The organism is Bacillus sp. 2D03 (genome assembly GCF_003946765.1).
Classification (GTDB): Bacteria; Bacillota; Bacilli; order Bacillales; family Bacillaceae_G; genus Bacillus_A; species Bacillus_A cereus.
Window position 1 is genome coordinate 1 of sequence record NZ_RPSJ01000019.1, and the last position, 48630, is coordinate 48630.

The window sequence follows — 48630 nt, forward strand, 5'->3', positions numbered from 1 at the left end:
AGATTTCCCATAGCGTAAGCTAGTAAGATCCCTGAAAGATGATCAGGTTGATAGGTTCGAGGTGGAAGCATGGTGACATGTGGAGCTGACGAATACTAATAGATCGAGGACTTAACCATATAATATGTAGCAAATGTTATCTAGTTTTGAAGGAATATGCCTTCAATAGTTTGGTGATGATGGCAGAGAGGTCACACCCGTTCCCATACCGAACACGGAAGTTAAGCTCTCTAGCGCCGATGGTAGTTGGGACCTTGTCCCTGTGAGAGTAGGACGTCGCCAAGCAACTAAAAACACAAGTCATTTGACTTGTGTTTTTTTGTATTGTTAAAAAGAATAGGAAAGAAGTAAGGGTAATACAAACACGTTGCCCAAGAGTTAATCATATTATATAAAAGATGGGTGTATATTTTTCTGTAAATTGTTAAGGATTAGAAGTATAAAATAGGTTCACTTAAATAGGGAGGGAAGGTTATGAAATTACAAAGTGAAGTTTGTATTGTTTGTGAGACGAAAAGAAAAGAAGGTATATATGTTTATAATAATTTAATATGCTATGAATGTGAAAAGGATATGGTGAATACAGAGACAGATGATCCGAAATATATACATTATTTAAAGCAGCTTCGAAAACTAGAAGTATCATATTTTTAAATAGGCATATGCCTATTATTTTTTTTGTTCTGTATAATAGATAGAGAATGAATAATAAGGAAGAGATGTAGATGAATCAAAATGGTATGCCTTTATATGAGGCGTTAATAGAGTTTAAAGAAAGAGGGCCGTTATCCTTTCATGTTCCAGGTCATAAGAATGGTTTAAACTTCCCTCAGGAGGCAATAAGAGAGTTTAAAGATATTCTATCTATTGATGTAACTGAGTTAGCAGGACTAGATGATTTGCATAGTCCGTTTGAATGTATAGATGAGGCACAACAATTATTGGCTGAAGTTTATAATACAAAGAGGAGCTATTTTTTAATTAATGGTTCAACAGTCGGGAACTTAGCAATGATTTTGTCTTGTTGCGGGGAACATGATATTGTTCTTGTACAAAGAAATTGTCATAAATCAATTATTAATGCTTTAAAACTTGCGGGAGCAAATCCCATTTTTTTAGATCCATGGATTGACGAAGCTTATAATGTACCAGTGGGAGTTCGTAACGAAATTATTAAGAAAGCAATTGGAAAGTATCCAAATGCGAAAGCACTCATTTTAACGCATCCTAATTATTATGGTATGGGGATGGATCTAGAGGCAAGCATCGCTTTTGCACATGCACATAAAATACCTGTTTTGGTAGATGAGGCACATGGGGCACATCTGTGTTTGGGAGAACCATTCCCGAAGTCAGCATTAACATATGGTGCAGATATTGTAGTTCATTCTGCACATAAAACATTACCCGCAATGACAATGGGTTCCTATTTACATATAAATAGTCACTTAGTAGATGAAGAGAAGGTTACTACTTATTTAAGTATGCTACAATCTAGTAGTCCATCGTATCCAATTATGGCTTCCTTGGATATAGCACGCTTTACAATGGCACGTATAAAAGAAGAAGGTCACAGTGAAATTGTTGAGTTTTTACGAAGATTTAAGGAACAACTACGTTCTATTCCTCAAATCGCCATTTTAGAATATCCGTTGCAAGATGAGTTAAAGGTCACCGTACAAACTCGTTGTCAGTTATCAGGGTACGAATTACAGTCTGTATTTGAAAAGGTCGGTATATATACAGAGATGGCTGATCCGTACAATGTCCTATTTATTTTACCACTACAAGCAAATGAGGGGTATATGAAGGTTATAGAGATGATCCGAGTAGCATTGCAACATTATGAGGTGAAAGACAAGAGAGAATCTATTCGTTATACTTATAAAGGTGAGTTCTCTCTTTTACCGTATACGTATAAACAACTAGAAGGATATAAAACAAAGATAGTATCTATAGAAGAGGCTGTTGGAATGATAGCGGCGGAAATGGTGATTCCGTATCCACCTGGAATTCCATTGATTATGTATGGAGAGAGAATTACTTCAGGGCATAAAGAGCAAATTATGTATTTAGAGAGAGCAGGAGCTCGTTTTCAAGGGAATACGAAATATATGAAAGTGTATGATATAGAAAGTAGGTTTTAGGATGAAGGGATTATTTGTAACAATTGAGGGCCCAGAAGGTTCAGGTAAAACAACGTTAATTAAAAGCTTATTGCCATATTTTGAAAAAAAAGCACAAAAGGTAATGGCGACAAGGGAACCAGGCGGTATTGCAATTTCTGAGGACATTAGGACGATTTTACATAAACAAGAATATACGATGATGGAAGCACGTACAGAAGCGCTTCTTTATGCTGCTGCGCGCAGACAACATTTAGTAGAAAAAGTTATGCCAGCACTTAATGAGAACTACCTCGTGTTATGTGATCGTTTTATAGATAGCTCTTTAGCATACCAAGGCTATGCAAGAGGATTGGGTATGGATAAGGTATTTGAAATAAATCGTTTCGCAACAGAGGACTGTATGCCTAGTTTAACAATTTATCTAGACATTGAGCCTGAGGTTGGTTTGGCTCGGATTGAAAAAGATGCAGGACGTGAAGTAAATCGACTAGATATGGAAGATATCTCTTTCCATAAACGTGTGCGCGAAGGGTATTTACAAGTTGTAGAACGTTTCTCGGATCGTATTGTATTGGTAAATGCTGATCAGCCGATGGAAAAACTTATAGAAGAAGTTGTTCAGATTATAGAAGATAAATTGTTATAATAGAAGGAAAGAATGAAATAAGTGAGGTATGCATTATGACGAAGACGTGGGAGCAGCTTTCTGCTATACAACCCATCGGTGTAAAAATGTTGATGAATAGCATTGCAAAAGAGCGTATATCCCACGCTTACTTGTTAGAGGGAGGGAAAGGGACAGGAAAGTTTGCGACAGCAATTCAAATGGCAAAGAGTTTCCTCTGTTCTGAGCGGAATGGGGTAGAGCCCTGCCATGTATGTACAAACTGTAAGCGAATTGATTCAGGTAACCACCCTAACTTACATATTGTAAAACCAGACGGATTATCTATTAAAAAGCAGCAAATTCATGATTTACAAGAAGAGTTTTCAAAAACAGGATTAGAGGCAAATAAAAAATTATATATTATTGAGCACGCAGATCGTATGACAGCAAATGCGGCAAATACACTTTTGAAATTTTTAGAAGAACCAAGTAGTGATACAACTGCTATTTTACTTACTGAACAAAGTCATCAAATTTTAAATACGATTTTATCTCGTTGCCAAGTTGTTACGTTTAGACCGTTACCTACGGAATCTTTAATTAGAAGATTACAGGATGAAGGGATTACAGCATCTTTATCGACACTTGCTGCTCAACTTACAAATAGTTTTGATGAAGCTTTAGCTTTATGTAGTGATGAATGGTTTGCACAAGCACGAGCTTTAGTGATAAAATTATGTGAAGCGCTCGAAAAAGATAAAACCTCTATTTTTTTTGTACAAGAAAAATGGGGAAAACACTTTGGAGAGAAAGAACAATTACAGCAAGGTTTAGATATGTTACTCCTTATTTATAAGGATTTATTATATGTTCAACTTGGAGAAGAAGATCGTCTTGTTTTTCATGATCAGAAAGAGATGTTTGAATCGTTTTCCTATGCTCAGAAGCGCATTGTATCAGCTCTCTTTAATATATTAGAGGCAAAAAATAGAATCAACGCTAATGTAAATGCGCAGCTTGTGTTCGAACAGTTAGTGTTGCGGTTGCAGGAGGGATGACCGTTTTGTATGATGTAGTAGGTGTTCGCTTTAAGAAGGCCGGAAAGGTATATTACTTTGATCCAAATCAGTTCGATATCTCTGAAAATGAGTTTGTCATTGTAGAAACGGTAAGAGGTATTGAATACGGAAAAGTAGTTATTACCAAAAAACAAGTTGATGAAAACGACGTTGTATTACCGCTAAAAAAGGTTATTCGTATTGCAAATGAAAATGATCGTACCATTGTTGAAGAGAACAAACATGCTGCAAAAGAAGCATATCAAGTCTGTCAACAAAAGGTAGTAGAGCATAATCTTGATATGAAACTTGTAGATGTAGAGTATACATTCGATCGTAATAAGATTATTTTCTATTTTACTGCGGATGGTCGGATCGATTTCCGCGAACTAGTGAAGGACTTAGCCGCAATTTTTAGAACAAGAATTGAACTAAGACAAATTGGTGTTCGTGATGAAGCGAAGATGCTAGGTGGTATTGGTCCATGTGGTCGTATGCTTTGTTGTTCTACTTTTTTAGGGGATTTTGAACCTGTATCCATTAAAATGGCAAAGGATCAAAATTTATCATTAAATCCTGCAAAAATCTCTGGTTTATGTGGTCGCTTAATGTGTTGCTTAAAATATGAGAATGATGAATATGAGGCAGCAAAGGAACAACTTCCTGATTTAGATCAACGTATACAAACCCCGCATGGTACTGGCCGTGTTATCGGATTAAATATTTTAGAAAGATTAATTCAAGTGGAACTAGTAGACAAGGAACGGATAGTAGAATATACGTTAGATGAGTTAGTGAATAAAGGGGTCGTTTCGAGTCAAACCACAGATTAATGAGGTGGGTGCTTGTGGAGAAAAAAGATATTTTTGAATCGGTTTCTAGTATGGAAGAGCAAATTGGACATTTATATAAACAGTTGGGAGAGTTAAAACAGCATCTTGCAGAGTTGTTGGAAGAAAACCAGCATATAAAAATGGAAAATAACAATTTGCGACACCGTTTTGAAGAAGTGCAGAATAAAGAAAAACAAAAAACTCAAAAACGTAAAGAAGTGAAGCCGAAAACAGATATTGGTGAAGGCTATGACAATTTAGCGAGACTGTATCAAGAAGGTTTTCATATTTGCAATCTACATTATGGAAGTGTACGTAAAGAGGGAGATTGTTTGTTCTGTCTGTCATTCTTAAATAAAAAGTGAAATTACCTTTCCAATTATAATTGGAAAGGTAATTTTTTATACATGAAATAGGGTAGGTTAAGGGTAAGAAAAGGAGCAGTATATGAATTTATATGAAGATGAACGTTTAGATTACTTATTAGCACAAGACATGAAGATTATACAAAGCCCATCAGTATTTAATTTTTCTTTAGATGCCGTTTTACTTGCAGATTTTGCATGGGTACCAATTCAAAAGGGGAATTTACTTGATTTGTGTACAGGTAACGCGGTTGTTCCCCTTCTATTAAGTACAAGAACAAAAGGAAATATTACTGGAGTGGAAATTCAAGAACGCTTATATGATATGGGAGTAAGAAGTGTTCAATACAATGGGTTGGAAGAAAGAATTCACCTCATACATGGAGATTTGAAAGATATGCCAGAGAAACTTGGGCGTCATCAATATGATGTTGTTACATGTAATCCACCATATTTTCAAACACCTCAAACTTCAGAGAAAAATATGAATGAACATTTAGCGATAGCTCGTCATGAAATTATGTGTACATTAGAAGATGTTGTATCTGCAAGTAGTCAGTTAGTAAAACAAGGTGGGAAAGTAGCGTTTGTACATCGTCCAGGGCGATTACTAGACATTGTCACATTAATGCGTAAATATAAAATTGAACCAAAGCGTGTGCAATTTGTTTATCCTAAGGTTGGAAAAGAAGCAAATACATTGTTAATTGAAGGAATTAAGGATGGAAATGCAGATTTGAAAATCTTACCGCCTCTCGTTGTATATGAGAACAATAACGAATATACAAAGGAGCTACGTTCAATTTTATATGGAGAAGAATAAGCACTTTTTTTATGTGGTAGAGTGCTCTGATGGAAGTTATTATGCTGGATATACAAACCATATAGAAAAGAGAATTCAGACTCATAATAGCGGCAAAGGGGCTAAGTATACACGCGTCAGGCTTCCTGTCGTTTTAAAATATGTAGAGGCCCATGATGATAAGCGTACAGCTATGCAAGCGGAGTATTACTTTAAGAAATTAACGAGAAAACAAAAAGAGGCATATATGCAAAAAGGAGAACGCTATGTGGCAACAAAAAAGCTTTCAACAAAATGAAAAGGGAGTTTTATATTTAGTACCAACTCCTATTGGAAATCTAGAAGATATGACATTTCGTGCAATTCGAATTTTAAAAGAAGTTGATTTAATTGCTGCTGAAGATACGAGACAAACGAAAAAACTTTGTAATTATTTTGAAATTGAAACACCTGTCACGAGTTATCATGAGCACAATAAAGAAGTAAGTGGGAAGAAACTATTAGAGAAATTAGAGGATGGAAAGAATGTAGCACTTGTTAGTGACGCTGGTATGCCATGTATTTCTGATCCAGGTTACGATATTGTCGTTGAGGCAGTAGCTGAGCAATATCATGTAATTCCGCTTCCTGGAGCAAATGCAGCCCTTACAGCATTAATTGCATCTGGTCTTGAAACAAAGCAGTTTTATTTCTATGGTTTCTTGCAGAGAAACAAAAAGGAACGGAAGATGGAGTTAGAAAAGCTTCGTTATGTACAAACTACAATGATGTTTTATGAAGCACCTCATCGTTTAGATGATACTTTAATTTCGATGCAGGAAGTGTTGGGAAATAGAGAGATTGTATTATGTCGAGAGTTAACGAAAAAATTTGAGGAATTTATTCGAGGAACAATCGAAGAAGCAATTGAGTGGACGAAGCAAAATGAAGTACGTGGTGAGTTTTGTATTTTAGTAGCTGGTTCAACAGAAGAACCTGCTCCAGAAGAACAATGGTGGGAATCTCTTTCGGTATATGATCATATTGAATATTATATAAATGAAAAAAGTATGAATTCAAAAGAAGCGATTAAAACAGTCGCTAAAGATCGAGATTTGTCGAAAAGAGATGTATATCAAATCTATCATGTCGATAAAAAATAAGCTTCTCATAATTGAGAAGCTTATTTTGCTGTTTCGATATAATCTTGAAGTTCGTTTAAGATTTGCTCAGCGCCTTCTTTGCTTAAGATGATTTTACCTTCAGCTAAAGAAAGGTTACCGTCAGATACTTCACCAGTTACTTGGCAAGTCATGTTTGGTTTATATTTCTTTAAGATGATTTTTTCGTCATCAACATAGATTTCAAGAGCGTCCTTTTCTGCAATACCTAAAGTACGGCGTAATTCGATTGGAATTACTACACGACCTAATTCATCAACTTTACGAACAATACCAGTAGATTTCATAATTTTTTTCCTCCTAAATAAATAGTTTATAAGTTTCGAGTCTATTTTTAGATTCGTCATTTTTCGACAAAATACCCTATGGACATATGATACCAATCATTTACATTTCCGTCAATTCTTAAATTCTATATTTTTTAAAAAGATTTATAGATTTCTTATTTCTTATATATAATAGATTGAGAGGAAATTCCACAATTATTTACATTATTTTCTGAAAAAATAATAAATTTAAAGTAGATATTGTATATTTTTTTGAAATATGAGCAATAGATGATAAAGATATCGAGCATTAAGACCTAAATTTAAAATTAGGTTGGCGTAAAGAAGATAAGTTAGATTTGGGCTGCTCGTAAAAGCCCAATTAACGTGGGCTAATAATTAGTGGGGAGGAACAAAACCCTACTGATTAAAGTTTCACTTTATATATGAGTTTTTGATATACTGTTTATAAATACATATGAGGTTATTCGGGAGGTCCAAAACAATGACAGAGGAAAATAAGTCCTTTTATATTACTACCCCAATTTATTATCCAAGTGGAAAATTACACATTGGACATGCTTATACGACAGTAGCAGGAGATGCGATGGCACGATATAAGCGTATGCAAGGTTATAATGTGCATTATTTAACAGGAACTGATGAGCATGGACAGAAGATCCAAAAGAAAGCAGAAGAGTTAAATATTACGCCACAGGCATATGTTGATAACATTGTTGCAGGAATCAAAGAGCTTTGGGAGAAGATGGATATTTCTTATGATGATTTTATTCGTACAACTGAAGATCGTCATAAAGATGTTGTCGAAAAAATCTTTAAGCAATTAGTAGATCAAGGTGACATTTATCTTGATGAATATGAAGGTTGGTATTCTGTACAAGATGAGACGTTCTATACAGAGCATCAATTAGTAGATCCAATTATGGAAGGCGACAAAGTAGTTGGAGGAAAAAGCCCAGATAGTGGTCATGATGTAGAACTTGTTCGTGAAGAATCTTATTTCTTTAGAATGGGTAAATATGTCGACAGACTATTAAAGTTCTATGAAGATAATCCACATTTCATTCAGCCGGAGTCTCGTAAAAATGAAATGATTAATAATTTTATTAAACCAGGATTAGAAGATTTAGCGGTTTCTCGTACTTCATTTGACTGGGGAGTTCGTGTTCCTGGTAACCCAAAACACGTTATTTACGTATGGGTTGACGCATTATCTAACTATATTACGGCGTTAGGTTATGGAACAGCAAATGAAGAGAAATATAAAAAATTCTGGCCTGCAGATGTGCATTTAGTTGGGAAAGAAATTGTTCGTTTCCATACAATTTATTGGCCGATAATTTTAATGGCATTAGATTTACCTCTTCCGAAGAAAGTCTTTGCTCATGGCTGGATTTTAATGAAGGATGGAAAGATGAGTAAGTCAAAAGGAAACGTAGTAGATCCAGTTACATTAATCGATCGTTACGGATTAGATGCATTACGTTATTACCTACTTCGTGAAGTTCCATTTGGATCTGATGGCGTATTCACACCAGAAGGATTTGTGGAGCGTATTAATTTCGACTTAGCAAATGACTTAGGTAATTTATTAAATCGTACAGTAGCTATGATTGATAAGTATTTTAACGGAGAAATCCCTGCATTTAAAGAAAATGTGACGGAATTTGATGAAACGTTAGTAGCGTTTGCACAAGATACTTTGAAAAAAGTAGAAGAAGCAATGGAGAATATGGAGTTCTCTGTAGCGTTAGGATCTATTTGGCAACTAGTTAGTCGTACGAATAAATATATTGATGAAACACAACCATGGGTATTAGCAAAAGATGAGAATGATCGTGAAAAGTTAGCCTCTGTAATGGCTCATTTAGCAGAAGTACTTCGTCAAACAGGTATTATGCTTATGCCATTCTTAACAGTAGCACCAAGCAAGATGTTTGCTCAGCTTGGCCTTACTGATGAAGCTCATAAATCTTGGGAAAGTCTATCTACAATTGGCTGCATTCCAGCTGGAACAAAAGTAGAAAAAGGAAACCCAATTTTCCCTCGTTTAGAAATGGAAGTGGAAGTAGAGTACATTAAAGAACAAATGAAAAGCTCTGCTCCTAAAGTAGAAGAGAAAAAAGAAGAAGAACCGAAGGCAGAAGAAATTACAATTGATGATTTCTTTAAAGTAGAATTACGCGTAGCTGAAGTACTATCTGCTGAACCCGTGAAAAAAGCAGACAAGTTGTTAAAAATTCAACTAGACTTAGGCACAGAAAAGCGTCAAGTTGTTTCTGGAATTGCAAAATTCTATTCGCCGGAAGACTTAAAAGGTAAAAAGGTTATTTGTGTAACAAACTTAAAACCTGTAAAATTACGCGGTGAATTATCGCAAGGTATGATTTTAGCGGGCGAAGAGAATGGCGTATTGTCATTAGCATCAATCGACCAAAATCTACCAAATGGTACGAAAATCAAGTAATTAAGACAAGAAAAGAGATGTTTCACGTGTAACATGTGTGAAGCGTCTTTTTTCTTTTTACACTCTCTATTTTTGCATTAAGATTGTAGTATTGTTATCGTTAAGTTATTAAAGAACTTATTTTTGTAGAATAAACTTGATTTCAATATAAAAGGAGTTATGTATTATGTTGTTTGATACACATTCACATTTGAATGCAGAGCAATTCGAAGAAGATTTGCAAGAGGTTATTTCCCGAATGAAAGAAGCGGGAGTTACTTATACAGTTGTTGTTGGTTTTGATGAAGTAACGATAAAAAAGGCGATGGAATTAGCTGAAGCCTATGATTTTATTTACGCTGCGGTTGGCTGGCATCCAGTTGATGCAATCGACATGACAGAAGAACATTTAGCTTGGTTAGAAGAACTTGCTTCTCATCCTAAAGTCGTTGCACTTGGAGAAATGGGCTTAGATTATCACTGGGATAAGTCTCCAAAAGAAATACAGAAAGAAGTATTTCGTAAACAAATTGCATTAGCGAAAAAAGTAAATTTGCCGATTATTATACATAACCGCGATGCAACTCAAGATATTGTTGATATTCTAGAAGAAGAGAATGCAGCTGAAGTAGGGGGCATTATGCATTGCTTTAGCGGTAGCGTAGAAGTAGCAGAGCGATGTGTTGATATGAACTTTTTAATTTCGTTAGGTGGACCAGTTACATTTAAAAACGCTAAGAAACCGAAAGAAGTTGCTACGGAGATTCCGTTAGAGAAATTGTTAATAGAGACGGATTGTCCCTATTTAACGCCGCATCCATTTCGCGGGAAACGAAATGAACCGAGTTATGTAAAACTCGTAGCAGAAGAAATTGCGAATTTAAAAGGAATTTCTTATGAGGAAGTAGCAGAAATGACAACTAAAAATGCAAAAGTTTTATTTGGTGTTGAATAAAAAGAACGGGGGAAACCTGTTCTTTTTTATTTTGAGAAAAACTAGTAGAAGTAATCAAGAAAATAAATGTGAATGATGAAGTGTTACAATAAGAACAGGGAACAAAGATTTTTCTATTCTATTTTTTAAAATATAAGAATGGGGAAAATAATAATGGAAAAGTCGTCATTTTTTTGTTTTACTAAGTAGAGACGAAATGAGTGTGGAGGCAAGCATGAAAATAAAAGAGATTATCGTTGTAGAAGGTAAAGATGATACAGTTGCGATTAAGCGTGCTGTTGATGCGGATACAATTGAAACGAACGGTTCAGCAATCGGTGATCATGTTATTGAGCAAGTTAAATTAGCGCAGCAAAAAAGGGGCGTTATTATTTTCACAGATCCGGATTATCCTGGAGAGCGTATTCGAAAAATTATTTCTGACAAGGTTCCTGGCTGTAAGCATGCTTTTTTACCGAAGGAAGAAGCGCTTGCTAAAAGGAAAAAGGGTGTTGGGATTGAACATGCTTCTAATGAGTCGATTCGCCGTGCTCTAGAGAATATACATGAAGAAATGGAAGCTTACACAAGTGAAATTAGTTGGAGTGATTTAGTCGATGCAGGCTTAGTGGGCGGAGAAATGGCAAAGAGCCGCAGAGAAAGAATGGGTAAGCTATTAAAGATTGGTTATACAAATGCAAAACAGTTACATAAACGATTACAGATGTTTCAAGTTTCAAAGGAATCATTTGCAGAAGCTTATAAGCAAGTAATACAGGAGGAAAAAAAATGAAGGATATCGCAACGCCAAATCGTACAAAAGACATTGTTGAAAAATATGGATTTTCATTCAAAAAAAGTTTAGGACAAAACTTTTTAATTGATACAAATGTATTAAATCGTATTGTCGATCATGCAGAAATTGGTTCAGAAAGTGGTGCAATTGAAATTGGACCAGGTATTGGTGCATTAACAGAGCAATTAGCGAAGCGTGCTAAAAAAGTAGTGGCTTTTGAAATTGATCAAAGACTATTACCAATTTTAGATGAGACGTTAGCGCCATATGGTAATGTTACAGTTATTAATAAAGACGTACTAAAAGCAGATGTACATGAAGTATTTAATGAGCAATTTGAAGAAGGGCAAGATGTAATGGTAGTAGCTAACTTACCATACTATATTACAACGCCAATTTTATTTAAATTGCTTGAAGAAAAGTTACCAGTTCGTGGATTTGTTGTTATGATGCAAAAAGAAGTTGGAGATCGTTTAGCTGCTAAACCTGGAACGAAAGAGTATGGTTCTTTATCGATTGCCATTCAGTACTATACAGAGGTTGAAACAGTTATGACTGTACCACGTACAGTGTTTGTACCACAGCCAAACGTTGATTCTGCAATTATCCGCCTTCTAAAGCGTCCTAAACCGGTTGTAGAGGTGACAGATGAAACGTTCTTCTTTGAAGTAGTACGAGCAAGTTTCGCACAGCGCCGTAAAACTTTAATGAATAATTTATCAAATAATTTAAATGGTTTCCCGAAAGATAAGGAGTTATTGGATCGAATTTTAACAGAAGTAGGAATTGATCCAAAGCGAAGAGGCGAAACGCTATCTATTGAAGAGTTTGCAACATTAAGTAATGCATTAGTTCTTCATAAATTATCATAAGAATATGAAAGGGACAGTTCAAGTTGAACTGTCCCTTTTGTCACCTTTCTCTCTCTAAATTCATACTTTAAAAACAGGTAAGATGGCCTAATGAGTTTGGAGGTAGGAGAATGGTTTTACATGTTGGAGAGTTAGTGGAACGATATTCTCATAAGAGGGATATTCTTTTTCGTATTATAGAAATAAAAGGCGAGATAGCTATATTGTTTGGAGAGGAAATTAGACTGGTGGCGGATGCGCCACTGGAAGATTTAATTAGTATAGATCAAAGAGAACATAAAAAAAGGGTGAAGCGTGAGAAAGAAACAATGGAGCGCACGTATCGTTTGTTTCAACAAGATTATGTACTGATGAAACAAAGGCATGAACATACTTCAACTGGTGGATACACAAGTGAGGTAAATTATTTTCAAATGCCGGGACGTGTATTGCATATAGATGGAGACCCTTTATATTTGCGCAAGTGCTTAGATTTATATAATAAAATTGGCGTTCCTGTTCAAGGTATTCATTGTAAAGAAACGGAGATGCATGAAAAAGTAGTAGACTTAATAGATCACTTTCGCCCAGACATTCTCGTTATTACAGGGCATGATGCATATACAAAATCAAAAGGAGTGAAGGGAGATTTAGCGGCATATAGGCATTCAAGGCATTTTGTACAGGCTGTTCGTGAAGTGCGAAAAAAATATCCATCATTGGATCAACTTGTTATTTTTGCTGGGGCATGTCAATCACATTTTGAGGCACTAATTCGTGCAGGGGCCAATTTCGCTAGTTCACCATCTAGAATTAATATTCATGCACTAGATCCTGTATATGTAGTTGGTAAAATTAGTTTTACTTCATTTATGGAGAGAGTCAATGTATGGGATGTCGTACGTAATACAATTACTGGTGAAAAGGGACTAGGTGGAATTGAAACGAGAGGGATTTTACGAACGGGATTACCTTTTCAACATTACGAAGAGTAAGCAGGATACATATGTATCTTGCTTTTTGTATGGAAGGATTTAAATGAATTTGGATAAAAAGAGGTAAGAACGTAAAGACTACGTAATGATACTTTTACAATATAGTATTTCTTCTATCTATTCAAACGCAGGATGATATTAGCTGTGAATCGCGGTTAATAATTAGGATAGATATATCGTGCTTTAAGTGTTCAATCTAAATTACAGCGAGGTGTAGCGAAGTATATGTCAAAACGTTTAGATGAAATTAAAAGCGAATTAGATCACCATCTTGGACAGCGACTTATGTTAAAAGCAAATAGTGGAAGAAGAAAAACTGTGGAGCAATCAGGTGTACTAGCAGAAACATACCGCTCCGTTTTTGTTGTACAATTGGATCAACAAGAAGATGCGTTGCAACGTGTATCTTATAGTTATGCAGATGTTTTAACAGAGACAGTAGAGTTAACATTTTATGGAGACCCTCATAATGAGGTCATTTTATAATCTGTATATCATTACATATATTCCCATAAATGAAAAGCTATATTATTTTGCATACTAACTATACCGTAGCAAAATAAGGAGGGACTCTGCATTGAGTAGACGAAGAGGTGTCATGTCAAACCAATTTAAAGAAGAGCTAGCAAAAGAGCTTGGCTTTTATGATGTTGTTCAGAAAGAAGGATGGGGCGGAATTCGTGCGAAAGATGCTGGTAACATGGTGAAACGTGCTATAGAAATTGCAGAACAGCAATTAATGAAACGAAACCAGTAGTTGTAAGATACTTTCTATGCTACGGTAGCCGAGGAGACATTCCTCGGCTTTTTGTACTCTAAAAGGTGCCATCATTTTACATAAGTAGTTTCATTCTGAATGCTTTTCGTTATAATTAGGGAAGTGTCATCGTCTTACTATAAATTTATGGTAAAATAAACGATAAAAGATTGAGTACATAGAGTGGGTGAATAGATTGAAGCTACTAGTGAAAGCACCAGCAAAGATTAATCTGTCGTTAGATGTACTGGGAAAAAGACAAGACGGATATCATGAAGTGAAAATGATTATGACAACCATTGATTTAGCAGATCGTCTAGAACTAACGGAATTAGCAGAAGACCGTATTGAAATTTTATCCCATAATCGGTATGTCCCAGACGACCAACGAAATTTAGCTTATCAGGCAGCGAAATTATTAAAAGAGAAGTTTAATGTAAAAAAAGGTGTATCTATTACTATTGAAAAAACGATTCCAGTAGCAGCTGGATTAGCAGGTGGAAGTAGTGATGCAGCAGCGACATTACGTGGTCTTAATAAATTATGGAATTTAGGGCTTACAATTGATGAGTTAGCAGAGCTTGGCGCAGAAATTGGATCAGATGTATCGTTCTGTGTATACGGAGGCACAGCAATTGCCACTGGAAGAGGAGAGAAAATTGAGCATATAAAGACTCCGCCTTCTTGTTGGGTTATTTTAGCGAAACCACATATAGGTGTATCTACTGCTGATGTGTATGGGAATTTAAAGTTAAATCGAGTTACACATCCAAATGTAGATAAAATGGTTGATGTCATAAATTCTGGTGATTATAAAGGAATTTGTGATACTGTTGGTAACGTTTTAGAAGATGTAACATTTGGAATGCATCCTGAAGTTGCCCGTATTAAATCACAGATGAAGCGATTTGGAGCGGATGCTGTATTAATGAGTGGAAGTGGTCCAACTGTATTTGGACTTGTACACCATGATTCACGAATGCATCGCATTTATAACGGATTAAAAGGATTTTGTGAACAAGTCTATGCGGTACGTTTATTAGGAGAGCGAGAAACGCTTGAATAAAGACGTATAATACGTTATGATTTGTTTAGAATATTCGTGATTTGAGGTGAGAGTATGAAAATTAGAAGAAGTACAAGATTAGTCGATATGACTTATTACTTGCTACAAAACCCTCGTCAGCTAGTATCTCTCACTTTTTTTGCTGAAAGGTATCAATCGGCTAAGTCTTCCATTAGTGAAGATTTAGTTATTATTAAGCAAACGTTTGAACAACAAGGGGTCGGCACATTGCAAACGATACCAGGAGCAGCAGGAGGAGTGAAATATATACCGTATATAAGTGAAGAAGAGGCAGATCTAATTATTGATGAGCTTTGTGGCTTATTTGAAAACCGAGATCGTATTTTGCCTGGCGGTTACTTATACATGACAGATTTATTGAGTAATCCTCGCCATATTAATGGCGCAGGTCGTTTGTTTGCTTCTGTTTTTGCTAGGCAACCAATTGATGCAGTTATGACGGTGGCAACGAAGGGGATTCCACTTGCTTATGCAGTGGCAAATTACTTAGATGTACCAGTTGTAATTGCAAGGAAAGATAATAAGGTAACAGAAGGTCCGACTGTTAGTATTAACTATGTGTCGGGTTCTTCTAAACGAATTCAAACAATGACGTTAGCGAAACGCAGTCTTCCAGAAGGGTCGAATGTTTTAATCATTGATGACTTCATGAAAGCTGGCGGAACAATTCAAGGTATGATGAGTATGTTAGAAGAGTTCAAGGCTAATGTTGTTGGTATTGGTGTATTAGTAGAATCCACAGATATTGAAGAACGACTAATTAATAATTTTGTATCATTAATTCGTCTATCGGAAGTTGATGTGAAAGAAAAAACGATTCAAGTGGAAAAAGGGAATTATTCTCTTGCGCCATTTGATGAAGGGCTTGTAGAGGCGGAATAAAAGATAGAGCAGATAGCTCTATCTTTTTTTATTTTATTTATAGATTATAAAATAGATGGACAAACTGCCTTTCGTACACTATTTTTAAAGAGTAAAATAAATAATAAAAGGGTGAAAAGTATGAAAGTTGTTCAAACAAGCAAGGCACCACAAGCAATTGGACCTTATTCACAGGGGATTATTGTAAATAACATGTTCTATAGCTCAGGACAAATTCCATTGATGGCAAATGGGGAGCTTGTAACAGGAGATGTAACAGTACAAACAGAACAAGTATTTCAAAATTTACAAGCGGTATTAGAGGAAGCAGGTGCTTCATTTGATACAGTCGTAAAAACAACAGTATTTTTAAAGGACATGGATGATTTTAATGCTGTGAATGAAGTGTATAGCTCTTATTTCACTACTCATAAACCAGCTCGATCTTGTGTGCAAGTAGCAAAATTACCGAAAGATGTTTCCGTTGAAATTGAAGTAATCGCCCTAGTTAAGTAACCTTTTGTAAGCGATAACCTCCACTAATCTCTATATTCAACTACTTTAAAAATTTTTATCTTAAAAATTTTTAAAAAATTAAAGGGAAAATAGAAAATTTGTGGAATTTATACAAATATATCGCTTATTTAGAAAAGGGTGGTGAACACAAGATGGAAGTGACTGACGTAAGATTACGCCGCGTAAACACAGAAGGCCGCATGAGAGCAATTGCCTCTATTACTCTAGACCATGAATTTGTTGTTCATGATATTCGTGTAATTGATGGTAATAATGGATTATTTGTAGCAATGCCAAGTAAACGTACTCCAGATGGAGAGTTCCGTGACATTGCACATCCAATTAATTCTGGTACACGCTCTAAAATTCAAGATGCGGTTTTAACAGAGTATCATCGTTTAGGCGAGTTAGAAGAGGTTGAGTTTGAAGAAGCAGGTGCTTCGTAAAATTCGAATGAAAAGGGCTTTTGACAAAAAGCCTTATAATTTTGTAGCAAACTCCTGTAAGCATTTACAGGGGTTTGTTTTTTTGCTTTATATTTGGAAACTTCATAATTTATTAACATAAAAAGAAGAAACTACTAATTTTTTCAAAATCATTTTAAATAGTATAGCTTATTTCTTAAAAAAGATACTAAAGAGTAAAACATCTTATAAGAATTATGGTAAAATTTAATAGTTAAAATGTGTTTCTTGAAATATATGATGATTTAGGATAATATCTTTAATGGATAAATAGGTTGCGATGGAGGGTCTATATGTCAAACAGATTTGCAGTGATTCTAGCTGCAGGTAAAGGCACACGTATGAAGTCAAAGCTATACAAAGTGCTGCATCCTGTATGTGGAAAACCTATGGTACAACACGTAGTCGATCAAGTATCTCAATTAGGATTGCAGAAACTTGTAACGGTTGTTGGACATGGTGCTGAAATGGTACAAGAACAGCTAGGGAACGTAAGTGAGTTTGCATTACAAGCAGAACAACTTGGTACAGCACATGCTGTAGATCAAGCTGCAAATGTACTTGCAAATGAAGAAGGAACAACTTTAGTTATTTGTGGTGATACGCCTCTAATAACTGCTGAAACAATGGAAGCATTACTTCAGCAACATAAAGAAGCAGGAGCAATGGCGACGGTGCTAACAGCATACATAGAAGAGCCTGCTGGATATGGCCGTATTGTTCGTAATGAGAATGGTCATGTTGAAAAGATTGTTGAGCATAAAGATGCAAATGAGAAAGAATTAGCTATTAAAGAAATCAATACAGGTACGTATTGTTTTGATAATAAGGCTTTATTTGCTTCACTTTCTAAAGTTTCAAATGATAACGTGCAAGGTGAATATTACCTTCCAGATGTTATTGAGATTTTAAAAAATGAAGGTCATATCGTATCAGCTTATCAAACAGAGCAGTTCGATGAAACGTTAGGTGTTAACGACAGAGTCGCTCTATCGCAAGCGGAAATTATTATGAAAAACCGTATCAATCGAAAGAACATGGTAAATGGTGTTACAATTATTGATCCAAGTAACACTTATATTTCTGCTGATGCAATTATCGGTAGCGATACAGTTCTTCATCCAGGAACAATTATTGAGGGGAACACTGTAATTGGTTCTGATTGTGAAATTGGACCGCATACAGTAATTCGCGATAGTGAAATTGGAGATCGTACGACAATTCGACAATCTACTGTACATGATAGTAAGCTTGGTACAGAAGTATCGGTTGGTCCATTTGCACATATTCGCCCAGATTCAGTTATTGGAGACGAAGTACGCGTTGGAAACTTCGTGGAAATCAAAAAAACTGTCTTTGGTAATAGAAGTAAAGCTTCACACTTGAGTTATATCGGGGATGCACAAGTTGGAGAAGACGTGAATCTTGGTTGTGGTTCAATTACGGTGAACTATGACGGTAAGAATAAATTCAAAACTGTGATTGGTAATGGGGTATTTATTGGATGTAATTCAAACCTTGTTGCTCCAGTAACAGTTGAAGATGGTGCTTATGTGGCGGCAGGCTCTACAATTACAGAGAATGTTCCATCAAAAGCATTATCGGTAGCACGTGCACGTCAAGTTAACAAAGAAGACTATGTTGATCAATTGCTGAATAAGAAAAAATCATAATAATGTGGAGGGTTAATCTAGATGTCGACTCAATATCTAAATTCTAATTTGAAAGTATTCTCTTTAAACTCTAATAAGGAACTTGCTGAGCAGATTGCAAAGCATATTGGAGTAGGACTAGGAAAATGTTCTGTTGATCGTTTTAGTGATGGAGAAGTTCAAATTAACATTGAAGAAAGTATCCGTGGTTGCGATGTATTCATTATTCAATCTACAAGCTTCCCAGTAAACGAACATATCATGGAATTACTTATTATGATCGATGCATTAAAACGTGCATCTGCGAAAACAATTAATATTGTTATTCCTTACTATGGTTATGCGCGTCAAGACCGTAAAGCGCGTTCTCGTGAACCAATTACATCGAAACTTGTAGCAAACTTGCTTGAAACAGCAGGTGCAACTCGTGTAATCACTCTAGATTTACATGCTCCACAAATTCAAGGGTTCTTTGATATCCCAATCGACCACTTAATGGGTGTACCGATTCTTTCTGATTACTTTGAAACAAAAGGTCTTAAAGATATCGTAATCGTGTCTCCTGATCATGGTGGTGTAACTCGTGCGAGAAAAATGGCAGATCGTCTAAAAGCGCCAATCGCTATTATTGATAAGCGTCGTCCTCGCCCGAACGTTTCAGAGGTAATGAACATTATCGGTAATATTGAAGGCAAAACAGCGATTTTAATTGATGACATCATTGATACAGCTGGTACAATTACATTAGCAGCAAACGCTCTTGTTGAGAACGGTGCTTCTGAAGTATATGCTTGCTGTACACACCCAGTATTATCTGGTCCAGCAATTGAGCGTATTCAAAATTCAAATATTAAAGAGTTAGTTGTAACGAACTCTATCGTATTACCGGAAGAGAAGAAAATCGACAAAGTACATGAACTTTCAGTTGCTCCATTAATCGGAGAAGCAATCATTCGTGTATACGAAGAAGAATCTGTGAGTGTATTATTCAATTAATTGGATAGAATGAGACGTAACCAAAATTGGTTACGTCTTTTCGTATCGAAAAAAGAAAGTAGTGGTACAAGAATGAAATTGATAGTAGGACTTGGGAACCCAGGTAGAGAATATGAATTAACAAGGCATAATATTGGATTTATGGCCATTGATGAACTTGCGAAGCGTTGGAACATTTCTTTGAATGAACAAAAATTTAAAGGTGTATTTGGTGCAGGGTTTGTTAATGGAGAAAAGGTAATCTTATTAAAGCCGCTAACATACATGAATTTATCTGGGGAAAGTATTCGTCCACTCATGGATTATTATAAAATTGATGTTGAGGACTTCGTTGTTATGTACGACGATTTAGACATTCCTGTAGGTAAATTGCGTCTTCGCATGAAAGGTAGTGCTGGTGGACATAATGGTGTAAAGTCAACGATTTCGCACCTAGGAACACAAGAATTTCAACGTATCCGTATGGGAATTGATCGCCCGAAAAATGGAATGAAGGTAGTCGATTATGTATTAGGACGCTTTACATCTGAAGAGATTCCGGATGTTAACCATTCTATTGAAAAAGCAGCGGATGCATGTGAAGAGTGGCTAAATAAGCCTTTTCTTCAAATCATGAATACTTTCAATAGTTAAAAATAAGATTGGGAATATTTCTCTTTTGTTTTACCCATACTAGTAGTAATTGAATTTTTAGGAGGCTAGTATGGAAGGGTATTATTATTGCAGACACTGCGGAGGTAATGTAGGCTCCATTAACGCAGAAAAAGTATATAGCGACGTTTTATTTCAACTAACGGAGCAAGAAGTAGTAGAAATGATTCATTTTCATGAGAATGGAAATATATATATAAAAACGATTTGTGAATCGTGTCAAGAAACGCTCGCATCTTATCCTGAGTATTATGAGTATGAAAAATTTCTGCAATAAAATGTTGTCGCTTTGGCATGTCCAAAGCATTTTTCTGTTTTCCTTTTCCAAAATATTTGCATAAAATAGAATGACTTGCTCTTTATGTTGAGAGGAGTTTTAAAAATGATAGGTTTATTAGAGCAATTTTATAAAAATGAAGAGATACAATCGGTTATTAATGGGTTAGAAGATGGGTTAAAAGAACAACTTATATCAGGGATGGCAACGTCTTCTCGTTCATTATTAATGGCGGCTTTATATAAAAAAACAAAAAAATCACAATTAATCGTGACACATAACTTATACCAAGCACAAAAAGTACATGAAGATTTAGTGGCGTTACTTGGTGAAAAAGATGTGTGGTTATATCCAGTGAATGAACTGATAGCATCGGAAATTGGAGTTGCAAGTCCAGAATTGAAGGCGCAACGTATAGAAGTGTTAAATCGCTTGGCTGCGGGAGAGAATGGAATCATTGTAGCGCCAGTGGCAGGATTGCGTAGATTTTTACCAATAAAAGAATTGTGGAAGCAAAAGCAAGTTGAAATCAATCTAGGGCAAGAGATTGATTTAGATGCGCTCTTGCATACTTTACATCATATTGGCTATGAACGTAAGTCGATGGTAGAAGCTCCAGGGGAGTTCAGTTTGCGTGGGGGAATATTAGATATATATCCTTTAACTGAAGAACTACCATTTCGTATTGAATTCTTTGATACAGAAGTCGATTCTATTCGATTATTTGATGTGGATGAACAGCGTTCTCAAGGTAAAAAAGAAAGCGTTAGGTTTGGTCCGGCAACAGAGTTTTTATTTTCACAGGAAGAATTAAAATCAGGAATTCAGCATCTTGAAGAAGGCTTGACTAAGACGATGCAAAAACTTTCTGATGATAAACTAAAGACTAAAGTGCTTGAGACGGTAAGTCATGAAATTGAGATGTTGAAAAACGGGCAAAGTATAGAACAGATGTTTAAATACTTATCTATTTTCTATAAAGAACCTGCTAGTCTGATAGATTATTTACCAGAAGATGGTGTTGTAATTTTAGATGAGATTTCCCGTATTCAAGAAACAGCATCACATCTTGAAACAGAAGAGGCGGAATGGTATATATCACTTCTTGGTGAAGGAACAATTATTCAAGATTTATCTTTCTCTCACCCATTCGAGGGGTTTCTTCATCATAAAAAAAGAAGTTTTGTATATTTAACGTTATTCTTGCGTCATATCGCACACACACATCCGCAAAATATTGTTAATGTAACATGTAAAACAATGCAAGATTTCCATGGACAGATGAATTTGTTAAAAACAGAAATTGATAGATGGAATGAAGGGCATTTTACGACTGTTGTACTCGGAACAGATGATGAACGTGTGAAAAAATTACAACATATTTTAAGTGATTATGATATTGAGGCAGATATTGTAGAAGGTACAGATATTTTATTGCCTGGAAGATTACAAATTGCTGTAGGTGATTTACATGCAGGATTTGAAATGCCGATGCAAAAGCTTGTTGTCATTACTGAAAAGGAGCTTTTTCATAAGAAAGTTAAAAAATCACAACGTAAACAAAAGTTATCGAATGCTGAACGTATTAAAAGTTATTCGGAATTAAAAGTTGGAGATTATGTAGTTCATGTAAATCATGGTATAGGTAAATTTTTAGGTATTGAGACATTAGAGATTAATGGTGTTCATAAAGATTATTTAAATATTAAATATCAAGGTAATGATAAGCTATACGTTCCAATTGAACAAATTGATCAAGTTCAAAAATATGTAGGATCTGAAGGTAAGGATCCGAAAGTTTACAAATTAGGTGGTAATGATTGGAAAAAGGTTAAAACGAAAGTTGAAAAATCTGTACAAGACATTGCGGATGACCTAATTAAACTATATGCTGAGCGCGAAGCTTCAAAAGGCTATGCATATACGCCAGATACGGCAGAACAACAAGAGTTCGAATCTTCTTTCCCGTATCAAGAGACAGAGGATCAGTTACGTTCTATTGACGAGATTAAAAAAGATATGGAACGCGGACGCCCGATGGATAGGCTCCTTTGTGGTGACGTAGGGTATGGAAAGACTGAAGTGGCTATTCGTGCGGCATTTAAAGCAATTATGGATGAAAAACAAGTTGCAATTTTAGTACCGACAACGATTCTTGCGCAGCAACACTATGAAACAATTCGAGAGCGTTTTCAAGATTATCCGATCAATATAGGCTTATTAAGTAGATTCCGTACGAGAAAACAACAAAATGAAACAATTAAGGGCTTAAAGGATGGAACAGTAGATATTGTAATCGGAACACATCGTATTTTATCTAAAGATGTTACGTATAAAGATTTAGGGCTTCTTATTATTGATGAAGAACAAAGATTTGGTGTGACACATAAAGAAAAAATTAAACAATTGAAGGCGAATGTTGACGTATTAACATTAACGGCAACTCCGATTCCGCGGACGCTTCATATGTCTATGCTTGGTGTGCGCGACTTATCTGTTATTGAGACACCACCAGAAAATCGTTTCCCAGTCCAAACGTATGTAGTCGAGTATAATCCAGCGTTAATGCGAGAGGCGATAGAGCGAGAGCTTGCAAGAGGTGGTCAAGTTTACTTCCTATATAATCGTGTAGAGGATATTGAAAGAAAAGCAGATGAAATTTCGATGTTAGTTCCAGATGCCCGCGTAACGTACGCACATGGGAAAATGAACGAAAGCGAATTAGAGTCTGTTATGCTATCATTTTTAGAAGGACAGCATGATGTTCTTGTAAGTACAACAATTATTGAGACGGGTGTAGATATCCCGAATGTAAATACGTTAATTGTATTTGATGCAGATCGTATGGGATTATCACAGTTGTATCAGCTTCGTGGGCGTGTTGGACGTTCTAATCGTGTTGCATATGCATACTTTGCATATAAACGTGACAAAGTGCTGTCAGAGGTTGCAGAGAAGCGTCTACAAGCAATTAAAGAGTTCACGGAACTTGGATCTGGTTTCAAAATTGCGATGAGAGATTTATCTATTCGTGGAGCAGGTAATTTGTTAGGGGCAGAACAGCATGGATTTATTGATTCTGTCGGATTTGATCTATATTCTCAAATGTTAAAAGATGCAATTGAACAGCGTAGAGGAACAGATGGGGCTGAAAATATAGTTAATGTTGAAATTGACTTAGAGGTAGATGCATACTTACCAGATGCTTATATTTCAGATAGTAAGCAAAAAATTATGATGTATAAACAATTTAGAGGTGTTTCTGCAATTGAGGATATTGAAGAATTGCAGGAAGAAATGATCGATAGATTTGGCGATTATCCACAAGAAGTTGGTTATTTATTACAAATTGCAAATATTAAAGTGTTGGCAATGAAAGAAAAAATTGAATTAATTAAGCAGAATAAATTTGAAGTAACATTCCTGTTTTCTGAACAAGCAAGTCAAAATATTGATGGTGGAAAATTATTCATGCTCGGAAATAGTTTTGGACGTATGATCGGTTTAGGAATGGAAGGATCACAATTGAAAATTGTTATGAAAACAAATGGCTTAGAGACATCGAAGTGGTTAACGATTGCTGAAAATTTATTAAAAGGCTTGCCAGATGTAAAAAAAGAAGTAATAAATGCCTAAAATAAGATAAAAAAATACAATTCGACGTGCATAGAAGAACTAATGTGTAAAATACTATATCTAACAGTTGGTGATTTTTACATGAACAGGTAAATTCACCACTTTGATCATCAGTAGAAAGTGAGGCAGCATTAGAATGAAAGCAACTGGAATCGTACGTCGAATTGATGATTTAGGCAGGGTCGTAATCCCGAAGGAAATTCGTAGAACTTTACGTATTCGAGAAGGAGACCCACTAGAAATATTTGTTGATCGCGATGGAGAGGTAATTTTAAAGAAGTATTCTCCAATTAGTGAGCTAGGTGATTTTGCAAAAGAATATGCTGATGCTTTATATGACAGCTTAGGACATAATGTGCTTGTGTGTGATCGAGATTCTATCATCGCAGTATCAGGCGTATCGAAAAAAGAATACTTAAATAAAAGTGTTGGCGATTTAATTGAAAAAACGATGGAAGAACGAAAGTCTGTTATTATGACGGATGAAAGTGATATTTCCATTATTGATGGTGTAACAGAAAAGGTTCATTCTTATACAGTTGGACCGATTGTTGCAAACGGAGATCCGATTGGAGCCGTCATTATTTTTTCAAAAGAAGCTATTATAAGCGAGATCGAGCATAAAGCGGTTAATACTGCTGCCAGTTTCTTAGCGAAACAAATGGAACAGTAAGGGTATATTGATTTTAGAAGTAGCAATCTTTCCTAATTATGATCTTTCTTTTTGAGAAATCAATTATTTGGAGATATATGTATATTGAATGAAGGTAGCACTTTGCTACCTTTTTTCGTTGAATATTTTTAACGTGTAGGAACTCATTATTACCCGTGTTGGGAAGGGAGTTTGTTCTTTTCTTTATGATATAATACGAGAGGTGAGAATAGAAAAAGGAGTTTTCTTGTATGGAAGCGAAGAAGTATCAAGCCTTTTGGCGTGGGGCTATTATATTAACGATTGCAAGTTTCGTTACAAAAGTATTAAGCGCTTTTTACCGTATTCCATATCAAAATATAGCGGGGGATATTGGGTTTTATATTTACCAACAAATTTACCCGTTTTATGGATTTTGTTTAATTTTAGCTACTTATGGATTTCCTGTTATCATTTCGAAAATGGTTGCAGAACGACTAGAGCGGGGAAAACAAAAAGAAGCAGAAGAAATTATTTGTGTATCTTTTTGGTTCTTATTAGGAATTGGTTTTATAGGCTTCTTTACATTGTTTTTTGGGGCCGAAACAATTGCGGTAGCTATGGGCGATATACACTTAGATAAATTACTACGTGTTATTTCATTTTCATTCTTATTGATGCCATTTTTGTCTGTAGCAAGAGGGTATTTTCAAGGATTCAACAATATGATGCCAACGGCTGTTTCGCAAGTAATAGAACAAACAATTCGAGTTTCTATTATTGTATTTTTATCGCTATTCCTAATTGCTCACGGATTTGATTTATATACAGTTGGTGCAGGGGCTATGTTAGGCTCAATTGCGGGTGGACTTATTGGGATTATTGTACTTATATTGTATATGCGTCAAGATTTTCGTTCTATATTCTTCAAAAGTGCAGCGAGAATTAAGGGTAAAAGGAAGATAGTTAAAATCCTTTTTTGGCAGGGGTTAGCGATTTGTGTTAGTAATTTAGTGCTTATTTTTATACAGATGGCTGATTCAGTGTCCTTTTACAGCTTACTTATTGGTGCGGGAGAACAGGCTGAAAATGCAAAGGTATTAAAGGGTGTTTATGATAGAAGTATTCCGCTAATGCAATTAGGTACTGTTGTGACGACTTCTTTCTCGTTGTCACTTATTCCGATTATTACAGCGGCGAAGGAAAGAGGAGATCTTTCCTTTATTCAAGAAAAGGTAAAGTTAGCAGTGAAAATAACATGTGTTATTGGACTTGCAGCAGCTATTGGACTAACTTGTATTATTCAACCTACGAATATTATGTTGTTTGAAAACAGTGATGGATCAGATGTTTTATCTATTTTATCGTTATCTATTTTATTTAGTTCATTGTCAATTACGACAGCTTCTATTTTACAAGGATTGGGGCAAACGTTTAAGCCAGCATTATTTGTTGTATTTGGAGGTTGCTTAAAGTTAGCGTTAAATTATATATTCATGCCTTATTTTGGTGTGAAAGGTGCAGCCTTTGCGACTTTATGTGCGTTAATTATAATCTCTGGACTAAATACTTTGTTGCTTACGAGAGCTGTATCAGGGTCACTTATCAATAAGCGAAATATGTTAGGGATAGTAATTAGTGGTATCTGTATGGGATTTGTATTAATGATGTTCACACGTGTGTTACAGATGTCTGGATTAGTAATTGATACGGAACATAGAGGAAGCGCGACACTTGAAGCGTTGTTAGGTGTAGCCATTGGCGGATTGACATATATGTTTTTTATTTTGAAATTACGTGTATTTACAAAAAAAGAATTAGGAACCGTTATGAAACAAGAGAAAAAAGAAGGTTCATTGAAGAAGAGTGGATAGAGGTGACTGGTTGTGAGTGGAATCATTACTGTTTTAGGTTTAGGAGCTGGTGAATTAGATCAGCTAACGATGGGTGTATATCGAAAAATAAAAGAAGCAGACCATCTGTTTGTTAGAACGAAAGAACATCCAGTTATAGAAGAATTGGAGAAAGAAGGCGTACAATATACGTCTTTTGATGCTGTATATGAAGCACATGATACGTTTGAAATTGTATATGAAACAATTGCGAATAAATTGCTAGAACAAGCTGAAGGTACAGAAATTATCTATGCTGTTCCCGGGCATCCACTTGTAGCAGAAAGAACAGTTCAGCTACTGTTGGAAAAAGGAGAGGTTTCAAATGTTGAAGTGCGAATTGAGGGTGGACAAAGTTTCCTTGATCCTATGTTTGCAAGTCTAAAGATTGATCCGATTGAAGGATTCCAATTACTTGATGCTACATCATTTGAAAGAGGGCAATTAGAACTGCGTCAACATTTAATCTTTTGCCAAGTATATGATGCATTCGTTGCATCTGATGTGAAATTAACATTAATGGAGATGTTACCAGATGATTATGAAGTGTATATCGTAACAGCTGCAGGAACTTCATTTGAACAAGTAAAGAAGGTACCGTTGTACATGTTAGATCATGAAACGGAATTGAATAATTTAACGAGTGTGTACGTGCCGCCAGTTCAGGAGCGTGCGTCCTTGTATCAACAGTTTGATGTTCTTAGAGAAATTATTGCGGAACTTCGTGGTCCAAATGGTTGTCCGTGGGATAAAAAGCAAACACATCAATCATTAAAGAAATATTTAATTGAGGAAGCTTATGAAGTGTTGGAAGCAATCGATGAAGAGGATGATGATCACTTAGTAGAAGAATTAGGTGATATATTATTACAAGTTATGCTTCATGCTCAAATCGGAGAAGATGAAGGTTGGTTCTCTATAGATGATATCATTCGAACTCTATCTGAGAAAATGGTTCGTCGCCATCCGCATGTGTTTGGAAATACGGATGTAAACAACGCTGATGAAGTGATTGCAAATTGGGAAGAAATTAAAAAACAAGAAAAAGGATTCGTGAAAGAATCTGTTTTAAATGGCGTTCCCAAAAGTTTGCCGCAGTTACTACGCGCCTATGAAATCCAGAAGAAAGCTGGTAAGGTTGGATTTGATTGGGTTGATGTGCAACCGATGATAGAAAAAGCTTTGGAAGAATGGCAAGAGTTCCAACAAGAGGTTACAAATATGGATGAGAAAAAGATGCTAGGTGAGTTTGGTGATTTACTATTTGCATTTGTTAATATAGCTCGTCATTACAAAATAGATCCAGAAGAGGCGTTACGTTCAACTAATGAGAAATTTACTGGTCGTTTTTTATACATGGAGGCAAAAGTAGCTGAAATGAATAAAGAGATGAAAGATTTATCATTAGAACAGTTAGATGTTTTATGGGAAGAAGCGAAACAAACAGAGCGTTAATAGGGGGATTTGATATGCGTCTAGATAAGTTTTTAAAAGTATCACGTTTAATTAAAAGAAGAACATTAGCGAAAGAAGTAGCTGATCAAGGAAGAATATCTATTAATGGTCAAGTGGCAAAAGCGAGTTCTGATGTGAAAGTAGCTGATGAATTAACAATTCGTTTTGGTCAAAAAATAGTGACTGTGAAAATAAATGAATTAAAAGAAACAACTAAAAAAGAAGATGCAGCAAATATGTATAGCTTAGTTCGTGAAGAAAAAGTAAAAGCGGAAGAAGGCTTGTTCTAAAATCATTTATCCCCTCATACATTACTATTAGCTAGTAAAAACCTATGGGGGGATTTACGTGAATAATGGTTACTCACCTACGTCTTCTAATCAACAAAATGTTTCTGTAGAGCATGACATTATTATGCGTGGCAGGCGTATAATTGATATTACCGGTGTGAAGCAGGTAGAGAGTTTTGATAGCGAAGAGTTTTTACTAGAGACCGTAATGGGTTTTTTAACAATTCGTGGTCAAAATTTACAAATGAAAAATTTAGATGTGGAAAAAGGTATTGTGTCGATTAAAGGGAAAGTTAATGAGATGCTGTATATTGATGAAAATCAAGGGGAAAAAACTAAAGGTTTCTTTAGTAAGTTGTTTAAATGAGCTTAACAATTCAGTTGTATACAATGCTTTCAATGATTGGAATGGGTGCTTGGATTGGAGCGTCTTTAGATACATATCAACGTTTTTTAAAGCGCCAAGAACGTAAACGTTGGCTTGTATTTATACATGATATATTATTTTGGATTGTCCAAGCATTATCCGTCTTTTATGTATTGCTTCTCGTAAATGAAGCTGAGCTACGTATATATGTGTTTTTGGCATTATTATGTGGTTTTGCGGCATATCAAAGCTTACTGAAGGCACTATACATGAAGCTGTTAAATTTTCTCATCTATATTTTTATGCAAACAACATATTTTTTTGTTCGAATTATACAGCTACTCATGATAAAACCTGTTATTATTATAGCGCAGCTATTTATTGCATTTATATTATTCTTATTTCGTATACTGCTTTCAATTGGACATGTGTTATGGAAAATGGTGATTTGGATATTACTTTTCATATGGAAAGTTTTTTTCTGGCCTGTTCGATTTATTGCTTCGCTCATATGGAAACTTCTCCCTAATCGTGTTAAACTTTTTATAGTGAAACATATAGGGTTCCTGCAATATATAGCAAAATTGAAGGGACATATCTTCCAACTATGGGAGCATATAAAAAAGAAGTTAGGGGGACCTCGGAAATGAGGGAACTGAGACAAAGAACAATCGAAAAACAGAGTCCAAATCCTGTTAAAGAGCATATAATACAAACGGATGAGAACAGGAAGCGACTTTATCGCCGTTTAGCGGTTTTTCTTGTCTTTACTTTTACAATTATTGCGAGTATTAGTGTAACGTTTTATCAACAAAACAGTTCCATTAAAGCAAAAGAAGCAAAAGTTAAGGACATGAAAAAAGAACTGGATTCATTAACGAATAAAGAAAAAAGTCTAAAAGACGAAGTTCAAAAGTTAAATGATGAAGAGTACGTATTAAAGATTGCTAGAAGGGATTATTTCTTCTCTGGTAAAGGGGAGATAATTTTTCCTGTTTCTAAGTAGAGTATGTCTTATTGACACTATATTTTAGGATTATATATAATAAAGTAAAATTTGACTTTTTAACCACTAAGGAGGAGCATTTTTTTTATGTCAATCGAGGTAGGCAGCAAGTTACAGGGTAAAGTAACAGGTATTACAAATTTTGGGGCTTTTGTGGAGCTGCCAGAGGGCTTAACGGGTCTTGTTCATATTAGTGAAGTTGCTGATAACTATGTAAAAGATATTAACGATCACTTAAAAGTGGGCGACCAAGTAGAAGTAAAAGTTATTAATGTTGAAAAAGATGGAAAGATTGGTTTATCTATCAAAAAAGCGAAAGAACGTGAAAAAACAGAAGGAGATCGTCCACGCGGTGAATACCAACGCGGTGGTGATCAACAACGTTCTGGACGTCCACAACGTAATAATCGCTCTTTCAACAGAGATAATCGCGGTGGCGGTAACGACCGAGCTCCGAAAGAAACATTTGAGCAAAAGATGGCACGCTTCTTAAAAGATAGCGAAGATCGTTTAACTTCTTTAAAGCGTAACACAGAGTCTAAACGTGGTGGCCGTGGCGCGCGTCGCGGATAATAAGGACGTTTAGTTTTTAACATATAGAGAGGTACCCAGAGTGATGGCTCAGGGTGCTTTTTTATATGTTAAAAATATTTTTAAAAAAGTTTTTGAGATGTGTTGACTTTAATTAGTATCTGATGTAAGATACTAATTGTCCGTTAAATAAGACGACATGGCGGTGTAGCTCAGCTGGCTAGAGCGTACGGTTCATACCCGTGAGGTCGGGGGTTCGATCCCCTCCGCCGCTATATTTAATTTAACGGCCCGTTGGTCAAGTGGTTAAGACACCGCCCTTTCACGGCGGTAACACGGGTTCGAATCCCGTACGGGTCATCTAAAAAGATCATGCAAATTTGCATGATCTTTTTTTGTTAAATAAATTAAGATATACAACACTTCTACAAAATCACCCTATATTTTCTGAATATTTAATTAAAATCTCAAAAATAACTTACATACCGTGTATATCTGTAGAGTTATTTCGAATAAAAAGTCGAACGATTATAAAAGTGAAAACTGTTGTTTTGACAAAAAAACCAACAATCATCTTTTATAATGACAGTAATTAAACTATGCAGGTGGTGTTAAAAATATGCCTAAAGCAGGAAGGAATACTATGAATACAAGTGCATTGGCAATGAATGAGAGTCAGCTTGGAGGAATAAAGTGGACGAGTAAGTTGCGAATGAAATTTGAGCAAGTTTTCTTTAGATGGGGATTTATTATTGTTGTTATTGGTTTTCTTTTGGGACGAGCATATATATTAACAAATATTTTACCGTTTGCACTCCCATTTTTTGCTGCTGTTTATGTTATGAAGCGGGATAAGATGCCGCTAGCATTTTTAGCTCTAATGGGAGGAGCTCTTTCGGTATCGATAGATAATTTGTTTTTTACCTTTGCATCTATCTTTACCTTCTTCATTTATAATATCTTCTTTAGTCGATTTACACGTAAAACTGTTGGACTTGTTCCATTTCAAGTATTTATCTCCGCATTAACCGCACACTTAGTTGTTGTATATTTTGCGCAACAAACTGTCACCATGTACGATTTACTCGTTAGTACCATTGAGGCTGGGCTTAGTTTCGTATTAACTATGATATTTTTACAAAGCGTCCCGCTTTTAGTGGAAAGGAAAGGAAAACAACAGGCATTAGAGACGGAAGAAATTGTTTGTTTGATTATATTACTAGCATCTGTTTTAACGGGTACAACAGATTGGTTTGTATATGATGCTTCTATTCAACATATTTTTACAAGGTATTTAGTGCTAGTATTTGCATTTATTGCGGGTGCTGCCACAGGATCCACAGTAGGGGTTGTAACAGGACTAATATTAAGTTTAGCAAATGTGTCTAGCTTGTCTCAGCTTAGCCTTCTTGCTTTCTCTGGATTGCTTGGTGGATTGTTAAAAGAAGGGAAGCGTTTAGGTGTTAGTTTAGGTTTATTAATTGGGACAAGCTTAATTACATTATATGTGGACAAACAGACAAATATTGTAACAACTTTAATTGAGTCAGGTGTAGCGATTGTTATCTTCTTATTAACACCGAAGCTTGTTTTGGATCGTATTGCTAAATTTATGCCAGGTACACAAGAGCATTCGCAAGATCAACAACAGTATTTAAGAAGGATGCGTGATGTTACAGCAAATAAAATCAACCAATTTGCAAATGTATTTGCTGCTTTATCTAATAGCTTTTCTGTATATGGGTATGTAGAGGAAGAAGATAAAGAGACAGAAGCAGATTTGTTTTTGAGTACAATTACTGCGAAAACATGTCAAACATGCTTTAAAAAGGATCAATGCTGGGTAGTGAATTTTGATAAAACGTACGATTATATGAAACAAATAATGAATGAAACGGAAGAAGGAACCCTGCAACATAATCGTAAATTAGTTCGTGAGTGGGACAAGCATTGTGTGAGAGGGAAAAAAGTGACGGATTTAGTAGCGGGTGAATTAGATCACTTCTATGAGGGACAAAAATTACGAAAACAAATGAAGGAAAATCGTAGAATAGTAGCGGAGCAATTATTAGGTGTATCAAAGGTTATGGAGGATTTTGCTAAGGAGATACAACGAGAGCGTGAAAATCATCAAGTGCAGGAAGAACAGATTATGCAAGCATTCCGTGATTTTGGTGTCGAAGTAGAGCATGTTGATATTTATTGTTTAGATAGAGGAAGTATTGATATTGAAATGTTAATTCCAGTTGCATCTAATGAACATGGTGAATGTGAAAAGTTAGTTGCACCGATGCTTTCGGATATCCTTAAAGAAAATATTGTCGTTAAACATGAAGAAAAGTCTTCTTATCCAAATGGCCATAGTTTAATATCATTTGGTTCGGCGAAGACGTATTCTCTTGATACAGGATTGGCTACAGCTGCAAAAGGCGGTGGATTTGTTTCGGGTGACTCTTATGCGATGATGGATTTAAGTGTTGGTAAATATGCACTTGCAATTAGTGATGGTATGGGGAATGGGCAAAGGGCTCATATGGAAAGTAAGGAAACGGTGAAATTATTACAAAAAATACTCCAATCGGGCATTGATGAAGAAATAGCAATTAAGTCTATCAATTCAATTCTTTCTTTGAGAACGACAGAAGAGATGTTTACGACGTTAGATTTAGCTATGGTAGATTTGCGGGATGCGAGTGCAAGGTTTTTAAAGATTGGATCGACGCCGAGTTTTGTTAAACGCGCAAATAATATTTTGAAAATTGAAGCAAGTAATTTGCCGATGGGAATCATTGAAGATGTTGAAGTTGATGTGGTGGGTGAACAATTAAAAACGGGCGATATTCTTATTATGATGAGCGATGGGATTTTTGAAGGAGCACAGCATGTGGAGAATCATGAATTGTGGATGAAACGAAAAATTAAAGAATTGCAAACCGAAGACCCGCAAGAAATTGCTGATATCATTATGGAAGAAGTGATTCGCTCTTGTGATGGTTATATAAATGATGATATGACTATTGTAGTGGCAAAAGTGAAGAAAAATATGCCGAAGTGGGCTACGATTCCGATTGTAGGAATGCAGGCGCAGTAAAATGTAAGTGGAATGTTTATCTATAATTTGATTTTAAAAACCTAGGTGAATACCTAGGTTTTTTTGTGGAAAAAGGTAATGTTATTAATTTTGTGAATATACACGGAGGATGTAAGATAAAAATGTAATTTTTGTATATCTTTTTTTTGCACAATGTTTGTAAAAGTTGTACCATTGTAGACAAGGCAACTAACGTTGCTGTTCTTGTTTAATGAAAGGTGATTACGAAGTTGAAAGATACATTTGTTGAAAAAGTAGATGACTTTGTAAAGCAGCATGATGTATTAAAGAATGATTCAACAATTGTTGTGGGAGTTTCTGGTGGTCCTGACTCGTTAGCGCTTTTATATTATTTATTAGAAAAAAGAGCGGAAAAACAGTTGGAAATTGTAGTAGCTCATGTGGATCATATGTTTAGAGGTGATGAATCTCATGAGGATTTACGGTTTGTGCAGGGCCTTTGTGAAGAACTGGGAATTATTTGTGAAACGATAAGGATTAATGTATCACAATATCAACAGCAATACGGAATGAATGCACAGGTTGCTGCTAGAGAATGCAGATATGCATTTTTGGAAAGAATAATGAAGAAATATGATGCAAGATATGTTGCTCTTGGACATCATGGAGATGATCAAGTCGAGACAATTTTAATGCGTCTTGTAAGAGGGAGTACTCCGAAAGGATATGCAGGAATTGCAGTGAAGCGTCCTTTTCATAATGGGTATTTAATTAGGCCGTTACTTGGGGTAACGAAGGAAGAAATTGTTGATTACTGTAATAAGCTAAATTTAATGCCACGTATAGATCCGAGTAATAAAAAGGAAGTATATACAAGGAATCGATTACGTAAATATGTCCTTCCTCATTTGAAAGAAGAAAATCCACAAGTGCATGAGAAATTCCAAAAATTTAGCGTGCAGATGCAAGAGGATGAGGCTTATTTGCAGGAATTAGCTTTTGAAAAAATGAATAAAGTAATTACAAAAAAAAGTGATAAACAAATTAGCTTATCAATTCCTGCCTTTGAATCCATGTCTATGCCTTTACAAAGAAGAGGGATTCAACTAATATTAAACTATCTTTATGAATATAAGATTCCATCTTCTCTTTCTTCCATACATATTGACAAGGTGATTGAGTTTTTTAAGCGGACACAACCTTCAGGTTCACTTGATTTTCCAGGTGATTTGAAAATTGTTCGTACATACGAGGAGTGTAGCTTTAGATTTAAACAAGAAATTGTTTCTCCTTTTTTACAAGATTTATCAGTACCCGGGACCATTACGCTATTGAACGGGGATGAATTTGTAACAGAGGTGAGCGAAGATATACCAAGTAACATGAATGAAACAGTATTTGTTGCTAAGTATAATGATATATCATATCCACTTCGTATTCGTTCTAGGGAAAATGGAGATCGCATGTCAATACAAGGTATGAATGGCACGAAAAAGATAAAAGCTATTTTTATCGAAGCAAAAGTACCGAAAGAAAAAAGAGAAGAATGGCCGGTCGTTTGTGATGCAAGTGGGACCATTATTTGGGTACCCTTGTTGAAGCGATCTGCATTTGCAATTTCGAAAGAGATGGCAAAGAAGGATAAATATATGATTATTCACTACAAAAGCAAGGAGTCTTCCGGGAGGATAATGAAATGATGAATCAAGATATCGAAAAAGTATTAATTTCTGAAGAGCAAATACAAGAAAAGGTGCGCGAACTAGGTGCAATTGTTGCAGAGGATTATAAAAACACAGTACCTCTTGCAATTGGTGTATTAAAAGGCGCAATGCCATTCATGGCAGATTTATTAAAGAGAACAGATACATATCTTGAAATGGATTTTATGGCTGTATCTAGTTACGGTCACTCTACAGTTTCAACAGGCGAAGTGAAAATTTTAAAAGATCTTGATACTTCTGTAGAAGGTCGCGATATTTTAATCGTCGAAGATATTATTGATAGTGGTCTTACACTAAGCTACTTAGTAGACTTATTCAAATATCGTAAAGCGAAGTCTGTAAAAATTGTTACATTATTAGATAAGCCAACAGGCCGTAAGGTTGATCTGAAAGCGGATTATGTTGGATTTACTGTTCCACATGAATTTGTAGTAGGATATGGATTAGATTATAAAGAGCAGTACCGTAATCTTCCTTATGTAGGCGTATTAAAACCAAGCGTTTACTCAAATTAATTAAATATAGGCTTCACAATTGTATAGGAAAGTTTTTCTATGTTACGATTTACTATAGTGTTTATGCCGTGAGAGGAGGTTAGGAATGAATCGTATCTTCCGTAATACCATCTTTTATTTACTGATATTCTTAGTAGTAATTGGAATCGTGAGCTATTTTAATGGTTCGACACAAAAAACGACATCAGTTAGCTACGACAAATTCATTACTAAACTAGAAAGCGGTGAAGTGCGTAATGTGCAACTTCAACCGAAAAATGGTGTATTTGAGGTAAAAGGACAATTTAATAACTCTAGCCAAGGAGAACAATTTGTTACTTATGCACCAAATACTGAGGAATTACAAAAGAAAATTAATGATAAAGCGAAAGGTGCCGAAGTTAAGTATCAACCAGCAGAAGAAACAAGTGCTTGGGTAACATTCTTTACTTCAATCATTCCATTTGTCATCATCTTCATTTTATTCTTCTTCTTATTAAACCAAGCTCAAGGCGGCGGTAGCCGTGTTATGAACTTCGGGAAAAGTAAGGCGAAGTTATATAATGATGAAAAGAAAAAAGTTCGTTTCAGAGATGTTGCTGGTGCGGATGAAGAGAAACAAGAACTTGTTGAGGTAGTTGAATTCTTGAAAGACCCTCGTAAGTTCTCTGAAGTTGGTGCTCGTATTCCAAAGGGTGTCCTATTAGTTGGACCTCCAGGTACAGGTAAAACTTTATTAGCACGTGCTGTTGCAGGTGAGGCTGGCGTTCCATTCTTCTCTATCAGTGGTTCTGACTTCGTAGAGATGTTTGTCGGTGTCGGTGCATCACGTGTACGTGATTTATTTGAAAATGCAAAGAAAAATGCTCCTTGTATCATTTTCATTGATGAAATTGATGCAGTAGGGCGTCAACGTGGCGCAGGTCTTGGTGGTGGCCATGATGAGCGTGAGCAAACGTTGAACCAATTACTTGTTGAAATGGATGGATTCGGTGCAAACGAAGGTATTATTATCATCGCTGCGACAAACCGTCCTGATATTCTTGATCCAGCATTATTACGTCCAGGTCGTTTTGACCGTCAAATTACAGTAGATCGTCCAGATGTAAATGGCCGTGAAGCTGTACTGAAGGTGCATGCTCGTAATAAACCGCTTGATGAGAATATCAACTTAAGAGCAATTGCAACTCGTACGCCAGGATTCTCTGGTGCTGATCTTGAAAACTTATTAAACGAAGCTGCTTTAGTAGCTGCGCGTCAAGATAAGAAGAAAATTGATATGAGTGACATTGATGAAGCAACGGATCGCGTTATTGCAGGTCCGGCTAAGAAAAGTCGTGTTATCTCTGAAAAAGAACGTAATATCGTTGCTTTCCATGAAGCGGGTCATACTGTAATTGGTGTTGTTCTTGATGAAGCTGATGTCGTTCATAAAGTAACAATTGTCCCTCGTGGTCAAGCTGGTGGATATGCAGTAATGCTTCCGAAAGAAGATCGTTACTTCATGACAAAGCCAGAGTTACTTGATAAAATCACTGGTTTACTTGGTGGTCGAGTAGCTGAGGAGATTGTATTTGGTGAAGTGAGTACAGGTGCTCACAACGACTTCCAACGTGCGACGGGCATTGCGAGACGTATGGTTACAGAATTCGGTATGAGTGATAAGCTTGGACCAATGCAATTTGGTAGTTCGCAAGGTGGTCAAGTGTTCTTAGGAAGAGACTTCCATTCAGAGCAAAACTACAGTGATGCAATTGCACACGATATCGATGTAGAAATGCAAACGATTATGAAAGAATGTTATGCTCGTGCAAAAGACATTCTTACTGAAAATCGTGATAAGCTAGATCTTATTGCAAAAACGTTACTTGAAGTAGAAACGTTAGATGCTGAGCAAATCAATCATTTATGTGATTACGGCAGATTGCCAGAACGTCCAACATCTTCAGATGATGTGAAAGTAAACATCAACATGAAGAAAGACGATGAAGATAAAGAAGATAAGTAAGAAACGAAGGAGTGACTATCGTCACTCCTTTTTTGTTTGTTAAAACCTTTATTAATTACTATTGAGAACTTAGTGGATAAAGTAATTTAAGTAAAACTAGTATTAAAAATTGAAATAGAGAGCGATCTTTTTGTAAAATGATGAGGATAGGAAAGCTGATTATATAAGTATGTGTGATATGATGTTTTTATAAGTTTTATACATACTGCACAAATATAGATTAAATAAGATAAGTGGTGAGAATATGATTTTTGTATTGGATGTAGGGAACACAAATGCTGTACTAGGTGTGTTTGAAGAGGGGGAACTTCGTCAGCATTGGCGCATGGAAACAGATCGTCATAAGACAGAAGATGAATATGGAATGCTTGTAAAGCAATTGCTTGAGCATGAAGGTCTTTCGTTTGAAGATGTGAAAGGTATTATTGTGTCTTCAGTCGTACCACCAATTATGTTTGCTTTAGAGCGCATGTGTGAAAAATATTTTAAAATTAAACCGCTTGTAGTAGGGCCTGGGATAAAAACAGGGCTAAATATTAAATATGAAAATCCGCGTGAAGTAGGCGCAGACCGAATTGTAAATGCAGTAGCAGGAATCCACTTATATGGAAGTCCGCTTATTATTGTTGATTTTGGTACGGCTACTACATATTGTTATATTAACGAAGAAAAGCATTATATGGGTGGAGTTATTACGCCAGGAATTATGATTTCAGCAGAGGCTTTATATAGCAGAGCAGCAAAACTTCCTCGTATCGAAATTACAAAACCAAGCAGTGTAGTTGGGAAAAATACAGTAAGTGCGATGCAATCGGGTATTCTTTATGGTTATGTTGGACAAGTGGAAGGTATTGTTAAGCGTATGAAAGAAGAAGCTAGACAAGAACCTAAAGTTATTGCAACAGGTGGATTAGCAAAATTAATTTCCGAAGAATCGAATGTAATTGATATTGTAGATCCATTTTTAACGTTAAAAGGTTTGTACATGTTATATGAACGTAATGCAAATTTACAGCATGAGAAAGGTGAATAAATACGTATGAAAGATTATTTAGTAAAAGCGTTAGCGTTTGATGGAGAAGTGCGTGCGTATAGTGTACGTACAACAAATACAGTAAGTGAGGCGCAAAGACGTCATGATACATGGAGAACAGCTTCAGCGGCACTAGGGCGTTCTTTAACTGCGGGTACAATGATGGGCGCAATGTTAAAAGGTGAGCAAAAGTTAACGATTAAGGTAGAAGGTAACGGTCCGATTGGTCCTATCTTAGTAGATGCTCATGCAAATGGAGATGTACGTGGTTATGTAACGAATCCGCATGTTGATTTTGAAGGAACAGAACAAGGGAAGTTACGTGTATATCAAGCGGTAGGTACAGAGGGGTTTGTAACTGTAATTAAAGATATTGGAATGCGTGAGCCGTTTATTGGTCAATCTCCAATCGTTTCAGGAGAATTAGGAGAAGACTTTACGTATTATTTTGCAGTTTCTGAACAAACGCCTTCTTCTGTAGGTGTTGGTGTTCTTGTAAATGGAGATGATAGCATATTAGCGGCAGGTGGATTTATCCTTCAAATTATGCCGGGTGCGCAAGATGAAACGATTTCATTTATTGAAGACCGTTTACAAAAAATTCCCCCTGTATCAACGTTGATTGAACAAGGCCTTTCTCCGGAAGAGCTACTATATGCAGTTCTTGGAGAAGATAAAGTAAAAGTATTAGAAACGATGGATGTTCAATTTAATTGCACATGCTCACGCGAGCGTATTGAGAGTGTATTAATTAGTTTAGGTAAAACAGAGTTAGAGCAAGTTCGTGAAGAAGAGGAAGAGACAGAAGTGCACTGTCATTTCTGTAATGAACGATACAAGTTCTCTAAAGAAGATATTACAAATTTAATCGAGAATTTGTAATAAGGGAATTAAGAGGAGCAATCCTCCAAATGAATTGACAAACAGGGAATTTTCTGACAAAATCTAAATATAGATAAAACCAATAAAAATACTCGGTGTTAGGAGTGACAGGAATGCGAGTGGCACAATCAGTTTCAGAATTAATCGGGAAAACGCCGATCGTCAAGTTGAACCGCATCGTAGAATCAGACAGCGCAGATATATACTTAAAATTAGAATTTATGAATCCGGGGAGTAGCGTTAAAGATCGTATCGCATTAGCTATGATTGAAGATGCTGAAAAAAATGGATTATTAAAAGAAGGCGATACAATCATTGAGCCGACAAGTGGTAACACAGGAATTGGTTTAGCGATGGTAGCGGCTGCTAAAGGATATAATGCAATCTTAGTAATGCCAGAAACAATGAGTATTGAGCGTCGTAATTTATTACGTGCTTACGGTGCGGAATTAGTATTGACTCCAGGGCCTGAAGGAATGGGTGGAGCAATTCGTAAAGCGACTGAATTAGCAAAAGAGCATGGCTACTTTATACCACAACAGTTCAAAAACCAATCGAATCCAGAAATTCACCGTTTAACAACAGGTCCAGAAATTATTGAACAAATGGGCGACCAATTAGATGCGTTTATTGCAGGTATTGGTACAGGTGGAACGATTACTGGTGCGGGTGAAGTACTGAAGGAAGCGTATAAAGATATTAAAATTTATGCAGTAGAACCTGCAGATTCACCAGTATTATCTGGTGGGAAACCAGGTCCACATAAAATCCAAGGAATTGGGGCGGGATTTATTCCGGAGACGTTGGATGTAGAAGTATATGATGAAATTATTCAAGTGAAAACAGAGCAAGCATTTGAATATGCGAGAAGAGTGGCTAAAGAGGAAGGTATTTTAGTTGGTATCTCTTCAGGTGCAGTTATTTATGCAGCAACAGAAGTTGCGAAAAAGTTAGGTAAAGGGAAAAAGGTACTTGTTATTATCCCGAGTAACGGTGAACGTTATTTAAGTACACCACTTTATCAATTTGAATCATAATTAAACGCGATTGAAAAAGCATCCTTGAAAAAGGGTGCTTTTTCTTTTGGGATTGGAAATAGGAAAAGAGTGAATGACTAGAAAACTTCATGTAAAATAAGAGGTAGTATAATTAAATTATTTTCACTAGCCTTCGAGTATAATCAATCTCTATATAAATAACTTATGTAGTTTGAGCTGGTTAATCTAAGAGGGTGGGATAAAAGAAGACGGGGTGTTGATATGCAACGAAGAAAATCTTTAGCGCTTTCTATTCCATATCAGTTAGATTTCTTTAAGCAATATAAATTTCTTTCTCAGGGTAAATCGCAACATATTTTGTTAGAAAGCGGCCGTGGCGGTCGTTATAACATTGTAGGGCTGAACCCAGTAGCGGTAATCCGAGGGAAGGATGAAACGTTACATATAAGTGAAAGTGGTAAGGAAACAATAAAATGGGGGAATCCGTTAGATTTAATGCAAGAATATATGGAACAATGGAAGACGGACTATAACCCAGAGTATCCGCCTTTTCAAGGTGGTGCAATTGGCTATTTCAGTTATGACTGTATCCGTTATATTGAAAAGCTACCTTCTCTTGCGGAAGATGATATTAATATACCTGACATCTTCTTTTTATTATTTGATGATGTATTTGTCTATGATCAAAAAGAAAAAGTGTTATGGGTTATTACGCATTATGTAGATAAATATGAAGAGGCAAAAGAACGGCTAAATGAGTGGAAGAGTCTTTGGATGACAGAAGCGCCTGAAGTGACCGTGCCCTTTGAAAGTCCTGAAAAGAAAAGTGAAGCAGTTGCTTTTACTGAAGCCAGCTTTATGAAGGCAGTTGAATGTATTCAAGAATATATTGGGGCGGGTGATGTGTTCCAAGTAAACTTGTCGACGAGACAAGAAAGAACGTTACAGACACACCCACTAGAAATTTATACAAGTCTTCGTGAAATTAATCCATCTCCATATATGGGTTACCTGGAGCTTGGGGATTTTCAAATTGTTAGTGGATCGCCAGAGTTGTTAATTAAGAAACAAGGAACTGAAGTAAGTACAAGACCAATTGCTGGAACGAGATCTAGAGGCGCGGATGAGCAAGAGGATGAAGAATTAGCAAGAGAATTAATTGAGAACGAAAAAGAAAGAGCAGAGCATGTAATGCTTGTGGATTTAGAAAGAAATGATTTAGGACGTGTTTGTAAATATGGCACTGTAGAAGTAGATGAATTTATGGTGATTGAGAAATACTCACATGTTATGCATATTGTTTCTAATGTACGTGGTGAGGTGGAAGAAGATAAAGATGCTTTTGATTTAGTGAAGGCTGTATTCCCTGGGGGAACAATTACTGGTGCCCCGAAAATACGTACGATGGAAATTGTTGAGGAATTAGAACCTGTTCGGAGAGGGATTTATACAGGTTCAATCGGTTGGATTGGTTATTCTGGAGATACAGAATTGAATATTGTAATTAGAACACTTCTTGCTAAAGATGGAAAAGCTCATGTGCAAGCAGGGGCGGGAATTGTAATTGATTCAAATCCAGAAAATGAATATAAAGAGTCGTTAAAAAAGGCGATTGCTTTATGGCGTGCAAAAGAACGTAGCGAAGAAACGGTTAGGTGAGAGAAATGATATTAATGATTGATAATTATGATTCTTTTACATTTAATTTAGTGCAGTTTCTTGGAGAACTTGGACAAGAGCTCGTTGTTAAACGTAACGATGAAGTGACCATTTCAGATATTGAGAATATGAAACCAGATTTTCTAATGATTTCTCCAGGTCCATGTAGTCCTAATGAAGCGGGGATTAGTATGGAAGTTATTAAATACTTTGCTGGAAAGATTCCGATTTTTGGAGTTTGTCTTGGGCATCAATCCATTGCACAAGTGTTTGGTGGAGAGGTTGTCCGTGCAGAACGATTAATGCATGGGAAAACGTCGCTTATGCATCATGATGGAAAGACGATTTTTTCGGATATTCCTAATCCGTTTACTGCGACGCGCTATCATTCCCTTATTGTTAAGAAAGAGACGTTACCCGATTGCTTAGAGGTAACATCTTGGACAGAGGAAGGAGAAATTATGGCACTTCGTCATAAGACATTGCCGATAGAGGGTGTGCAATTCCATCCGGAATCTATTATGACTTCTCATGGGAAAGAGTTGTTACAGAATTTCATTCGTAAATACAGTCCAAGTGCAACATTATGTTAATTTACGTAAATGGTCAGTATGTAGAAGCAAGTGAAGCGAAAATTTCTCCTTATGATCATGGTTATTTATATGGTCTTGGAGTTTTTGAAACGTTTCGTATTTATAATGGTCATCCTTTCTTATTGGATGATCATTATGACCGTTTAATAGAAGCGCTGGATACATTGCAAATTAAATGGACAATGACAAAAAATGACGTGATGCTTATTTTAAAAAATTTACTCGCTAAGAATGAATTGGAGCATGCATATGTACGTTTTAATGTATCAGCGGGTATAGATGAAATAGGATTACAAACGGAAATGTATGAAGAGCCTTCGGTTATTGTTTTTATAAAACCTTTAACAGCTCCAGGAGATGTAGTGGAAAAAGAAGGTGTTATTCTAAAACAAGTGCGAAATACACCGGAAGGAACATTTCGCCTGAAGTCTCATCATTATTTAAATAATATTTTAGGGAAGCGTGAAATTGGAAATGTTGTGAGTAAGGAAGGTATTTTTCTTACTGAAGCAGGTTATGTTGCAGAGGGTATTGTTTCCAATCTATTTTTTGTGAAAGGTGATGTTTTATATACACCTTCGTTAGAGACAGGGATTTTAAATGGTATCACTCGTGCGTTTATTATAAAGAGTGCTGAAGAATTAAATATAGAAGTAAAGGAAGGTTTCTTTACAAAAGATGAGCTACTTTCAGCGGATGAAGTCTTCGTAACAAACTCCATTCAAGAAATTGTTCCGCTTTATCGTATAGAAGCGCAGGATTTCCCGGGTAAAGTAGGAGTGGTTACAAAAAGTTTAATGTACCTTTATGGAATGCAAAGAGAGAAATTATGGAGCAGAAATGAATTACGAAGAGGAGATGTGTAGTTTGAAGTGGGATTATGATTTACGCTGCGGCGAATATACATTGAATTTAAATGAAAAGACATTAATTATGGGGATTTTAAATGTAACACCAGATTCGTTTTCTGATGGTGGGAGTTACAACGAGGTAGATGCTGCGGTACGTCACGCAAAAAAAATGCAAGGTGAAGGTGCTCATATTATTGATATTGGTGGCGAATCTACTCGCCCAGGTTTTGCTAAAGTATCAGTAGAAGAAGAAATAAAGCGAGTTGTCCCGATGATTCAAGCAGTTTCAAAAGAAGTAAAGTTGCCTATATCTATCGATACATATAAAGCTGAAGTTGCAAAGCAAGCAATTGAGGCTGGTGCTCATATTATTAATGATATTTGGGGAGCGAAGGCGGAGCCGAAAATTGCTGAAGTCGCAGCTCATTACGATGTACCTATCATTTTAATGCATAACCGCGATAACATGAATTATCGTAATTTAATGGCGGATATGATTGCTGATTTGTATGACAGTATTAAAATTGCTAAAAATGCTGGTGTGCGAGATGAGAATATTATTTTAGATCCAGGTATCGGTTTTGCTAAAACACCTGAGCAGAACTTAGAGGCGATGCGTAATTTAGAACAGTTAAATGTGCTAGGTTATCCGGTTCTCTTAGGTACTTCGAGAAAGTCCTTTATTGGGCACGTATTAGATTTGCCAGTAGAGGAACGCCTTGAGGGAACGGGAGCTACTGTTTGTCTTGGTATTGAAAAGGGCTGTGAGTTTGTTCGTGTCCATGATGTGAAAGAAATGGCGCGTATGGCTAAAATGATGGATGCGATGATTGGTAAGGAGGTAAGGTAATTGGATAAAATTTATATCCATGATATGGAGTTTTATGGTTATCATGGCGTGTTCCCAGAGGAGAATAAATTAGGTCAGAGATTTAAAGTTGACTTAACGGTGGAGTTGGATTTAAAGCGTGCAGGGGAAAGTGATGACTTAGAGCATTCGGTCAATTATGGAGAGCTTTTCGAATTATGTAGAAAAGTTGTTGAGGATAGAAAGTATAAGCTTGTGGAGAGTATCGCTGAAAATATTGCTGCAGATATATTAAAACAATATGAAAGTATTTCGCGCTGTACAATTAAGGTAATTAAGCCGGATCCACCGATACCGGGTCATTATCGTGCTGTAGCAGTAGAAATTACGAGAGAACGTCCATGAACAATATAGCTTACATTGCATTAGGGTCAAATATTGGAGAGCGTTATACGTATCTAACCGAAGCGATTCAGTTTTTAAATAAAAATCCTTATATTCAGGTTGATGATATTTCATCTGTATATGAAACTGAGCCAGTTGGCTATACTGACCAAAGTTGCTTTTTAAATTTAGTTATAAAAATTTCTACCAATTTATCACCACAAGAATTATTGAAAGTAACACAAAAAGTAGAAAATGACCTAGGAAGAAAAAGGGAAATTAGGTGGGGGCCGAGGACTATCGACCTTGACATTTTACTTTATAATCAAGAGAATATTGAAGCAGAGAATCTTATTGTTCCGCATCCGCGGATGTTTGAAAGAGCTTTTGTTATCGTTCCGTTGTTAGAAATTAATCAAGACATAAAACAAAACATTTCATGTTCACAAGTAGAAGAAATGAAAAGGCGAGAGGGAGTAACGGTATGGAAGCAGAAAAATGGGGAAGACGCATTCGTGCTTTTCGAAAGCTAAAAGGTTACACACAAGAAGGTTTTGCTAAAGCACTAGGGGTATCTGTATCTGTTTTAGGTGAGGTTGAGAGAGGGAATAGATCGCCTTCTCAAGATTTTGTAGTAGAAGTTGCTAAGGCATTAAATGTTTCGATAGAGGAATTAATGCCAAAGTGATTGTACAGGAAGGAGTAGATTGATTGTTAAAGATTGCAAATATCGAGATGAAAAATCCGGTTGTACTAGCACCGATGGCGGGAGTGTGTAACTCTGCATTCCGTTTAACAGTAAAAGAATTTGGTGCCGGCTTAGTTTGTGCTGAAATGGTAAGTGATAAGGCAATATTACTTAATAATAAAAGAACATTAGATATGTTATATATCGACGAGAGAGAAAAGCCATTAAGTTTACAAATTTTTGGTGGAGAGAAAGAAACTCTTGTAGATGCTGCGAAATATGTAGATAAATATACGACAGCAGACATAATTGATATTAATATGGGTTGTCCAGTGCCGAAAATCGTTAAATGTGATGCTGGGGCAAGGTGGCTTTTAGACCCGAATAAAATATATGAAATGGTAGCAGCGGTTGTAGATGCTGTTGAAAAGCCGGTTACAGTTAAAATGCGTATCGGTTGGGATGAAGAACATATTTTCGCAATAGAAAATGCTAGGGCTGTTGAGCGTGCTGGTGGCCAAGCTGTGGCGGTTCACGGACGTACACGAGTGCAAATGTATGAAGGAAAAGCGGATTGGGATATTATTAAACAAGTAAAACAAGCTGTAAATATCCCGGTTATCGGAAATGGTGATGTCGCAACGCCGCAAGATGCAAAGCGTATGCTTGATGAAATTGGTGTAGATGGTGTTATGATTGGTCGTGCTGCTCTTGGAGATCCGTGGATGATTTATCGTACGGTAAAGTATTTGGAGACAGGTGAATTAATGCCGGAACCAACAGTGCGCGAGAAAATTGATGTATGTATGTTGCATCTAGATCGTCTTATCAACTTAAAGAATGAAAGTGTCGCTGTAAGAGAGATGAGAAAACATGCAGCTTGGTATTTAAAAGGTGTTCGTGGTAATGCGAGTGTACGTAATGGTATTAATGCTTGTAACACACGGGAAGACCTTGCGAATGTGTTAGGTACATTTGTAGAAGAAGTGGAAGCGAAACAACAAACAATTTACGTTGGTTAATAATGGACATAGGAGATTGACATTCTTCTATACACTTCCTATAATTACGTGAAAGAAAGAAGAGCTGCCAGTTAGTTGCTGGCAGTTTTTCTAGTTGAGTAGAAAATGCTATACTGTATATATTGTAAAATTAAATAGAGCTGGAGTGATATCAATATCATGGATAACATGAACCACGAAGAATTAAACGACCAATTGATTGTTCGTCGTGAAAAGCTACATAATTTACGTGAACAAGGAATTGACCCGTTCGGTAAAAGATTTGAACGTACAAATTCAACAACTGACTTAGTGAGTCTATATGGAGAGTTCTCTAAAGAGGAATTAGAGGAGAAGGAAATCGCTGTTTCTATCGCTGGTCGTATTATGACAAAACGCGGAAAAGGGAAAGCTGGATTTGCACATGTTCAAGATTTACATGGACAAGTTCAAATTTATGTTCGTAAAGATGCTGTTGGAGATGACGAGTACGAATTATTTAAAACAGCAGATTTAGGTGATTTAGTAGGTATTGAAGGTAAAGTGTTCAAAACAAACGTTGGAGAACTTTCAGTAAAAGCAACAGGCTTTACGCTATTAACGAAATCTCTTCGTCCATTACCAGATAAATACCATGGATTAAAAGATGTTGAACAACGCTACCGTCAACGTTACTTAGACTTAATTACAAGTATGGAAAGTCGTGAAACGTTCGTTACTCGTAGTAAAATCATTCGTGAGATGAGAAGATACCTAGATGACAACGGTTATCTTGAAGTGGAAACACCTATGATGCATGCAATTGCAGGTGGAGCTTCTGCGCGTCCTTTCACTACACACCATAATGCGTTAGATATGGAATTATATATGCGTATCGCAATTGAGCTACATTTAAAGCGTCTTATTGTGGGTGGTTTAGAAAAAGTATATGAGATTGGCCGTGTATTCCGTAATGAGGGTGTATCAACTCGTCATAACCCTGAGTTTACGATGATTGAATTATATGAAGCATACGCTGATTATAAAGATATTATGAAGTTAACAGAAGATATGGTTGCTCATATCGCGAAAAAGGTACTGGGTACAACAACAATCCAGTATGGTGATTATGAAATTAATCTAGAACCAGAATGGACACGTCTTCATATGGTAGATGCGATTAAGCAATACTCTGGAGCTGATTTCTGGAATCCGATGAGTGTAGAAGAAGCGCGTGAACTTGCAAAAGAACATAATGTAGAAATTAAAGATACAATGGAAGTCGGTCATATTATAAATGAATTCTTCGAACAAAAAGTAGAAGATAAATTAATCCAACCAACATTTATTTACGGTCATCCGGTAGAAATCTCGCCGCTTGCGAAAAAGAATGATGAAGATCCAAGATTTACAGATCGTTTCGAATTATTTATCGTTGCGCGTGAACATGCAAATGCATTCACTGAGTTAAATGATCCAATCGATCAAAAAGAACGTTTTGAAGCGCAATTAAAAGAGCGCGAACAAGGTAATGACGAAGCTCACATGATGGATGATGATTATATTGAAGCTCTTGAGTACGGTATGCCTCCTACGGGTGGATTAGGAATCGGTATTGATCGTCTAGTTATGTTATTAACAAATGCACCATCTATTCGTGATGTATTATTATTCCCTGCTATGCGCCATAAACAAGACTAAGCTTTGGAGATTTCTCCAAAGCTTTTTTTATTTGAGCATGAGTTGCGTGGGTATAGTAAATCTTGATAGTGCGAGAAATTATATTTATATAGAAGAAATGTGCTGTTTTTATACTTTTTTACTAAGTTAAAAATTTTATTAGAAAAACTATTGCATTTTAATAATCAAACTGGTATATTTATATTCGTTGCCACGAAAGGTAACAAACAAAACAAACGAAAAACAACTTATTGAAAAAAAGTTGTTGACGAAAATATAACGAAATGTTATATTGATAAAGTCGCTTCTGAGCGACAAAGTAGTTCTTTGAAAACTGAACGAAACAAACAACGTGAAACGTCAATTTTTATTTTAGATGCTAGACAAACTAACTTTATTGGAGAGTTTGATCCTGGCTCAGGATGAACGCTGGCGGCGTGCCTAATACATGCAAGTCGAGCGAA

The 48630-nt window shown here is 36.0% G+C and carries 50 protein-coding genes, 2 tRNA genes and 3 rRNA genes; 54 read left to right on the top strand and 1 reads right to left on the bottom strand.

What is annotated here, in order from left to right:
- The 11 genes from EBQ15_RS28335 to rsmI all read left to right on the top strand — a co-directional run.
- Nucleotides 1-119: ribosomal RNA gene (locus tag EBQ15_RS28335) — 23S ribosomal RNA — on the top strand; the annotation flags it as partial.
- A gap of 50 nt (nucleotides 120-169) precedes the next feature.
- Nucleotides 170-285, top strand: a 5S ribosomal RNA gene (gene rrf, locus EBQ15_RS28340).
- Nucleotides 286-474: 189 nt separating this feature from the next.
- A complete protein-coding gene (locus EBQ15_RS28345) occupies nucleotides 475-654 on the top strand; it encodes a sigma factor G inhibitor Gin (protein ID WP_000776279.1) in 180 nt (59 codons plus the stop codon).
- A gap of 71 nt (nucleotides 655-725) precedes the next feature.
- Entirely contained in the window at nucleotides 726-2147 is a 1422-nt protein-coding gene (locus EBQ15_RS28350) for an aminotransferase class I/II-fold pyridoxal phosphate-dependent enzyme (protein ID WP_001073000.1), read from the top strand.
- 1 nt (nucleotide 2148) lies between these two features.
- Nucleotides 2149-2775: a dTMP kinase gene (gene tmk / locus EBQ15_RS28355; RefSeq protein WP_000677214.1), complete on the top strand. Its 627-nt coding sequence runs from the start codon at nucleotides 2149-2151 to the stop codon at nucleotides 2773-2775.
- A 35-nt stretch (nucleotides 2776-2810) separates the two neighbouring features.
- Nucleotides 2811-3794, top strand: coding sequence for a DNA polymerase III subunit delta' (holB, locus tag EBQ15_RS28360; protein WP_000169563.1), 984 nt, complete (start codon nucleotides 2811-2813; stop codon nucleotides 3792-3794).
- 5 nt (nucleotides 3795-3799) lie between these two features.
- The gene (locus EBQ15_RS28365; protein WP_000272429.1) at nucleotides 3800-4627 is read left to right on the top strand and encodes a PSP1 domain-containing protein; all 828 of its coding nucleotides are present in this window, start codon (nucleotides 3800-3802) and stop codon (nucleotides 4625-4627) included.
- Between the two features lie 14 nt (nucleotides 4628-4641).
- A complete protein-coding gene (yabA, locus tag EBQ15_RS28370) occupies nucleotides 4642-4992 on the top strand; it encodes a DNA replication initiation control protein YabA (RefSeq protein ID WP_000412063.1) in 351 nt (116 codons plus the stop codon).
- An 82-nt stretch (nucleotides 4993-5074) separates the two neighbouring features.
- Entirely contained in the window at nucleotides 5075-5815 is a 741-nt protein-coding gene (locus tag EBQ15_RS28375) for a tRNA1(Val) (adenine(37)-N6)-methyltransferase (RefSeq protein WP_001055366.1), read from the top strand.
- Nucleotides 5802-6092 (top strand): GIY-YIG nuclease family protein, encoded by a 291-nt coding sequence (locus tag EBQ15_RS28380; RefSeq protein WP_000414349.1) that lies wholly within the window; start codon nucleotides 5802-5804, stop codon nucleotides 6090-6092. The genes EBQ15_RS28375 and EBQ15_RS28380 overlap by 14 nt, the downstream gene beginning before the upstream one ends.
- Nucleotides 6061-6936 (top strand): 16S rRNA (cytidine(1402)-2'-O)-methyltransferase, encoded by an 876-nt coding sequence (gene rsmI / locus EBQ15_RS28385; protein WP_000267821.1) that lies wholly within the window; start codon nucleotides 6061-6063, stop codon nucleotides 6934-6936. Before EBQ15_RS28380 ends, rsmI begins: the two co-directional genes overlap by 32 nt.
- Before the next feature lie 20 nt (nucleotides 6937-6956).
- Here the strand turns inward: rsmI and EBQ15_RS28390 are convergent, their stop codons facing one another.
- Nucleotides 6957-7241, bottom strand: coding sequence for an AbrB/MazE/SpoVT family DNA-binding domain-containing protein (locus EBQ15_RS28390; RefSeq protein ID WP_000843036.1), 285 nt, complete (start codon nucleotides 7239-7241; stop codon nucleotides 6957-6959).
- A 484-nt stretch (nucleotides 7242-7725) separates the two neighbouring features.
- Between EBQ15_RS28390 and metG the strand changes: the two genes are divergently transcribed.
- The 43 genes from metG to EBQ15_RS28605 all read left to right on the top strand — a co-directional run.
- Nucleotides 7726-9708 (top strand): methionine--tRNA ligase, encoded by a 1983-nt coding sequence (gene metG, locus EBQ15_RS28395; protein WP_000134135.1) that lies wholly within the window; start codon nucleotides 7726-7728, stop codon nucleotides 9706-9708.
- Nucleotides 9709-9874: 166 nt separating this feature from the next.
- Entirely contained in the window at nucleotides 9875-10642 is a 768-nt protein-coding gene (locus EBQ15_RS28400; RefSeq protein ID WP_000895846.1) for a TatD family hydrolase, read from the top strand.
- A 214-nt stretch (nucleotides 10643-10856) separates the two neighbouring features.
- The gene (gene rnmV / locus EBQ15_RS28405) at nucleotides 10857-11414 is read left to right on the top strand and encodes a ribonuclease M5 (protein ID WP_000692835.1); all 558 of its coding nucleotides are present in this window, start codon (nucleotides 10857-10859) and stop codon (nucleotides 11412-11414) included.
- On the top strand, nucleotides 11411-12289 hold the full coding sequence (gene rsmA / locus EBQ15_RS28410; RefSeq protein ID WP_000651548.1) for a 16S rRNA (adenine(1518)-N(6)/adenine(1519)-N(6))-dimethyltransferase RsmA: 879 nt from the start codon (nucleotides 11411-11413) through the stop codon (nucleotides 12287-12289). Before rnmV ends, rsmA begins: the two co-directional genes overlap by 4 nt.
- 110 nt (nucleotides 12290-12399) lie before the next feature.
- Nucleotides 12400-13263 carry a sporulation peptidase YabG gene (yabG, locus tag EBQ15_RS28415; protein ID WP_000242868.1) on the top strand — a complete coding sequence of 288 codons (864 nt, stop codon included), beginning with the start codon at nucleotides 12400-12402 and terminating at the stop codon, nucleotides 13261-13263.
- 225 nt (nucleotides 13264-13488) lie between these two features.
- Entirely contained in the window at nucleotides 13489-13749 is a 261-nt protein-coding gene (veg, locus tag EBQ15_RS28420; RefSeq protein ID WP_000044347.1) for a biofilm formation stimulator Veg, read from the top strand.
- A gap of 91 nt (nucleotides 13750-13840) precedes the next feature.
- Nucleotides 13841-14020 carry an acid-soluble spore protein SspF gene (sspF, locus tag EBQ15_RS28425; protein WP_002094215.1) on the top strand — a complete coding sequence of 60 codons (180 nt, stop codon included), beginning with the start codon at nucleotides 13841-13843 and terminating at the stop codon, nucleotides 14018-14020.
- Between the two features lie 196 nt (nucleotides 14021-14216).
- Nucleotides 14217-15086 (top strand): 4-(cytidine 5'-diphospho)-2-C-methyl-D-erythritol kinase, encoded by an 870-nt coding sequence (gene ispE, locus EBQ15_RS28430; RefSeq protein ID WP_000772104.1) that lies wholly within the window; start codon nucleotides 14217-14219, stop codon nucleotides 15084-15086.
- Between the two features lie 54 nt (nucleotides 15087-15140).
- Nucleotides 15141-15989 carry a pur operon repressor gene (purR, locus tag EBQ15_RS28435; RefSeq protein ID WP_000702468.1) on the top strand — a complete coding sequence of 283 codons (849 nt, stop codon included), beginning with the start codon at nucleotides 15141-15143 and terminating at the stop codon, nucleotides 15987-15989.
- A 120-nt stretch (nucleotides 15990-16109) separates the two neighbouring features.
- Complete coding sequence (locus tag EBQ15_RS28440) at nucleotides 16110-16484, top strand: RidA family protein (protein WP_000869812.1); 375 nt, start codon at nucleotides 16110-16112, stop codon at nucleotides 16482-16484.
- 152 nt (nucleotides 16485-16636) lie between these two features.
- Complete coding sequence (gene spoVG, locus EBQ15_RS28445) at nucleotides 16637-16930, top strand: septation regulator SpoVG (protein ID WP_000454041.1); 294 nt, start codon at nucleotides 16637-16639, stop codon at nucleotides 16928-16930.
- A gap of 311 nt (nucleotides 16931-17241) precedes the next feature.
- Nucleotides 17242-18621, top strand: coding sequence for a bifunctional UDP-N-acetylglucosamine diphosphorylase/glucosamine-1-phosphate N-acetyltransferase GlmU (gene glmU / locus EBQ15_RS28450; protein ID WP_000071033.1), 1380 nt, complete (start codon nucleotides 17242-17244; stop codon nucleotides 18619-18621).
- A 21-nt stretch (nucleotides 18622-18642) separates the two neighbouring features.
- On the top strand, nucleotides 18643-19596 hold the full coding sequence (locus EBQ15_RS28455; protein WP_000107420.1) for a ribose-phosphate diphosphokinase: 954 nt from the start codon (nucleotides 18643-18645) through the stop codon (nucleotides 19594-19596).
- Between the two features lie 72 nt (nucleotides 19597-19668).
- Nucleotides 19669-20229, top strand: a complete 561-nt coding sequence (gene pth / locus EBQ15_RS28460; protein ID WP_000767702.1) for an aminoacyl-tRNA hydrolase — start codon at nucleotides 19669-19671, stop codon at nucleotides 20227-20229.
- 70 nt (nucleotides 20230-20299) lie between these two features.
- Nucleotides 20300-20524: an anti-sigma-F factor Fin family protein gene (locus EBQ15_RS28465; RefSeq protein WP_000399438.1), complete on the top strand. Its 225-nt coding sequence runs from the start codon at nucleotides 20300-20302 to the stop codon at nucleotides 20522-20524.
- 105 nt (nucleotides 20525-20629) lie between these two features.
- The gene (gene mfd / locus EBQ15_RS28470) at nucleotides 20630-24160 is read left to right on the top strand and encodes a transcription-repair coupling factor (RefSeq protein WP_000579680.1); all 3531 of its coding nucleotides are present in this window, start codon (nucleotides 20630-20632) and stop codon (nucleotides 24158-24160) included.
- A 136-nt stretch (nucleotides 24161-24296) separates the two neighbouring features.
- On the top strand, nucleotides 24297-24833 hold the full coding sequence (gene spoVT, locus EBQ15_RS28475; RefSeq protein WP_000648302.1) for a stage V sporulation protein T: 537 nt from the start codon (nucleotides 24297-24299) through the stop codon (nucleotides 24831-24833).
- A gap of 230 nt (nucleotides 24834-25063) precedes the next feature.
- Nucleotides 25064-26665 carry a putative polysaccharide biosynthesis protein gene (locus tag EBQ15_RS28480; RefSeq protein ID WP_000387590.1) on the top strand — a complete coding sequence of 534 codons (1602 nt, stop codon included), beginning with the start codon at nucleotides 25064-25066 and terminating at the stop codon, nucleotides 26663-26665.
- A gap of 12 nt (nucleotides 26666-26677) precedes the next feature.
- Nucleotides 26678-28138, top strand: a complete 1461-nt coding sequence (gene yabN / locus EBQ15_RS28485) for a bifunctional methyltransferase/pyrophosphohydrolase YabN (RefSeq protein ID WP_000014279.1) — start codon at nucleotides 26678-26680, stop codon at nucleotides 28136-28138.
- A 14-nt stretch (nucleotides 28139-28152) separates the two neighbouring features.
- A complete protein-coding gene (locus tag EBQ15_RS28490; RefSeq protein ID WP_001234876.1) occupies nucleotides 28153-28428 on the top strand; it encodes an RNA-binding S4 domain-containing protein in 276 nt (91 codons plus the stop codon).
- A 58-nt stretch (nucleotides 28429-28486) separates the two neighbouring features.
- Complete coding sequence (gene yabP / locus EBQ15_RS28495) at nucleotides 28487-28795, top strand: sporulation protein YabP (protein WP_001059104.1); 309 nt, start codon at nucleotides 28487-28489, stop codon at nucleotides 28793-28795.
- Nucleotides 28792-29445: a spore cortex biosynthesis protein YabQ gene (gene yabQ, locus EBQ15_RS28500; protein WP_000059777.1), complete on the top strand. Its 654-nt coding sequence runs from the start codon at nucleotides 28792-28794 to the stop codon at nucleotides 29443-29445. Before yabP ends, yabQ begins: the two co-directional genes overlap by 4 nt.
- Complete coding sequence (gene divIC, locus EBQ15_RS28505; protein WP_001208739.1) at nucleotides 29442-29801, top strand: cell division protein DivIC; 360 nt, start codon at nucleotides 29442-29444, stop codon at nucleotides 29799-29801. Before yabQ ends, divIC begins: the two co-directional genes overlap by 4 nt.
- An 87-nt stretch (nucleotides 29802-29888) precedes the next feature.
- Nucleotides 29889-30374: a S1 domain-containing RNA-binding protein gene (locus tag EBQ15_RS28510; RefSeq protein WP_000021451.1), complete on the top strand. Its 486-nt coding sequence runs from the start codon at nucleotides 29889-29891 to the stop codon at nucleotides 30372-30374.
- A 159-nt stretch (nucleotides 30375-30533) separates the two neighbouring features.
- Nucleotides 30534-30607 (top strand) — tRNA-Met (locus tag EBQ15_RS28515).
- Nucleotides 30608-30620: 13 nt separating this feature from the next.
- Nucleotides 30621-30692: transfer RNA gene (locus EBQ15_RS28520), tRNA-Glu, on the top strand.
- 259 nt (nucleotides 30693-30951) lie between these two features.
- Nucleotides 30952-33423, top strand: coding sequence for a stage II sporulation protein E (gene spoIIE / locus EBQ15_RS28525; RefSeq protein WP_001123552.1), 2472 nt, complete (start codon nucleotides 30952-30954; stop codon nucleotides 33421-33423).
- Between the two features lie 230 nt (nucleotides 33424-33653).
- Complete coding sequence (tilS, locus tag EBQ15_RS28530; protein ID WP_000655458.1) at nucleotides 33654-35084, top strand: tRNA lysidine(34) synthetase TilS; 1431 nt, start codon at nucleotides 33654-33656, stop codon at nucleotides 35082-35084.
- A complete protein-coding gene (gene hpt / locus EBQ15_RS28535) occupies nucleotides 35081-35623 on the top strand; it encodes a hypoxanthine phosphoribosyltransferase (protein ID WP_000981844.1) in 543 nt (180 codons plus the stop codon). Before tilS ends, hpt begins: the two co-directional genes overlap by 4 nt.
- Nucleotides 35624-35708: 85 nt before the next feature.
- A complete protein-coding gene (ftsH, locus tag EBQ15_RS28540; RefSeq protein WP_001079672.1) occupies nucleotides 35709-37610 on the top strand; it encodes an ATP-dependent zinc metalloprotease FtsH in 1902 nt (633 codons plus the stop codon).
- A gap of 244 nt (nucleotides 37611-37854) precedes the next feature.
- Nucleotides 37855-38643, top strand: a complete 789-nt coding sequence (locus EBQ15_RS28545; protein ID WP_000578368.1) for a type III pantothenate kinase — start codon at nucleotides 37855-37857, stop codon at nucleotides 38641-38643.
- A gap of 6 nt (nucleotides 38644-38649) precedes the next feature.
- A complete protein-coding gene (gene hslO, locus EBQ15_RS28550; RefSeq protein ID WP_000656372.1) occupies nucleotides 38650-39525 on the top strand; it encodes a redox-regulated molecular chaperone HslO in 876 nt (291 codons plus the stop codon).
- A gap of 113 nt (nucleotides 39526-39638) precedes the next feature.
- Nucleotides 39639-40562, top strand: coding sequence for a cysteine synthase A (cysK, locus tag EBQ15_RS28555; RefSeq protein ID WP_001261718.1), 924 nt, complete (start codon nucleotides 39639-39641; stop codon nucleotides 40560-40562).
- A gap of 222 nt (nucleotides 40563-40784) precedes the next feature.
- Nucleotides 40785-42182, top strand: coding sequence for an aminodeoxychorismate synthase component I (gene pabB / locus EBQ15_RS28560; RefSeq protein WP_001189723.1), 1398 nt, complete (start codon nucleotides 40785-40787; stop codon nucleotides 42180-42182).
- Between the two features lie 5 nt (nucleotides 42183-42187).
- Nucleotides 42188-42775 (top strand): aminodeoxychorismate/anthranilate synthase component II, encoded by a 588-nt coding sequence (gene pabA / locus EBQ15_RS28565; protein ID WP_000602297.1) that lies wholly within the window; start codon nucleotides 42188-42190, stop codon nucleotides 42773-42775.
- Nucleotides 42769-43641, top strand: coding sequence for an aminodeoxychorismate lyase (gene pabC, locus EBQ15_RS28570; protein WP_000909876.1), 873 nt, complete (start codon nucleotides 42769-42771; stop codon nucleotides 43639-43641). Before pabA ends, pabC begins: the two co-directional genes overlap by 7 nt.
- Nucleotides 43616-44476 carry a dihydropteroate synthase gene (folP, locus tag EBQ15_RS28575; RefSeq protein ID WP_033682753.1) on the top strand — a complete coding sequence of 287 codons (861 nt, stop codon included), beginning with the start codon at nucleotides 43616-43618 and terminating at the stop codon, nucleotides 44474-44476. Before pabC ends, folP begins: the two co-directional genes overlap by 26 nt.
- Nucleotides 44477-44839 (top strand): dihydroneopterin aldolase, encoded by a 363-nt coding sequence (gene folB, locus EBQ15_RS28580; protein ID WP_000358062.1) that lies wholly within the window; start codon nucleotides 44477-44479, stop codon nucleotides 44837-44839.
- On the top strand, nucleotides 44836-45351 hold the full coding sequence (gene folK / locus EBQ15_RS28585; protein ID WP_001059447.1) for a 2-amino-4-hydroxy-6-hydroxymethyldihydropteridine diphosphokinase: 516 nt from the start codon (nucleotides 44836-44838) through the stop codon (nucleotides 45349-45351). Before folB ends, folK begins: the two co-directional genes overlap by 4 nt.
- Nucleotides 45303-45506, top strand: a complete 204-nt coding sequence (locus tag EBQ15_RS28590; RefSeq protein ID WP_000387024.1) for a helix-turn-helix domain-containing protein — start codon at nucleotides 45303-45305, stop codon at nucleotides 45504-45506. Before folK ends, EBQ15_RS28590 begins: the two co-directional genes overlap by 49 nt.
- Before the next feature lie 23 nt (nucleotides 45507-45529).
- Nucleotides 45530-46528 (top strand): tRNA dihydrouridine synthase DusB, encoded by a 999-nt coding sequence (gene dusB, locus EBQ15_RS28595; RefSeq protein ID WP_000912248.1) that lies wholly within the window; start codon nucleotides 45530-45532, stop codon nucleotides 46526-46528.
- A gap of 159 nt (nucleotides 46529-46687) precedes the next feature.
- Complete coding sequence (gene lysS, locus EBQ15_RS28600; RefSeq protein WP_000369668.1) at nucleotides 46688-48187, top strand: lysine--tRNA ligase; 1500 nt, start codon at nucleotides 46688-46690, stop codon at nucleotides 48185-48187.
- Nucleotides 48188-48560: 373 nt separating this feature from the next.
- Nucleotides 48561-48630, top strand: a 16S ribosomal RNA gene (locus EBQ15_RS28605); the annotation flags it as partial.

Bases quoted from the DNA above. Each gene is read 5' to 3' on its own strand.
- EBQ15_RS28345 (WP_000776279.1), top strand. From the start codon at position 475: ATGAAATTACAAAGTGAAGTTTGTATTGTTTGTGAGACGAAAAGAAAA.
- EBQ15_RS28350 (WP_001073000.1), top strand. From the start codon at position 726: ATGAATCAAAATGGTATGCCTTTATATGAGGCGTTAATAGAGTTTAAA.
- tmk (WP_000677214.1), top strand. From the start codon at position 2,149: ATGAAGGGATTATTTGTAACAATTGAGGGCCCAGAAGGTTCAGGTAAA.
- holB (WP_000169563.1), top strand. From the start codon at position 2,811: ATGACGAAGACGTGGGAGCAGCTTTCTGCTATACAACCCATCGGTGTA.
- EBQ15_RS28375 (WP_001055366.1), top strand. From the start codon at position 5,075: ATGAATTTATATGAAGATGAACGTTTAGATTACTTATTAGCACAAGAC.
- EBQ15_RS28380 (WP_000414349.1), top strand. From the start codon at position 5,802: ATGGAGAAGAATAAGCACTTTTTTTATGTGGTAGAGTGCTCTGATGGA.
- rsmI (WP_000267821.1), top strand. From the start codon at position 6,061: ATGTGGCAACAAAAAAGCTTTCAACAAAATGAAAAGGGAGTTTTATAT.
- EBQ15_RS28390 (WP_000843036.1), bottom strand. From the start codon at position 7,241: ATGAAATCTACTGGTATTGTTCGTAAAGTTGATGAATTAGGTCGTGTA.
- metG (WP_000134135.1), top strand. From the start codon at position 7,726: ATGACAGAGGAAAATAAGTCCTTTTATATTACTACCCCAATTTATTAT.
- EBQ15_RS28400 (WP_000895846.1), top strand. From the start codon at position 9,875: ATGTTGTTTGATACACATTCACATTTGAATGCAGAGCAATTCGAAGAA.
- rnmV (WP_000692835.1), top strand. From the start codon at position 10,857: ATGAAAATAAAAGAGATTATCGTTGTAGAAGGTAAAGATGATACAGTT.
- rsmA (WP_000651548.1), top strand. From the start codon at position 11,411: ATGAAGGATATCGCAACGCCAAATCGTACAAAAGACATTGTTGAAAAA.
- yabG (WP_000242868.1), top strand. From the start codon at position 12,400: ATGGTTTTACATGTTGGAGAGTTAGTGGAACGATATTCTCATAAGAGG.
- veg (WP_000044347.1), top strand. From the start codon at position 13,489: ATGTCAAAACGTTTAGATGAAATTAAAAGCGAATTAGATCACCATCTT.
- purR (WP_000702468.1), top strand. From the start codon at position 15,141: ATGAAAATTAGAAGAAGTACAAGATTAGTCGATATGACTTATTACTTG.
- EBQ15_RS28440 (WP_000869812.1), top strand. From the start codon at position 16,110: ATGAAAGTTGTTCAAACAAGCAAGGCACCACAAGCAATTGGACCTTAT.
- spoVG (WP_000454041.1), top strand. From the start codon at position 16,637: ATGGAAGTGACTGACGTAAGATTACGCCGCGTAAACACAGAAGGCCGC.
- glmU (WP_000071033.1), top strand. From the start codon at position 17,242: ATGTCAAACAGATTTGCAGTGATTCTAGCTGCAGGTAAAGGCACACGT.
- EBQ15_RS28455 (WP_000107420.1), top strand. From the start codon at position 18,643: ATGTCGACTCAATATCTAAATTCTAATTTGAAAGTATTCTCTTTAAAC.
- pth (WP_000767702.1), top strand. From the start codon at position 19,669: ATGAAATTGATAGTAGGACTTGGGAACCCAGGTAGAGAATATGAATTA.
- EBQ15_RS28465 (WP_000399438.1), top strand. From the start codon at position 20,300: ATGGAAGGGTATTATTATTGCAGACACTGCGGAGGTAATGTAGGCTCC.
- mfd (WP_000579680.1), top strand. From the start codon at position 20,630: ATGATAGGTTTATTAGAGCAATTTTATAAAAATGAAGAGATACAATCG.
- spoVT (WP_000648302.1), top strand. From the start codon at position 24,297: ATGAAAGCAACTGGAATCGTACGTCGAATTGATGATTTAGGCAGGGTC.
- EBQ15_RS28480 (WP_000387590.1), top strand. From the start codon at position 25,064: ATGGAAGCGAAGAAGTATCAAGCCTTTTGGCGTGGGGCTATTATATTA.
- EBQ15_RS28490 (WP_001234876.1), top strand. From the start codon at position 28,153: ATGCGTCTAGATAAGTTTTTAAAAGTATCACGTTTAATTAAAAGAAGA.
- yabQ (WP_000059777.1), top strand. From the start codon at position 28,792: ATGAGCTTAACAATTCAGTTGTATACAATGCTTTCAATGATTGGAATG.
- divIC (WP_001208739.1), top strand. From the start codon at position 29,442: ATGAGGGAACTGAGACAAAGAACAATCGAAAAACAGAGTCCAAATCCT.
- EBQ15_RS28510 (WP_000021451.1), top strand. From the start codon at position 29,889: ATGTCAATCGAGGTAGGCAGCAAGTTACAGGGTAAAGTAACAGGTATT.
- spoIIE (WP_001123552.1), top strand. From the start codon at position 30,952: ATGCCTAAAGCAGGAAGGAATACTATGAATACAAGTGCATTGGCAATG.
- hpt (WP_000981844.1), top strand. From the start codon at position 35,081: ATGATGAATCAAGATATCGAAAAAGTATTAATTTCTGAAGAGCAAATA.
- ftsH (WP_001079672.1), top strand. From the start codon at position 35,709: ATGAATCGTATCTTCCGTAATACCATCTTTTATTTACTGATATTCTTA.
- EBQ15_RS28545 (WP_000578368.1), top strand. From the start codon at position 37,855: ATGATTTTTGTATTGGATGTAGGGAACACAAATGCTGTACTAGGTGTG.
- hslO (WP_000656372.1), top strand. From the start codon at position 38,650: ATGAAAGATTATTTAGTAAAAGCGTTAGCGTTTGATGGAGAAGTGCGT.
- cysK (WP_001261718.1), top strand. From the start codon at position 39,639: ATGCGAGTGGCACAATCAGTTTCAGAATTAATCGGGAAAACGCCGATC.
- pabB (WP_001189723.1), top strand. From the start codon at position 40,785: ATGCAACGAAGAAAATCTTTAGCGCTTTCTATTCCATATCAGTTAGAT.
- pabA (WP_000602297.1), top strand. From the start codon at position 42,188: ATGATATTAATGATTGATAATTATGATTCTTTTACATTTAATTTAGTG.
- pabC (WP_000909876.1), top strand. From the start codon at position 42,769: ATGTTAATTTACGTAAATGGTCAGTATGTAGAAGCAAGTGAAGCGAAA.
- folP (WP_033682753.1), top strand. From the start codon at position 43,616: ATGAATTACGAAGAGGAGATGTGTAGTTTGAAGTGGGATTATGATTTA.
- folK (WP_001059447.1), top strand. From the start codon at position 44,836: ATGAACAATATAGCTTACATTGCATTAGGGTCAAATATTGGAGAGCGT.
- EBQ15_RS28590 (WP_000387024.1), top strand. From the start codon at position 45,303: ATGGAAGCAGAAAAATGGGGAAGACGCATTCGTGCTTTTCGAAAGCTA.
- lysS (WP_000369668.1), top strand. From the start codon at position 46,688: ATGGATAACATGAACCACGAAGAATTAAACGACCAATTGATTGTTCGT.